This window comes from Polaribacter sp. Asnod6-C07 (assembly GCF_045063625.1).
GTDB classification, from domain to species: Bacteria; Bacteroidota; Bacteroidia; order Flavobacteriales; family Flavobacteriaceae; genus Polaribacter; species Polaribacter vadi_A.
The window spans coordinates 1-57,671 of sequence record NZ_JBEFOF010000005.1; the positions used below are offsets into that span (position 1 = coordinate 1).

At 27.8% G+C, this 57,671-nt stretch carries 54 protein-coding genes (1 of these 54 running past the window's edge); 38 read left to right on the top strand and 16 right to left on the bottom strand.

Going from position 1 to position 57,671, the window contains the following annotated elements; all coding sequences use genetic code 11:
• The 6 genes from ACJJVK_RS00080 to ACJJVK_RS00105 all read left to right on the top strand — a co-directional run.
• On the top strand, nt 1-425 hold a 425-nt coding region (locus ACJJVK_RS00080; protein WP_405562112.1), incomplete at its 5' end, for a T9SS type A sorting domain-containing protein.
• A gap of 275 nt (nt 426-700) precedes the next feature.
• The gene (gene pdxH / locus ACJJVK_RS00085) at nt 701-1,348 is read left to right on the top strand and encodes a pyridoxamine 5'-phosphate oxidase (RefSeq protein WP_405562114.1); all 648 of its coding nucleotides are present in this window, start codon (nt 701-703) and stop codon (nt 1,346-1,348) included.
• Between the two features lie 32 nt (nt 1,349-1,380).
• Nucleotides 1,381-1,869: a SixA phosphatase family protein gene (locus ACJJVK_RS00090; protein WP_405562116.1), complete on the top strand. Its 489-nt coding sequence runs from the start codon at nt 1,381-1,383 to the stop codon at nt 1,867-1,869.
• Nucleotides 1,870-1,876: 7 nt separating this feature from the next.
• Nucleotides 1,877-2,773, top strand: a complete 897-nt coding sequence (locus ACJJVK_RS00095; RefSeq protein ID WP_405562118.1) for a Ppx/GppA phosphatase family protein — start codon at nt 1,877-1,879, stop codon at nt 2,771-2,773.
• 92 nt (nt 2,774-2,865) lie between these two features.
• A complete protein-coding gene (locus ACJJVK_RS00100) occupies nt 2,866-3,966 on the top strand; it encodes an OmpA family protein (RefSeq protein ID WP_215995998.1) in 1,101 nt (366 codons plus the stop codon).
• Between the two features lie 181 nt (nt 3,967-4,147).
• Nucleotides 4,148-5,254: an OmpA family protein gene (locus tag ACJJVK_RS00105; RefSeq protein ID WP_215995997.1), complete on the top strand. Its 1,107-nt coding sequence runs from the start codon at nt 4,148-4,150 to the stop codon at nt 5,252-5,254.
• Nucleotides 5,255-5,313: 59 nt separating this feature from the next.
• On the opposite strand, the gene ACJJVK_RS00110 is transcribed toward ACJJVK_RS00105, so the two are convergent.
• Both ACJJVK_RS00110 and lpxK read right to left on the bottom strand, forming a co-directional pair.
• Nucleotides 5,314-5,802, bottom strand: coding sequence for a thioredoxin family protein (locus ACJJVK_RS00110; protein WP_405562120.1), 489 nt, complete (start codon nt 5,800-5,802; stop codon nt 5,314-5,316).
• Between the two features lie 161 nt (nt 5,803-5,963).
• Nucleotides 5,964-6,980: a tetraacyldisaccharide 4'-kinase gene (gene lpxK, locus ACJJVK_RS00115; RefSeq protein WP_405562121.1), complete on the bottom strand. Its 1,017-nt coding sequence runs from the start codon at nt 6,978-6,980 to the stop codon at nt 5,964-5,966.
• Nucleotides 6,981-7,056: 76 nt separating this feature from the next.
• Between lpxK and ACJJVK_RS00120 the strand changes: the two genes are divergently transcribed.
• Nucleotides 7,057-8,151, top strand: coding sequence for a Nif3-like dinuclear metal center hexameric protein (locus ACJJVK_RS00120; RefSeq protein WP_405562123.1), 1,095 nt, complete (start codon nt 7,057-7,059; stop codon nt 8,149-8,151).
• A gap of 2 nt (nt 8,152-8,153) precedes the next feature.
• Nucleotides 8,154-8,927 (top strand): zinc ribbon domain-containing protein, encoded by a 774-nt coding sequence (locus ACJJVK_RS00125; RefSeq protein ID WP_405562124.1) that lies wholly within the window; start codon nt 8,154-8,156, stop codon nt 8,925-8,927.
• Between the two features lie 75 nt (nt 8,928-9,002).
• Here the strand turns inward: ACJJVK_RS00125 and ACJJVK_RS00130 are convergent, their stop codons facing one another.
• The 4 genes from ACJJVK_RS00130 to ACJJVK_RS00145 form a co-directional block, all read right to left on the bottom strand.
• Nucleotides 9,003-10,901, bottom strand: coding sequence for a DUF349 domain-containing protein (locus tag ACJJVK_RS00130; RefSeq protein ID WP_405562126.1), 1,899 nt, complete (start codon nt 10,899-10,901; stop codon nt 9,003-9,005).
• A 107-nt stretch (nt 10,902-11,008) separates the two neighbouring features.
• Complete coding sequence (locus ACJJVK_RS00135; protein ID WP_405562127.1) at nt 11,009-11,767, bottom strand: shikimate dehydrogenase family protein; 759 nt, start codon at nt 11,765-11,767, stop codon at nt 11,009-11,011.
• A complete protein-coding gene (locus ACJJVK_RS00140; protein WP_405562128.1) occupies nt 11,742-12,755 on the bottom strand; it encodes a DUF368 domain-containing protein in 1,014 nt (337 codons plus the stop codon). Before ACJJVK_RS00140 ends, ACJJVK_RS00135 begins: the two co-directional genes overlap by 26 nt.
• Nucleotides 12,756-13,679, bottom strand: a complete 924-nt coding sequence (locus ACJJVK_RS00145) for a DUF368 domain-containing protein (RefSeq protein WP_405562129.1) — start codon at nt 13,677-13,679, stop codon at nt 12,756-12,758.
• Between the two features lie 101 nt (nt 13,680-13,780).
• On the opposite strand from ACJJVK_RS00145, the gene ACJJVK_RS00150 reads away from it, so the two are divergent.
• Nucleotides 13,781-14,560, top strand: a complete 780-nt coding sequence (locus ACJJVK_RS00150; protein WP_405562131.1) for an MBL fold metallo-hydrolase — start codon at nt 13,781-13,783, stop codon at nt 14,558-14,560.
• A 91-nt stretch (nt 14,561-14,651) separates the two neighbouring features.
• Here the strand turns inward: ACJJVK_RS00150 and ACJJVK_RS00155 are convergent, their stop codons facing one another.
• On the bottom strand, nt 14,652-16,022 hold the full coding sequence (locus tag ACJJVK_RS00155) for a tetratricopeptide repeat protein (RefSeq protein WP_405562133.1): 1,371 nt from the start codon (nt 16,020-16,022) through the stop codon (nt 14,652-14,654).
• 194 nt (nt 16,023-16,216) lie between these two features.
• Here ACJJVK_RS00155 and pyrR point away from each other — a divergent pair, with 194 nt between their 5' ends.
• The 6 genes from pyrR to ACJJVK_RS00185 are packed head-to-tail and all read left to right on the top strand — an operon-like array spanning nt 16,217 to nt 20,066.
• Nucleotides 16,217-16,756 carry a bifunctional pyr operon transcriptional regulator/uracil phosphoribosyltransferase PyrR gene (pyrR, locus tag ACJJVK_RS00160; RefSeq protein WP_215995987.1) on the top strand — a complete coding sequence of 180 codons (540 nt, stop codon included), beginning with the start codon at nt 16,217-16,219 and terminating at the stop codon, nt 16,754-16,756.
• A 1-nt stretch (nt 16,757) separates the two neighbouring features.
• On the top strand, nt 16,758-17,687 hold the full coding sequence (locus tag ACJJVK_RS00165; RefSeq protein ID WP_215995986.1) for an aspartate carbamoyltransferase catalytic subunit: 930 nt from the start codon (nt 16,758-16,760) through the stop codon (nt 17,685-17,687).
• 24 nt (nt 17,688-17,711) lie between these two features.
• Nucleotides 17,712-18,044 (top strand): hypothetical protein, encoded by a 333-nt coding sequence (locus tag ACJJVK_RS00170; protein ID WP_405562134.1) that lies wholly within the window; start codon nt 17,712-17,714, stop codon nt 18,042-18,044.
• 12 nt (nt 18,045-18,056) lie between these two features.
• Nucleotides 18,057-18,377 (top strand): T9SS type A sorting domain-containing protein, encoded by a 321-nt coding sequence (locus ACJJVK_RS00175; protein ID WP_215995984.1) that lies wholly within the window; start codon nt 18,057-18,059, stop codon nt 18,375-18,377.
• Nucleotides 18,374-19,291, top strand: a complete 918-nt coding sequence (locus ACJJVK_RS00180) for a ribonuclease Z (protein WP_405562135.1) — start codon at nt 18,374-18,376, stop codon at nt 19,289-19,291. Before ACJJVK_RS00175 ends, ACJJVK_RS00180 begins: the two co-directional genes overlap by 4 nt.
• Before the next feature lie 4 nt (nt 19,292-19,295).
• Complete coding sequence (locus ACJJVK_RS00185) at nt 19,296-20,066, top strand: response regulator transcription factor (RefSeq protein WP_405562136.1); 771 nt, start codon at nt 19,296-19,298, stop codon at nt 20,064-20,066.
• 174 nt (nt 20,067-20,240) lie between these two features.
• Here the strand turns inward: ACJJVK_RS00185 and ACJJVK_RS00190 are convergent, their stop codons facing one another.
• The gene (locus ACJJVK_RS00190; protein ID WP_405562138.1) at nt 20,241-20,603 is read right to left on the bottom strand and encodes a CoA-binding protein; all 363 of its coding nucleotides are present in this window, start codon (nt 20,601-20,603) and stop codon (nt 20,241-20,243) included.
• Nucleotides 20,604-20,699: 96 nt separating this feature from the next.
• Between ACJJVK_RS00190 and ACJJVK_RS00195 the strand changes: the two genes are divergently transcribed.
• Nucleotides 20,700-23,093 (top strand): outer membrane beta-barrel protein, encoded by a 2,394-nt coding sequence (locus ACJJVK_RS00195; RefSeq protein ID WP_405562139.1) that lies wholly within the window; start codon nt 20,700-20,702, stop codon nt 23,091-23,093.
• Between the two features lie 149 nt (nt 23,094-23,242).
• On the top strand, nt 23,243-25,657 hold the full coding sequence (locus tag ACJJVK_RS00200) for a TonB-dependent receptor domain-containing protein (RefSeq protein WP_405562141.1): 2,415 nt from the start codon (nt 23,243-23,245) through the stop codon (nt 25,655-25,657).
• 93 nt (nt 25,658-25,750) lie between these two features.
• Here the strand turns inward: ACJJVK_RS00200 and ACJJVK_RS00205 are convergent, their stop codons facing one another.
• Nucleotides 25,751-26,758 carry a 3-oxoacyl-ACP synthase III family protein gene (locus ACJJVK_RS00205; protein WP_405562143.1) on the bottom strand — a complete coding sequence of 336 codons (1,008 nt, stop codon included), beginning with the start codon at nt 26,756-26,758 and terminating at the stop codon, nt 25,751-25,753.
• A 178-nt stretch (nt 26,759-26,936) separates the two neighbouring features.
• On the opposite strand from ACJJVK_RS00205, the gene htpG reads away from it, so the two are divergent.
• The 11 genes from htpG to ACJJVK_RS00260 all read left to right on the top strand — a co-directional run bounded on the left by htpG (nt 26,937) and on the right by ACJJVK_RS00260 (nt 36,882).
• Nucleotides 26,937-28,844: a molecular chaperone HtpG gene (htpG, locus tag ACJJVK_RS00210; protein ID WP_215995977.1), complete on the top strand. Its 1,908-nt coding sequence runs from the start codon at nt 26,937-26,939 to the stop codon at nt 28,842-28,844.
• Nucleotides 28,845-28,911: 67 nt separating this feature from the next.
• A complete protein-coding gene (locus ACJJVK_RS00215; RefSeq protein ID WP_405562145.1) occupies nt 28,912-29,274 on the top strand; it encodes a hypothetical protein in 363 nt (120 codons plus the stop codon).
• A gap of 337 nt (nt 29,275-29,611) precedes the next feature.
• Nucleotides 29,612-29,950 carry a cupin domain-containing protein gene (locus tag ACJJVK_RS00220; protein ID WP_405562146.1) on the top strand — a complete coding sequence of 113 codons (339 nt, stop codon included), beginning with the start codon at nt 29,612-29,614 and terminating at the stop codon, nt 29,948-29,950.
• A gap of 37 nt (nt 29,951-29,987) precedes the next feature.
• Entirely contained in the window at nt 29,988-31,223 is a 1,236-nt protein-coding gene (locus tag ACJJVK_RS00225) for a DEAD/DEAH box helicase (protein WP_405562147.1), read from the top strand.
• A 163-nt stretch (nt 31,224-31,386) separates the two neighbouring features.
• Nucleotides 31,387-31,794, top strand: coding sequence for a carboxypeptidase-like regulatory domain-containing protein (locus ACJJVK_RS00230; RefSeq protein WP_405562148.1), 408 nt, complete (start codon nt 31,387-31,389; stop codon nt 31,792-31,794).
• A gap of 5 nt (nt 31,795-31,799) precedes the next feature.
• Complete coding sequence (locus ACJJVK_RS00235) at nt 31,800-32,810, top strand: transglutaminase domain-containing protein (RefSeq protein ID WP_405562149.1); 1,011 nt, start codon at nt 31,800-31,802, stop codon at nt 32,808-32,810.
• Between the two features lie 253 nt (nt 32,811-33,063).
• Nucleotides 33,064-33,504 carry a hypothetical protein gene (locus tag ACJJVK_RS00240; protein WP_405562151.1) on the top strand — a complete coding sequence of 147 codons (441 nt, stop codon included), beginning with the start codon at nt 33,064-33,066 and terminating at the stop codon, nt 33,502-33,504.
• A 105-nt stretch (nt 33,505-33,609) separates the two neighbouring features.
• Entirely contained in the window at nt 33,610-34,503 is an 894-nt protein-coding gene (locus tag ACJJVK_RS00245) for a neutral zinc metallopeptidase (RefSeq protein WP_405562152.1), read from the top strand.
• Nucleotides 34,504-34,518: 15 nt separating this feature from the next.
• Nucleotides 34,519-35,034 carry a GNAT family N-acetyltransferase gene (locus ACJJVK_RS00250; RefSeq protein ID WP_405562153.1) on the top strand — a complete coding sequence of 172 codons (516 nt, stop codon included), beginning with the start codon at nt 34,519-34,521 and terminating at the stop codon, nt 35,032-35,034.
• A gap of 38 nt (nt 35,035-35,072) precedes the next feature.
• A complete protein-coding gene (locus tag ACJJVK_RS00255; RefSeq protein ID WP_405562155.1) occupies nt 35,073-36,248 on the top strand; it encodes a nuclear transport factor 2 family protein in 1,176 nt (391 codons plus the stop codon).
• A gap of 7 nt (nt 36,249-36,255) precedes the next feature.
• Complete coding sequence (locus ACJJVK_RS00260; protein ID WP_405562157.1) at nt 36,256-36,882, top strand: TMEM175 family protein; 627 nt, start codon at nt 36,256-36,258, stop codon at nt 36,880-36,882.
• On the opposite strand, the gene ACJJVK_RS00265 is transcribed toward ACJJVK_RS00260, so the two are convergent.
• The gene (locus tag ACJJVK_RS00265) at nt 36,879-37,289 is read right to left on the bottom strand and encodes a hypothetical protein (RefSeq protein ID WP_405562159.1); all 411 of its coding nucleotides are present in this window, start codon (nt 37,287-37,289) and stop codon (nt 36,879-36,881) included. The two genes, ACJJVK_RS00260 and ACJJVK_RS00265, sit on opposite strands and share 4 nt — an antisense overlap.
• Entirely contained in the window at nt 37,276-37,860 is a 585-nt protein-coding gene (locus ACJJVK_RS00270; protein ID WP_405562161.1) for an RNA polymerase sigma factor, read from the bottom strand. Before ACJJVK_RS00270 ends, ACJJVK_RS00265 begins: the two co-directional genes overlap by 14 nt.
• A 238-nt stretch (nt 37,861-38,098) precedes the next feature.
• Between ACJJVK_RS00270 and ACJJVK_RS00275 the strand changes: the two genes are divergently transcribed.
• The 4 genes from ACJJVK_RS00275 to ACJJVK_RS00290 all read left to right on the top strand — a co-directional run bounded on the left by ACJJVK_RS00275 (nt 38,099) and on the right by ACJJVK_RS00290 (nt 41,970).
• Nucleotides 38,099-38,443, top strand: a complete 345-nt coding sequence (locus ACJJVK_RS00275) for a DUF6249 domain-containing protein (protein ID WP_215995960.1) — start codon at nt 38,099-38,101, stop codon at nt 38,441-38,443.
• 93 nt (nt 38,444-38,536) lie between these two features.
• Complete coding sequence (locus ACJJVK_RS00280; protein WP_215995959.1) at nt 38,537-39,859, top strand: hypothetical protein; 1,323 nt, start codon at nt 38,537-38,539, stop codon at nt 39,857-39,859.
• A 3-nt stretch (nt 39,860-39,862) separates the two neighbouring features.
• On the top strand, nt 39,863-41,188 hold the full coding sequence (locus tag ACJJVK_RS00285; RefSeq protein ID WP_405562163.1) for a M28 family peptidase: 1,326 nt from the start codon (nt 39,863-39,865) through the stop codon (nt 41,186-41,188).
• A gap of 8 nt (nt 41,189-41,196) precedes the next feature.
• Nucleotides 41,197-41,970 (top strand): hypothetical protein, encoded by a 774-nt coding sequence (locus ACJJVK_RS00290; protein WP_405562165.1) that lies wholly within the window; start codon nt 41,197-41,199, stop codon nt 41,968-41,970.
• 52 nt (nt 41,971-42,022) lie between these two features.
• Here ACJJVK_RS00290 and ACJJVK_RS00295 read toward each other — a convergent pair whose 3' ends face one another.
• The 3 genes from ACJJVK_RS00295 to ACJJVK_RS00305 all read right to left on the bottom strand — a co-directional run bounded on the left by ACJJVK_RS00295 (nt 42,023) and on the right by ACJJVK_RS00305 (nt 46,407).
• On the bottom strand, nt 42,023-42,904 hold the full coding sequence (locus tag ACJJVK_RS00295) for a carbohydrate kinase (protein ID WP_405562166.1): 882 nt from the start codon (nt 42,902-42,904) through the stop codon (nt 42,023-42,025).
• A gap of 124 nt (nt 42,905-43,028) precedes the next feature.
• On the bottom strand, nt 43,029-44,303 hold the full coding sequence (locus ACJJVK_RS00300) for a glycosyltransferase (protein WP_215995955.1): 1,275 nt from the start codon (nt 44,301-44,303) through the stop codon (nt 43,029-43,031).
• A 4-nt stretch (nt 44,304-44,307) separates the two neighbouring features.
• Nucleotides 44,308-46,407 (bottom strand): HAD-IIB family hydrolase, encoded by a 2,100-nt coding sequence (locus ACJJVK_RS00305; protein ID WP_215995954.1) that lies wholly within the window; start codon nt 46,405-46,407, stop codon nt 44,308-44,310.
• Nucleotides 46,408-46,698: 291 nt separating this feature from the next.
• On the opposite strand from ACJJVK_RS00305, the gene ACJJVK_RS00310 reads away from it, so the two are divergent.
• A complete protein-coding gene (locus ACJJVK_RS00310; protein WP_405562169.1) occupies nt 46,699-47,274 on the top strand; it encodes a YdeI family protein in 576 nt (191 codons plus the stop codon).
• Nucleotides 47,275-47,340: 66 nt separating this feature from the next.
• Here ACJJVK_RS00310 and ACJJVK_RS00315 read toward each other — a convergent pair whose 3' ends face one another.
• Together ACJJVK_RS00315 and ACJJVK_RS00320 are read right to left on the bottom strand one after the other, a co-directional pair.
• A complete protein-coding gene (locus tag ACJJVK_RS00315) occupies nt 47,341-48,423 on the bottom strand; it encodes an HmuY family protein (protein WP_405562170.1) in 1,083 nt (360 codons plus the stop codon).
• An 11-nt stretch (nt 48,424-48,434) separates the two neighbouring features.
• Nucleotides 48,435-50,561, bottom strand: coding sequence for a TonB-dependent receptor plug domain-containing protein (locus ACJJVK_RS00320; RefSeq protein WP_405562171.1), 2,127 nt, complete (start codon nt 50,559-50,561; stop codon nt 48,435-48,437).
• 100 nt (nt 50,562-50,661) lie between these two features.
• On the opposite strand from ACJJVK_RS00320, the gene ACJJVK_RS00325 reads away from it, so the two are divergent.
• From ACJJVK_RS00325 to ACJJVK_RS00345, 5 genes are all read left to right on the top strand, one after another.
• Complete coding sequence (locus ACJJVK_RS00325) at nt 50,662-51,564, top strand: DUF6607 family protein (protein WP_405562172.1); 903 nt, start codon at nt 50,662-50,664, stop codon at nt 51,562-51,564.
• Between the two features lie 3 nt (nt 51,565-51,567).
• On the top strand, nt 51,568-53,046 hold the full coding sequence (locus ACJJVK_RS00330) for an ankyrin repeat domain-containing protein (RefSeq protein WP_405562173.1): 1,479 nt from the start codon (nt 51,568-51,570) through the stop codon (nt 53,044-53,046).
• A 4-nt stretch (nt 53,047-53,050) separates the two neighbouring features.
• On the top strand, nt 53,051-53,545 hold the full coding sequence (locus ACJJVK_RS00335; protein ID WP_405562174.1) for a DUF2271 domain-containing protein: 495 nt from the start codon (nt 53,051-53,053) through the stop codon (nt 53,543-53,545).
• Between the two features lie 94 nt (nt 53,546-53,639).
• A complete protein-coding gene (locus ACJJVK_RS00340; RefSeq protein WP_405562175.1) occupies nt 53,640-55,838 on the top strand; it encodes a PepSY domain-containing protein in 2,199 nt (732 codons plus the stop codon).
• 278 nt (nt 55,839-56,116) lie between these two features.
• Nucleotides 56,117-57,671 carry the 5' portion of a TonB-dependent receptor domain-containing protein gene (locus ACJJVK_RS00345; protein ID WP_405562176.1) on the top strand. It continues 1,127 nt past the right edge of the window, so the window shows 1,555 of its 2,682 coding nt (coding positions 1-1,555); its start codon is at nt 56,117-56,119; its stop codon lies beyond the right edge, outside the window.

The following is a 57,671-nucleotide window of genomic DNA, read 5'->3' on the forward strand; positions in this document are numbered from 1 at the left end:
TATTTACATCTAGTGCATCTCAAGAAAAGTTAACTGCAGAAGATTTAACAATGTTAACCTTTACTTTTTTACCTGTTGAAGCAAACACAACTGAGTTAGATTTAGAAATTTCTGATGTAAAGTTTACTAAGATTGCTGTAGAAGATCAAGTTATCGAAAAAATCGAGACTTTTGAAAATGAGTTTATGGCATACCCTAACCCATCAAAAGGAAATGTAAACTTATTATTATTCAGTGAAACTGATACAGAAGCAACTGTAACTTTATCTGATGTAACTGGTAAAGTGATTTACAAAGGTAAAACTCAGTTAAATGCTGGTAAAAATGAATTAGATTATAACTTTAAAGTTAAAACAGGAGTTATGTTATTACAAGTAACATCTCCAGAAACTGATTACGGAACATCTAAAATTATTTTTAGATAGATTCAATAAAAATTTATAAAGAAAATCAATAGTTTGAATAATTTTTAGGGGTATTAATTTGGAACTATTGACTCCAGGAGAGCTGATTTATCAGCTCTCTTTTTTTTGTTTAAAATTTCCAGAAAATGAAACATCATTATTATATTTATGAAATTTTCTTATAGACTATAATTTTTAAAAAATAAAAACTAATAGATGTTTTAATCTTTTTCATTTTATAAACTAGTAATCGATTCAATTAACATTCGTATTTTTGTATCAATAACAAAAAGAAAATGTCTAAAGATTTAAGTAGTTATAGAAAATCATACGAAAAGCAAGAGTTATTAGAAAGTAATTGTCCTGAAAACCCAATGGAATTATTTAAAACTTGGTTTAAAAATGCAGATGATTCAGAAAGTGTAGATGAAACCAATGCTATGAATATTTCTACAATTGGTTTAGATGGTTATCCTAAAAACAGAGTTGTTTTATTAAAAAAAATTACTTGGGAAGGATTTATTTTTTACACAAACTATACATCAGAAAAAGGAAAAGCAATAGAAAGAAATAATAATATTTGTTTATCTTTTTTTTGGGCAGGTTTAGAACAACAAATAATTGTAAAAGGAAAAGCAGAAAGATTAGCCGAAAATTTATCTGATGGTTATTTTGAATCTAGACCAGATGGTAGTAAATTAGGTGCTTGGGCATCTAACCAAAGTACGGTTGTATCTTCTAGAGATGAACTAGATAAAAACCTAAAAATGTTCGAAAGAAACTTTAAAGATAAAGAAATTTTAAGACCAGAACATTGGGGAGGATATTTAGTAAAACCAGTTTCTATAGAGTTTTGGCAAGGTAGACCCAACAGAATGCATGATAGACTTAGATATTCTTTACAAAAAGATTTTTCTTGGAAATTAGAACGATTAGCACCTTAATTTTTATATTTACAATTCATTAACCAAATTAAATGAAAACACTTTATATAGTTCGTCATGCAAAATCTTCTTGGGAATATTCAGGAATTGATGATATAGATAGACCTCTAAAAAAACGAGGAATTAAAGATTCGCATTTAATGTCTAAGCATTTAGCAAAAAATATTGAAAGACCAGATGTTTTTGTGTCTAGTAGTGCAAATAGAGCCTTGCATACATCAATAATATTTTGTGAAAACATGGGATACCCTTTAGCTAACCTGCAAATAAACAGACAATTATATAGCTTTAGTGACGGTTATTTAGTAAAAACAGTATGTGCTTTAGATGATGCCTTTAACTCTGCTATTATTTTTAGTCATGATCATGGTATTAATACCTTTGTAAATAAATTTGGTAATAAACCGATTGCACATGTAACTACTTGTGGAATAATTGGAATTAAATTTGAAGAAAAACACTGGAAAAACATCAAAAAAGGAAAAACATTTATGTTAGAATTTCCTAAAAATCTTAAATAAATTAAACTTGTTAGAAATAAAAAAATATGGAGCCATAGATATTGGTTCAAATGCAATAAGACTACTAGTTTCTAATATAATTATTAAAGATGGTAAAGACACTCAATTTAAAAAATCATCTTTAGTACGTGTACCAATTCGTTTAGGTGCAGACGCTTTTGTAAAAGGTAAAATTAGTGATGAGAATATTACTAGAATGATAGATGCTATGGAAGCATTTAAGCTTCTTATGAAAGTTCATAATGTAGAAAAGTATAAAGCTTGTGCAACATCTGCAATGAGAGAAGCACAAAATGGAACTAACATTGTAGCACAAATTTTAAAAGAAACTGGAGTTCAAATTGATATTATTGGAGGTAAAGAAGAAGCTGCAATTATATCATCTACAGATTTAAGCCAACTTATTAGTGGAGATAGCTCTTATTTATATGTTGATGTTGGTGGAGGAAGTACAGAGTTTACTATTTTTTCTGGAGGAGAAATTACAGTTTCTAAATCTTTTAAAATGGGTACAGTACGTTTATTAAACAATAAAAAATCTGTAAACAAAGCCATTTTTGCGGATGTAGAAAAATGGATTAAAAAAAATACAAAAGATTTAAAAAACATATCATTAATAGGTTCTGGAGGTAACATTAATAAACTCTTTAAAATGTCTGGCAGAACAGAAGGTAAACCAATTTCTTTTATCTATTTAAATGCTCAATATCAGTTTTTAAAAAAAATGAGTTATCAAGAAAGAGTTTCTGAATTAAGCTTAAATCCAGATAGAGCTGATGTTATAATTCCAGCAACAAAAATTTATCTTTCTGCTATGAAATGGAGTGGAGCAAGTAAAATATACGTCCCAAAAATTGGTCTTTCAGACGGAATTATAAAAAGTTTATACTACAATAAGATATAATTTCTTGTTTTAATGCCAATTTTTAAATGTTTTTAGTACATTTGACTTAATGTTAATCACTTAATTCGAAGTATTTATTAATGTTAAAAATCATGAAAAAAAAATTACTTAGTATCCTTTTGTTAATGGTAGGTGTTTTGGCTTATGGTCAAGATTTACCAGAAAACCCTGAGCCAGGAAAATGTTATGTTCGTTGTAAAACTCCAGATATTTGGAAAAATGAAACTGTAAGAGTTGCAGTTGCACCAGAATATAAAAAAATAATCACTTATCCAGCAGAGTATAAAACAATTCAAGAAAAAGTTTTAATTAAAGAAGCAGGTCAAGAAATTTTAATTGTACCAGCTGTTTGGGGTTCTCAAGAAGTTACTTATTTTGAGAAAGAAGATGCATCTAAATTAGAGGCTCAAAAAGCAGTTTTTGTTCAAGGTTTTGAAACTGTAGAAATTAAAGCGGCATCTGCTAGCTGGCAAATGAGCGAAAAATTACCTAACTGTACTTCAGACAATCCAGATGACTGTAGATATTGGTGTTATAAGCCTTTACCTGCTGAATTTAGAACTATGCCAGTAGAAAAATTACAAAGTGATGCTACTGTTGTACAAATTCCACTTCCTGGTGTTAAAAAAACTTATGAAAGAAAAGTAATGGTTAAACCACCAACTACCTCTATTGTAAAAACTGAACCAGTATATAAAACTATAGAAAAAACAGTTTTAGTTAGTGATGCAAGAAAAGAAGAAGTAGTTGTACCTGCTGTATACAGATCTATTACTAAAGAAATTTTAGTTAAAAAAGGAGGTTTAACTTCTTGGAAAGCTGTAGACTGTCAATTAGTAGATAACACACCTTTACCAATTAATTGGGATTTTTCTAGTTCTGTTTTAAATGATGGTGCAAAACAAATTATAGATGCTAGATTACTACCTATTTTAAATGATGGTATGGCTGTATTTATTGAATCTCATACAGACATGAGAGGTACTAAAAGAGATAATCAAGAATTATCTGATAGAAGAGCAAAAGCAGTTACAGATTATTTAATCTCTAAAGGTATTAACTTAAGCCAATTATATGCTAAAGGTTTTGGAGAATCTAGATTATTAAACAAATGTTCTGATGGTGTTGTATGTTCAGAAAACGAACATGCTGTAAATAGAAGAACAACTTTTAGAGTGGTAAATCAAAATTAAGAGATTTTACACATTCATATTTTAAAAAAAACGAAGCAAATTTGCTTCGTTTTTTTTGTTATTTACACCTGTTAAATATTTCTTAAAATTATTTTATTTTTTTTGTGACTTTCTAATAGTTTTGTGTCAAACTAGTAACAAATTAAAAATTTTACTAACAAAAACAAAATCAGTTTAAATCATGAAAAAAATTTTATTTAGCAGCGCATTTTTTCTTTTAACAGCTAGTGCATTTTCGCAAGTATTAACATTGCCACAAAACCCAGAACCAGGTAAATGTTATGTAATGTGTAAAACTCCAGAAGTTTGGAAAAACGAACAAGTTACTGTAGAAGTATCTCCTGCATACAAAAAAATAGTTACACACCCAGCACAATATAAAACTGTAACTGAAAAAGTATTAATTAAAGAAGCTACCGAAAAATTAGAAATTGTACCTGCAGTTTGGGAAACTAAAGCAATTACTTACACTGCAAAAGAAGATGCAAACAAATTAAATGTAATAAATGCAATTTTTGCTCAAGATTCTAAAACAATAGAAACTAAAGCAACATCTGCAAGCTGGCAAATGAGTGGTAGAAAACCTGGTTGTGAATCTAGTGACCCAAATGATTGTAGATATTGGTGTTATAAACCAGTACCTGCAACTTATGTTACTATACCCTTAACAAAATTATCTGCAGATGCAAAAACAGAAACTACTAAAGTAGCTGGTTTCGAAAAATCTTATAACAGAAGAGTTATTGTACAGAAAGAAACTACTAGAACAGTTACAATACCTGCTGTTTATGGTACTGTAAATAAAACAGTTTTAGTTAAAGATGCATGGCAAGAAGAAATTACTGTACCTGCAGAATTTAAGAGTGTACAAAAAGAAGTTTTAGTAAATAAAGGTGGTTTAACATCTTGGAAAGAAGTTGAGTGTGAATTAGTAGACAATACTCCATTACCAATTAACTGGAACTTAAACAGTGCTACTTTAACGCCTGCTGCAAAAAGAATTATAGACTCTAGGTTATTACCAATTTTACAAGATGGTGTTGCTATTGCATTAGAATCTCACACAGATTCAAGAGGAACAGAAGCTAACAATCAAAACTTATCAGATAGAAGAGCAAAAGCTGTTAGAGCTTACTTAATTTCTAAAGGAATTAACTCTAGCCAATTAACTGGTAATGGTTTTGGAGAATCTAAATTATTAAACAGATGTTCTAATGGTGTTGCTTGTTCTGAATCTGAACATGCAGAAAACAGAAGAACTACTTTTAGAGTAATTAATCAACAATAAGAAGTTCTTATACCCCATATAAAACGAAAAACGAAGCAATTTGCTTCGTTTTTTTGTTTCTAATACTTTCTTATTACAGATTGGAAATAGGGATAATAATACTCTGTCATTACATATCCTTTTTTTTCTGCTAATTTTTTTCCTCTAAAATTAACCATCATTAAATTCGGAAAAGATTTAACTTTATATTTTTTCTGTAAATATAAATTCTCTTTCATTTTAGCAGGTGCAACCAAATCTCTTCTTCTAGGTATATCTACTTCTAAAAGTACCAATTCTTTATCAGATAAATTTTTAAATTTTTCAGTACTAAATAAATCTTTATCTAAAATTTTACAAGGCCCACACCAGTCTGAACCTGTAAAATAAATTAAAACTACCTTTCTTTCCTTTTTAGCTTTTTTTAAAGCTTCTTTAAAAGTAGGCATCCAATTTAGGTTTTCTTTACTAAATTCATTAACTTCTATTGCATTAACCGCTATTTCTTGAGAAAAGCTACTTTGTATCGTTAACAAACCAACAATAAATAATCCTATTAACTTATTCATATTATATTTCGTTTCTTCAAAAATATCAAAAATAATACCATTATTAAAATATAAACAGTGACTTGCTAAATATTATTGTGTCATATAATTGTTAAGTAATCTTTTTAAGAATACTACTAACAAAAATTCAAAAAAAGAAACCGATGTTTTTAACATCGGTTTTATTGTATATGGTCAATTATTTTTTGATTAAAACCTTCTTTTTGATTGCCTAAAAAACGAGTTTCAATTTCAATATAATATAGGTTTTTCAATTCTTCTGATAATCGAATATAATCTTTTTCGGTGGTCAAAATTATTTTTTTGTTAGATGTTAACGCATCAAACTTAATATTTATTTCTCTAATTTCTTCGGATGAAAAATGATGATGATCTGCATATTTTAAATGAATATAATTAATTTTATTATCATCTAAATAATGTAAAAGCGGATTTGGATTAGCAATACCAGTGATCAACAAAACTTGATACTCTTTTAAATCATCAACAGATATTAAACTTTGTTTCGATTTTATTTCACCATAAGAAATTGTAGTAAAGAAGACTTCTTTATGATATTTATTTAACTTCTTTTTAATTGATTCTTGTTCACTAAAATTTAAATTTTTAGGGCATTTCGTTACAATAATTACATCTGCTCTTTTTGCTCCACTCCTACTTTCTCTCAAATTTCCTGTAGGTAACAAAAAATCATCTGTAAATAAATCATTAAATTTAGTTAGTAAAATATAAAAACTTCCTTTTATCTTTCTATGCTGATAAGCATCATCTAACAAAATAACTTCTGGCGATTTTTGTTGAACCAAATTTTGAGCTCCTTCTACCCTATTTGCATCAACTGCAACATCAATATCTTTAAACTTTTTATAGTATTGCAAAGGCTCATCACCAACATCTAAAGCTGTATGATTATCATTTAACAAAACATAACCATTAGTTTTACGTTTGTAACCTCTACTTAAAACAGATACTTTAAAAGCACCTTTTAATAGTCTTATTAAATATTCAATTTGAGGTGTTTTACCTGTACCACCAACACTTAAATTACCAACTACTATAATAGGAGTTTTAAAAGAAGTTTGTTTAAAAAAACCAACATCAAAAAATAAATTTCTGATAGTTGTTATAGCATCATAAATAATTGCAAATGGAAATAATAAAAATCTAAGAAATTTCATTAATACGAAAATAAGTCATTTTTATGGATTGATGAATTGAAAATAGTAACTTTGAATTTAGAATTAATTTTGTTTTATGATAATAAAAGACATCACAAATTACATCGAAAAACTTGCGCCTTTAAACTATGCAGAAAGTTTTGATAATGTTGGTTTATTAATTGGTAATTACAGTACAAAAGTTACAGGAGTACTTGTTGCGTTAGATACTTTAGAGGAAACAGTAGATGAAGCTATTGCAAAAAAATGTAATTTAATTGTTAGCTTTCATCCTATAATTTTTAGCGGATTAAAAAAACTGAATGGTAATTCTTATGTAGAACGTGTTGTTTTAAAAGCCATACAAAATAATATTGCTATTTATGCAACTCACACAGCTTTAGACAATTCTAAAAACGGGGTTTCTGCAAAAATGTGCGAAGTTTTAGGCTTAACAAATACCAAGGTTTTAATTCCTAAAAAAGGTATTATTAAAAAATTAACTACTTATGTACCCAATAAAAACGCTAACAATTTAAGAACTGTTCTTTTTGATGCTGGTGCTGGAAATATTGGTAATTATGACAATTGTTCTTTTAACGTTTCTGGTGATGGAACTTTTAGAGGAAATGAAAATTCTAATCCTGTTTTAGGAGAAAAAGGAAAATTACATACAGAACCTGAAACCAAAATATCTGTAATTTTTGAAAGTAAAAATGAAAAATCTATTTTAAAAGCTTTGCAAGAAAATCATCCTTATGAAGAAGTTGCTTATGAAATTATAACCACAGAAAATGTACATCAAAATATTGGAATGGGAATGATTGGAGAACTAAACACTGAAATGGATGAAAAAAACTTCCTAAAATATCTTAAATCTACTATGAAAACAGATTGTGTTAGGCATTCTGCTTTTATCAACAAAAAAATAAAAAAAGTAGCGGTTTTAGGTGGCTCTGGAAGTTTTGCAATTTCTGATGCAAAAAAAGCTGGAGCTGACGCTTACGTAAGTGCCGATTTTAAATATCACGAGTTTTTTAAAGCAGAAAATTGTATTCTTTTAGCAGATATTGGGCATTATGAAAGCGAACAGTTTACAAAAAACCTTTTGGTTGACTATCTTACGAAAAAATTTAGTAATTTTGCAATCATTTTATCAGAAAAAAGTACAAATCCTATATATTATATATAAACATGGCAAAGAAGAAAGAAATTTCGGTTGAAGCAAAATTAAGAGCTTTATATGACTTACAATTAATAGACTCTAGAATTGACGAAATTAGAAATGTTAGAGGTGAATTACCTTTAGAGGTTGAAGATTTAGAAGATGAAGTTGCTGGGTTAAATACTCGTATTGCGAACTTAAACAAAGACGTTACTAGTTTAGAAACAGATATAAATAACAAAAAGTTAGCTATTGATGAATCTAAATCATTAATGAAAAAGTACGACGAACAACAGAAAAAAGTACGAAATAATAGAGAGTTTGATTCTTTATCTAAAGAAATTGAATATCAAGATTTAGAGATTCAATTAGCTGAAAAAAGAATTAATGAATATAAAGCTAAAATTGCTCAGAAAAACGAAGTAATTGATGCTACCAAAGAAAAACTAGAGAGACAAGAGAAACATTTAGGTCATAAAAAATCTGAATTAGATGCTATTTTACAAGAAACTCAAAAAGAAGAAGAGCTTTTAATTAAAAAGTCTCAAGAATTTGGTGAGTCTTTAGATACCCATTTATATGCAGCTTATAACAGAATTAGAACCAAAGTAAAAAATGGTTTAGCTGTTGTTGCCATAGAACGTGGAGCTTCTGGAGGTTCTTATTTTACAATTCCACCACAAATACAATTAGAGATTGCTAATAGAAAGAAAATTACTATAGACGAGCACAGTGGTCGTATTTTAGTTGATGCAGCTTTAGCTGAAGAAGAAAAAGAAAAAATGGATAAGTTATTCTCTTAATTCTTTTTTAAAATATAAAGTATAAAAAAACTCGAAGCTTCGCTTCGAGTTTTTTATTTATCAGAATAATATGTATTAATAATCTAACTTTTTTAGATAACTTAATTTCTGTTTCCAGATAGCTTGTTGTTCTTTAAAACCATCAATTTGATTTCTAACATTAATAACTAAAGGGTTATCTGCTTTAGCATTAGAGAAAAAGCCTAAATTGTTTTCTAATTGCTGAATTTCTCTAACAGACTCATCAATCTTTTTTCTAACAAATAATTGCTCAGAATCTAACTTTCTAAAATCTTCTTCTGCCAAATAACCATCAACTAAAGTAGTAAACTTAAGCATTTCTACTTCTGATTTATCCATAGATAAACTAGCTAATAATTTATCTATTTGTTTATTAAATTTACCTTCTAAATGACGTGCATTTCTTGGTAATCTTCCTAAACTTCTCCAAGTTGTAATTGCTTCTAAAACAGATTCTTTGGTAACTTCTTCAGTTTCTTTTAAAGTATCTAAAAATTCTTTTTTAGCAACAACAGTAGCTTGATCTTCTTTACTTGCAGCATTTTTTTCTTCATGAAACCTATCAAAATAATGATTACATGCAGCTTTAAAGCGTTTCCAGATATCATCAGAAAATTTACGAGGTACGTGACCTATTTTTTTCCAATCAGATTGTACTTTTTTCATGGCATTTGTAGCCATTTCCCAATCATCGCTATCTTTTAAAGATTCTGCAAATTCTATTAAAGCTATCTTTTTCTTTAAATTTTCTTGCTGTTCGTTTTTTTCTTGCTTGTAAAATACATTTTTAGCACTATTAAATTTTTTAGTAGCTGCTTTAAATTTTTGCCAAACATCTTCACTTTTATTGTAAGGTAATTTACCTACAGTAAAATACTGTTGTCTTATTTTTTCGAACTCAGTAATACTTTTTTGCCAATCGTTATGTGTTTTATTATTAGAAGTATCATAAGCTTCTATTAAAGCAATAACTTCTAATTTTTTTTCGATAATCTCTTGATGTTTAGAGCGCATTTCTCTAAAATAATCGTGTCTCCTATCGTGTATTTTTTTAGTTGCAGCACTAAATTTATGCCAAACTTCTTCTCGCATTTCTTTAGCAACTGGCCCTACATCTTCTTTCCATTTTTTGTGTAAATCTTGCAGTTCTTTAGAAGCATAATTTATATCTTTTTCTTCTGCTAATGCTTCTGCTTGCTTTATAATTTTTAATTTTTCTTCTAAATTATGTCTAAAATCTAAATCTCTTAAATCATTATTTAAATGCAATAAATCATAAAAACGTTCTACATGATGATGGTAAATTTTCCATGTATCATTGTAGTGTGATTTTGGTACAGGACCAATAGTTTGCCAAGTTTCTTGAATTTCTTTAAAGTTTTTATACATTGTAGAAGCATCTGCTTCTTCAATTAAACTTTTTAAACTTTCAATAGCTTCTACACGTTTTTCTAAATTTAAATTTAACTCTTTATCTAAATTTTTATAATACGCATCTCTCTTATTCTTATATTCAGATAGTAAGCTGTTGTATTCAGATTTTACAGGGCTAGAAAATTGAAAATCTATTGAATTACCACCTTCTGCTAAAAAAGTTGCTTTTTTTTCTGCAAGTAAAGCACCAAATTGCTGGTTAAAAGCACTTTTAATAGCTTCTACTTGGTTTTTAATTTTCTGAACAGAGCTATTATTTAAAACCGTTTTTAGACTAGCTGCTAACTCTTCTAAAGTTTGGGTTGAATAATCTACTTCTGGCGTTTCATCTTCTTTAGACTCTTCTTTTTCCGCACTTTCTGCAACAGAATCTTCTACTAATTTAACAGCTTCTGTAGTATCTGTATCAACCTCGCTAATAATAGCCTCAGTTTTGTCTTGAGTGCTTTCTACAGTTTTAGTAACTTCTTCTGGTTTTAAATCGTTTTTTTCAACGTTTTCATCATTATTTTCTAACATATCTACAATGTTTAAAGATCAGTATAACAATACTGTTATATTATTATCAAAAGTACTGACAACTTACTTTAATTGCAAGTTATATTGATAAGTATAATTTAAAATTATTATTCATTCCAAATTCTCCAAGATTCTTCTGCTTGAAGCTTTAACATTTCTAGTCCATTTTTAATAGTTGCTCCATTTTCTTTTCCTTTTGATAAAAAAGTACTCACTGCAGGGTTGTATATTAAATCGTAAAGTATATGTTCTTTTGTTATAAATTGATAAGGAATGTTTGGGCATTTATCTATATCTGGTGATGTACCAACAGGCGTAGAATTAACAATTATTGTATATTTTTCAATAACTTCTTGGGTTAAATCATCGTAAGAAATTTGCTTTTTACCCTTTGGTTTTCTTGATACAAATTTAAATTTAATATCATTTCTTTTAAAAGCGTAAGCAATGGCTTTTGATGCACCACCTGTACCTAAAATTAAGGCTCTTTTATGTCCTTTTTTTAAAAGTGGTAAAATTGAGTTCTCAAAACCAACAACATCAGAATTATAACCTTTTAAATCGCCTCTTTTTGTAAATTTTATAGTGTTTACAGCACCAATTTCTTCTGCTGTTTTATCTAATTTACTTAAAAACGGAATTACATCTTCTTTGTAAGGTATGGTTACATTTATACCTTTTAAATTATTATTTTCATCAATAATAGATGGGAATTTTGTTATATCTTGTAAATCGAAGTTTACATATTTATTAGCTTTTAAATCTAATTCTTTAAATTTCTCTGTAAAATATCCTCTAGAAAATGAGTAAGATATATTTTTACCTAACAACCCAAATAATTTATCTATTTTTTCTTCTTCTTTCATAATAATCTATTGCTAAAATTAATCCTATACCTACAAAAATAAAAAATACAGCTAAAACTGTTTCTAAGCTTAAACCTTCTGGTAAAAAACGTTCATAATTTTCTATTATTTTGTGCCCCTCTTTATCTACTAAAAAAACACCATCTTCTTTTGCATAAATTGTTACTTTCCAAGGCCAAACAATACCTAAAGAACCAGTAATAAACCCAATAATTATTGCATTTACCATTTTGTTCCATCGTTTTAAAACATAACCTAAAACATGAGAAATAGATACCAAACCAAATGCAGAACCACCTGTAAAAACGGCTATAATTTTTAAATACTTTATTTTAACAGGATCTGAAAATACTTGAAAATTACCTGTTAGAACATTAGTTATAACATTTAATAAAACATTTACAGAATCTACTAAAAGCAACACATAATTACCCATTAAAATTAAGATAAATGAGCCTGAAAGCCCAGGAAGCGTCATGCCAGAAACACCTATTATACCACAAATAAAAACAAACCAAAGATTATCGTTTTCTTTTGCAGGGGTTAAAAAACTAATGGCTAAACCTAATGTTACTCCAAATATTATATAAACAAAATTCTTTTTACTCCAATCTCCAAAACCTTTGCCAATATAAAAAATTGAGCCTATTATCATTCCAAAAAACCAGCTCCAGACATACAATTCGTAACGTTGTAAAAAGTAATCTAAAATTAAAGAAACACTAAAATAGCTAAAAATACTACCTCCCATTATTAGTAATAGAAACTGAGCATTTATATATTGATAAAAACTTTTGAATTTACCACTAACTAACAATTTAAAAGACGTTAAATTTATTCTTTGAAAAGAATAAATTAACTCTTCATAATAACCCAAAACAAAAGAAACTGTACCTCCAGAAACACCAGGCACTTTATTGGCTGCACCCATTGCTAACCCCTTTAAAAACAAATTAAGCTTTTGTTTAAATGTTCTTTCTTTTTGCATTTAATGCTTTTTAACCGCTAGTTTTTCCATAATTAAAATTAAAGCAAAACCAAAAATAGCTAAAATAACTGCAGGTAATAATTGAGCATCACCATCAAAAGAAAAAGGAGAAATACTTTGTTGATTAAATGGAACTTTAATTCCATGTGAATTTGTACGCCAAGTTAAAGTTTCTTTCCAAGGCCAAATTTTATTTAAAGAACCAATAATAAAACCAGTTAAGGCTGCCAAAGTGTAGTTTTTATAATTGGCAAATAACCATTTTAATACTTTAGAAAAAGATAATAAACCTACTACAGCACCTACCATAAAAACAAGTATTGTTTTAAAATCTCTATCATTCACAGCATCTAAAACTGGTTTATACGCACCTAAAAGAACTAAAATAAAAGAACCAGAAATACCTGGCAAAATCATAGCACAAATAGCAATAGCACCAGCAAACAAAATGTATAAAGATGATGAACTCTCAGAAACCATAGGGTTTAAGGTAGTTATATAATAAGCCAAAAATGCTCCTAAAATTAATGCTATTACAGAAACAAAATTCCATTTAGAAATTTGTTTGGCAATGTAAATAATACTTGCCAAAACCAAACCGAAAAAAAAAGACCACAATAAAATTGGCTCGTTTTCTAATAAATATTTTATGGCTTTTGCTAAAGATATTATACTAATAAAAATTCCAATAAAAAGTGCCAATAAAAAATTACCATTTAATTGTTTCCAAGCTTCTTTAAAACCTTCTTTCTTTAAAGTTTTGAATAAGTCTAAATTCACATTACTAATAGAACCCAGTAATTCTTCGTAAATTCCAGAAATAAAAGCTATTGTACCTCCAGATACACCAGGCACAACATCTGCAGCACCCATTGCCATTCCTTTTAAACTAATTATAATGTAATCTTTAATAGTTCTATTCATTTTCAGTTAGGATTTTAAAAAACGAAGATAATAGATTTTAAAGAAATCTTTACCACAACTTTTTTGATTATTCTTATATTTGAAAGAACCTTTATTTTTTTATGATGAGAAAACACTTTTTTACGCTTACAATTCTATTTTTAACGCTTTTATCTTGTAAAAGTGAGCAAAACAAAAAAATTACAGAATCTAAAAAAGAAGAGATTATAGTTTCTGAAACAAAGATAACACCTGTAAGTCATGCAACTGCTGTTATTGAATTTGATAAAACTACTATTTATTTAGATCCAACAGGTACTACTGATGCATTTTCTAATTTTAAAAAAGCAGATTATCTACTAATTACAGACATTCATGGAGATCATTTAAATTTAAAAACTTTAAATTCTTTAGACTTAACTTCTACAACAATTATAGCTCCAGAAGTTGTAGCTCAAAAAATATCAGAATTAAAAGTTAAAGAAGTTATTACCATTAATAATGGTGAAACAAAAAACTTCGACAACTTTAAAGTAGAAGCAATACCAATGTATAATTTAAGAAAAGAAGCTTTAAAATTCCATAGTAAAGGAAGAGGAAATGGATATGTTTTAACTATTGCAGATGAACGTATTTATTTTTCTGGTGATACTGAAGATATACCAGAAATGAGAAATTTAAAGAATATAAACAAGGCCTTTGTCTGTATGAATTTACCTTACACGATGAATGTTGAAAGTGCTGCAGATGCTGTTTTAGCTTTTAAACCAACCAAAGTTTACCCTTATCATTATAGAGGTACAGATGGTTTAAGTGATGTTGCAAAGTTTAAAGAAATAGTAAATGAAAAAGACAAAAATATAGAAGTTATTCAGTTGAATTGGTATCCGAAGAAAAAATAACAATTATTACAAATAATTTCTGAAACTGAATTATAAATTTTCACAGATTATTGGATACTTTTTTTAGTAGATTGTATAGCATTAAAAAAAATTATTCTAAAGCCTTTTTATAATTGGTTAACAATTTTTGCACTTTTTTATCATCATAAACTGTTGGAAATAGTTCGTTTAAAATTGAATGATATTCATAATCTACTTTCATAGCAGAAATTAAATGATTAAAGCCGTATTTCTCTTTATCTAAAATAAAAAATAAACCTGCTAACCTATATTCTACTTCTGCAAAATCTTTGTAAGTCTTCTGAGCTTTATTAAGTAAATTAACAGCTTTATCAAATTCACCTAAAAATGATAAAACATCACTTAAAGCTATGTATATTACTAAAGCATTATCATTTAATTCTAAACAGTTTTCATAACCTGTAACAGCTTCTTCATAAAAATTTAGTTTTATTTTAATTTCAGAATATCGCCTCCAATACACAGAATTATTTTCATCAATTTTTATAGCTTTAGAGATATAATAAGATGCTTTTTCATAATTTTCTTGATTAAAAAACAAGTTGGTTAATAAAATCCAAGCTCTATCTAATAACGGATCTTCATGCACTGCTTTTTTATAAAAAGAAACTGCCTCTTCGTATTTATTTAATTTCTCGTAACATTCACCTATTCTAACATATGCAAATGCTGTTGGATCATCTAATTCTAAAGTAATTAAATAATTTTCTATTGCTTTTTCATAGTCTTTTAATTCTTCTAAAGTTTTGGCTTTTTCTAAATAACCACCAATAAAATGTTCATCAATTATTACAGCATAATCAAAAGCAGTTAATGCTTCTTTAAAATTATCTAACATAAAATATTGCCTTCCTAATTGATGCCAAGCAACTTCACAATATGGATTTATATCAATATAATTATTTAAATATTTTATGGCTTGTTCATGCTCTTTTTCCATATCAAAACAATACACAATATTATAAAGCGCAGAATAATCTTCATAATCTACATCTATACATTTTGTAAAGCTTAAACGTGCATTTTCAAAATCATCTAAATACAAATACTCCATACCCATTAAAGACCAAACATCAACTTTATCTTCTGTAAAAGTGAGTGCTTTTTCTAGGTTGATGATAGCATCTTTATGATTACCTAATTTAGATTTTATAGTTGCCTTTTGTATAAAAAGCTCGTCGTTATTAGGCTCTATTAATTCAATTTTTTTTAACAAAGAAGATGCTTTATCTAATTCATTTTCAAAAATATACAATTCAACTCTTAAAAATTTTAAATCAATAGATTCAGGGTGTTGTTCTAAACCTAACTGAACCGCTTTTTTAGCCAATTTATGCTTACCTGCATCTAAATAATGGATTATAATTTCCTCAAACTCAACCAAATCAAAGAAATAAATTGCATTGGTTTTAAGCATGGATTCAAATTTTGTTAAAGACATTGCTATCGTATTTGAATTATACACATTAAAAATAATACAACTCTGTAAGCACTTTTTATAAAATAGTTTTTGTTTTCAACAATTTAATTAACAAATCTTAATTTACAATTAGTTTCTATAAATTTTTGCACATACATTTATTTACATTAATTTTGATTTTCAATAACTATCAACTTAAATTTGATAGCTTTCTTATGAGCAAAAAAACCTTACTTAACTCAAAAGATATTGAAATCATACTTCATAGATTGGCTTGCCAATTAATTGAAAACCATAACGATTTTTCTAATACAGTTTTAATTGGTTTACAACCAAGAGGTTCTTATTTAGCCAATAGATTAGCCAATTTATTAAAAACTGAATATAAAATTAAAGACTTACAATTAGGGCTTTTAGACATTACTTTTTATAGAGACGATTTTAGAAGAAGAGATGAACCTTTAGCTGCAACATCAACCAAAATTAACTTTTTAATAGAAGATAAAAAAGTAGTAATTATAGATGATGTTTTGTATTCTGGTAGAAGTGTTAGAGCAGCTTTAACTGCTTTACAATCTTATGGTAGACCAAAAAACATTGAACTACTGGTTTTAATTGATAGAAGATTTAGCAGACATTTACCTATTCAGCCAAATTATAGAGGCAGGCAAGTAGATGCTATAAATGAAGAAAAGGTATTGGTTTCTTGGAACGAAAACAATAAAAAAGACGCAGTTTATATTGAGCAAGCATAATATGGATAAATTAAGTGTAGAACATTTATTAGGTATAAAATACCTAAACCCAAATGATATTGATTTAATATTTAAAACTGCAGATCATTTTAAAGAAGTAATTAACAGACCTATTAAAAAAGTACCTTCTTTAAGAGACATTACTATTGCCAATTTATTTTTCGAAAATAGTACGAGAACAAAACTTTCTTTTGAATTAGCAGAAAAAAGACTTTCTGCAGATGTTATTAATTTTTCTGCTGGGCAATCTTCAGTTAAAAAAGGAGAAACTTTAATAGATACAGTAAACAACATTTTATCTATGAAGGTAGATATTGTTGTTATGCGTCATGGAAATGTTGGAGCAGGTGTTTTTTTATCAAAACATGTAGATGCTAAAATTATAAATGCAGGAGATGGAACTCATGAACACCCAACACAAGCTTTATTAGATTCTTACTCTATTAGAGAAAAATTAGGTTCTGTAAAAGGTAAAAAAATTGTAATAGTAGGAGACATTTTACACTCTAGAGTTGCATTATCTAACATATTTGCACTACAATTACAAGGAGCTCAAGTTAAAGTTTGTGGCCCTACAACCTTAATACCTAAATACATTTCTAGTTTAGGTGTAGAAGTAGAAACCAATCTTAAAAAAGCTTTAGAATGGTGTGATGTTGCCAATGTTTTACGAGTACAACATGAAAGAATGGATATTAAATATTTTCCATCAACTAGAGAATACACACAATTATTTGGCATAAATAATCAGATTTTAGACAATCTTGGCAAGAAAATTGTAATAATGCATCCAGGACCAATAAACAGAGGTGTAGAAATTACTAGTGATGTTGCAGATTCTGATCAATCTATAATATTAAACCAAGTAGAAAATGGTGTTGCAGTAAGAATGGCAGTTATTTATTTATTGGCTCAACAGATTAAAAGATAAAGTTGAACCTTAAAATATTAGAATATGAAAATAGAAAAAAAAGAAAAATACACACTTATTTCTACGGATGAAAATTCGTTTTCTAGCTTCTTTGAATCTTTTTCAGAAAAAGTATCTTTATACAAAAAAGACCATTTAATATTACAAATTTCTAACAATCTTTACATTAAAAACGAAGAATTTTCACTATTTTTGGATATAATAGAACAAAAAAAGGAAAATAAAACATCTTTTGTTATTGTAAAAAGTAACATAAATATTGATGATTTTCGAGATAATTTTAATATTGCGCCTACTTTAATTGAAGCAGTAGACATTTTAGAAATGGAAGCTATGGAAAGAGAATTAGGTTTTTAATTCCCCCTACTTATGAAGAAAAAATTACTTTTTACGTTATTTTTATGTATTTCTTGCCTTGCATTTTCGCAAGAAAAAACAATTAATAAACTATCAGCAGTTCCAAATCCGTTTACAAACTCAACAAAAATTATATTTAATTCCTCTTACAGTTCGCAAGCTACTTTCACAGTTAAAAATGTTTTAGGAAAAACGGTGTACTCTAAAAAATTAAATACAATAAAAGGAAGAAATTCAGTTCCTTTTTACAAAGGCAACTTATCTAAAGGTATTTACATTTATACACTGCAAGATAAAAAACAGATTACATCTAAACGTTTTGTTATTCAATGAGTATAAACCTTACTATTTTAGGGTGTCATTCTGCAACTCCCAGAGCTAATGCTTTTCCTACAGCTCAATATTTAGAGATTAATAACAGACATTTTTTAATAGATTGTGGTGAGGGTACTCAGCGTCAAATGCGCAAATATAAAGTTGGTTTTACTAAAATTAACCACATCTTTATATCTCATTTACATGGAGATCATTTTTATGGTTTAGTAGGTTTATTATCTACTTATGGTATTTTAAGCAGAGAAAAAGAATTGCATATTTTTGGCCCTAAAGGGATTAAAGAAGTAACTCTTTTGCAGTTAAAAATTTCACAATCTCATGCAAAATATCCAATTATTTTTCACGAACTAACATCTAAAAAAAGTGAACTTATTTTTGAAGATGATAAAGTTTCTGTAAGAACAATACCTTTAAAACATCGTGTTTATACAAATGGCTATCTTTTTACAGAAAAAGAAAAGCCAAAAAAATTACATATAGATAACATAAATCATTACGAAGAAATAGATAGAGCAGATTATAATAATATTAAAGCAGGTAGAGATATTGTTTTATCTACAGGAGAAACTATACCTAATTCTGAACTAACATTGCCTCCTAAAAAACCTCTTAGTTTTGCTTTTTGTAGTGATACTGTTTATAAACCAGATATTATTCCGATTATAAAAAATGCTGATTTATTATATCATGAAACTACATTTTTAGCAGACAAAACAGATTTAGCAAAAAAAACAAAACACTCTACAACCAAAGAAGCTGCATTAATAGCAAAAGAAGCTTCTGTAAATGAGCTTATTATAGGCCATTATTCTGGCAGATACAAAGACATTACTTTATTTAAAGATGAAGCCCAAGAAATTTTTAAAAACACTAAATTAGCAGAGCCTGGAAAAGTTTTTAAAATAATCTAAAAAAATGAAATCTATCAAGATAAATTCAATCTACAATGAAATCTTTGATACCTACCCAAAAGTAGAAATTGAAGAACACATAAAAAAATTAATTGAATTAGATTATTTTTATCCCTACAACTCTACTTTTTATTGCATTACCAATACTGTTTCTCAGAATTTTGAATTTATCAGTAAAAACTTTACATCTTGTACTGGCTTGTCTAACGAAAAAATGATAAATGGTGGTATGGATTATTTCTGGTCTCTTTTTCATCCTGAAGATGTTAATCTTTGGATTAAAAGTTTAACAAATTTAATGACTTTTACAATGACTGAGTTAAATGACGAACAGCGTAAAAGAATGAGTTATACTTGGAACTACAGAATAAAAAATGCAAAAGGTAATTACATAAATATAATTCAAAATACAACTCCACTTCAGTTTGATGAAGCTCATAAACCAATAATTGGCATGGCACATTATACTGTATTAGACTCTGATACTCAAATGGATATTTGTGCTACTGCAAAATATTTAAATCATAAGAACGAATATGAAACTTTATATTATCAGAATATTTCTAGCACAAAATTGTTAGATGTTATTAGTAATAGAGAACGAGATATTATACGTTTAATTATTACAAAAAACACTAGTGAAGCAATAGCGGAAAAACTAAATATTAGCATTCATACTGTAAATACTCACAGAAGAAATATTTTAAAAAAAATTAATATAGATTCTACTTTTGAGTTAATCAGCTACTTTAAAAACAATCCAAAATTAATATAAATACTCATTATGAGTATTGCCATAAATAATTTCTATTTTTATTTTTGCAGTGCAATTAACTAGTACAAAATGGATTGGTTTTAACTGTTAAACAAAAAAGATTTATCAGATATTACAATATTTTGAAAAAGAATATATTATTACACTTTAAACAAACCAATCCATTTTTGTTTTTTAATATTGGCTTGTAGACAATAAAACTAAAGTACAAGCAATTTCAGACTCTATATTATTTTCTTTTAACAACTTTACAAACTCCATATTTTCTGTACCAGGATTAAAAATTACTCTTCTTGGTTTTAAGCTAATAATGTAGTTATAATAATCTACTTGTCTATTTGGGTTTAAATATAAAGTAACTGTATCAATATCTTTATAAGGTAGTTTTTCATCATCAATAATTACATCTAAAACCTCACCTTTTCTTAAACCTAAGGCTCTTACATTTAAATCTTTACCTCTTAATCTTTTAATAGCAATATTCGAATATCTATTTGGGTTTGTTGATGCTCCTATGACTAAAGTTTCGTTTTTCATACTGTTAAGAATTCGTTAAAGGGTGATAAATCTAGTAACAAAGATAAACTTTTGTTCGTCTAAAAAACATCAACCAAAATATATAAATCAACCCAAATGAAAAAAATAACATTAATATTATTGCTTTTTATTGCTGCAAATACTTCTGCACAAATGGCAAAAAACACACTACCCAAACCCGGTATAATTTCGGGTAAAGTTATAGATAACAACACAAAACAAGCTTTACCATATGTAAATATTGTAATTCGTGATATGGCTAAAAAAATAATTACTGGCGGAATTACAGATGAAAATGGACTTTTTAAAATTAAAGATATACCAGAAGGAAAAAGTATTATTGAAGTACAATTTATAGGTTATAAAACATTTTCTAAAGAAATTTTAATTACCAATAAAACTAAAGAAATTAAATTAGGCACAATTACTTTAAACGAAGACAATGCTTCTTTAGATGAAGTAGTTGTAAGAGCAGAAACCTCTACAGTTGTACAAAAGGTAGACAGAAAAGTAATTAACGTTGGTAAAGATTTAACTTCTGCTGGTGCAACAGCTTCTGAACTATTAAACAATGTACAATCTGTAAGTGTAGATAGCCAAACAGGTAACATTAGTTTACGTGGTAATGAAAATGTAAGAGTATTAGTAGATGGTAAACCAACAAATATTTCTGCAGCTCAATTGTTAAAACAAATACCTTCTACTTCTATAAAAAGTGTGGAATTAATTACAAATCCATCTGCAAAATACAACCCAGAAGGTATGAGTGGTATTATTAATATCATCTTAAACAAAAATGCAAATATGGGGTTTAATGGCTCTATAAATTCTGGTGTAGAAGCTGGTCATTATGTACGTTATAACGCATCAACAAATATGAATTATAAAACCGGTAAAGTAAATTTCTTTGGTAATTATGGTTTTAATGGTGGAGACCAATTAAACCAAGGTTATGTAAATAGACCTGGAGTTAATAATCAAGATTTTATTTTTGTAAACGAAAACGAATCTCACTTACTTAAATTTGGTGCAGATGTTTATTTAAATGATAAAAACACATTCTCTTTTTATACCACTCAAAACTGGTTTGACAGCAATGCAATTGGTAGTGCAAAAATAACTTTGAGTGATGGTTCTTTATACGAAAACTCACCAAACTCTTCAGTTTCGGATAGTAAAAATGAAACTTACAATATAAATTTTAAGCACGATTTTGATAAAAAAGGACATAATATAGAATTTGAAGCTACTTATTCAGAAAATAATAACCCTAACTTTTTAGAAAATAAATTCGATTTAAATACACAGCCAGATTATATAAATGATATTAATAATCTAGGAAAAAATACGCTTATTAATTTAGATTATACAAAACCAGTTGCTAAAGATGGTAAATTAGAATTAGGTTTAGAATACAGACTAAATAAAACAGATAATACCAATTTAACTACGCAACAAGATTTTGATAATTCTTCTTTTAGTTATGATAGAGATATTTTTTCTGGATATGTTAATTATGCCCAAAAAATTGGAAAAGTTAGTATGCAATTGGGTGCTAGACTAGAAAATTACGAAATTGAAGGTATTTTTAATCAAGAAAACCAAGCTACAGAAAAAGTAACAGATAAAATATTTACAGTTTATCCATCTGCCTTTTTTACATATAACCCTTCTGATAAAAACCAATTTCAATTAAGTTATAGCAGAAGAGTAGATAGACCAAGTATACAACAAGTAAACCCAATAAGAGAATGGAGCACGCCTTTAATAACATCTTTAGGTAATTCAGAATTAGTACCACAATTTACAAATTCTTTCGAGGTAAATTATACAAGACAAATAAAAGGTGGTTCTGTAACTTTTGGTACTTTTTACAGAAGTATAAACGATGTTATTAACAGAGTTACTTACAAAGACCCTTCTGATGCTAATGAAATAAGACAAATTTTAACTTTCGCAAATTTTGATGACACAAATGCTTTTGGTTTTGAATTTTCTACAAATTATAAAATTGCAAAATGGTGGAGAGCAAATGCTAGTTTAGATTTTTATTCTCAAAAACAATTTGGAGTTACAGATTTAAGCAATGCAAATGCCACAACTATAGAAGTACAAAATGAAGTTTTTAATGCTAGACTAAGCAATAGTTTTACAGTTACTAAAAATTTACGTTTACAATTATTCTCTATGTACAGAGGCGCAAACCAAGACATTCAATGGGATGTTAAACCAATGTGGATGATAAATTTAGGTGCTAATTATTCTGTATTTAAAGGAAAAGGAAATATTACATTTAGAGTAAATGATATTTTTAGAGGAATGAAATTTGCCTTCGATTCTACAAATCCTTATGTACAAAATGGTCGTTTTCAGTGGGAAAGCAGAAATACATACTTAGGTTTTAACTACAGATTTGGTAATGGTAAAAACAAAGCAAAAGCTCGTAGACAAAGAGATGACAATATTAAACAGGGTGGAGCTGGTTTTTAGAATAGAGCTCTAATTATAATTATTTGAAATTAAACCTCATTTTTTGCATCGCAAATTTTGAGGTTTTTTTTTAAGAAAATTTTAACTACTTTTAACAAATTTTTTAAAAAACTCTAATTGCTAGGTTATTAAAAAGTTAAAAAAAGTATATGAAAAAGGTTTTTACACTAATTGTGGTTGTCATTTGTCATTCATTTTATGCACAAACACAAAGTACCCCAAAAAAAAATGATGGAATTATTTCTGGTAATATTATCGATTTTAAAACAAAAAAAAGTTTACAATATGTAAACATTGTATGTAAAGATAAAACCACTAAAATTATTTCTGGCGGAATTACAGACAGTAAAGGGAGATTTAAAATAGCCAATTTACCATTAGATTCAATTTTTGTAGATATCCAATTTATGGGATATAAAACTTTAAAAAAAAGAATTTTTCTATCTAAAGATTCACCAAACCTAACGTTTATAAATATTTCTTTACAAGAAGAAATTAATCAACTTGAACAAGTTAATATAGAAACAGAAACTTCTACTTTCGAAAAAAAAATAGATCGAATAATTATTAATGTAGGTAAAGATTTAGCTTCTACAGGTTCTAATTCTTTGCAAATGCTAGATAACATTCCTTTAGTACATGTAGATTATCAATCTGGTAGTATCAATTTAAGAGGTAATAATAATGTTCGGGTTTTAATAGATGGCAAACCTTCTAATTTGTCTTCATCAGATATTTTAAAACAAATCCCTTCTTCATCAGTAAATAAAGTAGAATTAATTACTAATCCATCAGCAAAATACAATCCTGAAGGAATGAGTGGAATTATTAATATTATCCTTAAAAAGGATAAGGTTATTGGTTTTAATGGAACTGTAAATTTTGGTGCAGAACACAGCATAAATACAAGACCTTCTGGTTCTTTCGATTTTAATTACAGAGTAAATAAATTTAATTTTTATGGAAACTATGGTATCGATTTTGGTAAATTCGAAACCTTCTCTTTCTTTAACAGATTGGATAAAAATTTAAATCAAGATCTAAATTTTTTAGATAATTCTACAAATCATTTTGCTAAAATTGGTGTTGATTTTTACATAAATGATAAAAACACTTTATCCTTTTACACAAATCAAAGTTTAACAAATACCGATTTTTACGTAGATAATAAAAGTTACTTAGATGATAATTTAATTTTTGATTCAGAAAATATATCCATCTTTAAAACAAAGGAAATCACCTACAATTTAGACTATAAATTAAATTTATCTGAAAATGATGAGTACATAGAATTCGAAGTTAATTACACAAAAAGTACAGATCCTCAAGAAGATACAATTTCAGAAAATTTAGACACAACTAATAAAGAATATAATTACAATAATTTTATTTCTGATAATAACTCCATTTTTCTAGCCAATTTAGATTACTCCAAACCCATTAATAATGGCCTTTTAGAAATCGGTTTAGAATCAAGATTTTTAAAAGCTTATAACGCAATAAATACAGATCAAGAAATAAATTCTACACAAAATTCATCAACAATACCTGTGGGTAACTCTAAATTAAATTATGATAGAGATATTTACTCAGCTTATATAAATGTTTCAAAAGAATACAATAAAATCAGTTTTCAAACAGGTTTACGTTTGGAACAATTTAATTTAAATGGAATATTTTCTAACACACAACAATTAAATTTAGAACCGATTACTGATAAAATTTTCAAAATTTATCCATCTGCATTTATAACCTATAATCCATCAGAAAAAAATCAATTTCAAATAAGTTATAGCAGAAGAGTTGATAGACCTGGCATAGACCAAATTACACCTATTCAAGAGTGGAACTCACCTCTTTCAATTTCTATTGGTAATAGAAATTTAGTACCACAGTTCACTAATTCTTTCGAGCTTAATTATACAAAAACAATTAAAAATGGTTATTTAAGTTTTGGTACATTTTATAGAAAAACCAGTAATGTAATTGGTAAAATTATTAATATTGATGCTACAAATTTAGATAGACAAATACTTTCTTATACAAATTATGAAAGTGCAGAAAGTTATGGTATAGAATTCTCATCACGTTTTAGGCCTTTTAACTGGTGGACATTAAGACCAAGTACAAATCTATATTTTCAAGATAATCAAGGTTTTATAAATAATAGTTTAGAAGTAGCTAACAATACTTTATTTACGGCTAGAGTTAGTAATAGCTTAAAAGCAACTAAAAAGTTACGTTTTACGCTATCTGCTTCTTACAGAGGTAACAGTAAAAATATTTTATCAGAAATTGATGATTACTTTTTGGTAAATGTTGCAGCAAGGTATACTGTATTTAATGGTAATGGAGCTATTACAATTAGAGGTACAGATATTTTTGATGGTTATAAAATAGATTTTACAACTACAAATCCTTTTACTCAAGTTGGGCAATTTACTTTAGAATATAACTCAATTTATCTTGGTTTTTCTTATAATTTTGGTAAAGGTAAAAACAGAGAAAGAGATCGTAAATACAGAGAAGAAAACGAAACTGAAGGAAGTATGGGGGTTAATTAAATTTTTATATTTTTATATTTTTAAATTTTAATGCAATAAAAAAAGGTTTTACAAAATGTAAAACCTTTTTTTATTTATAATTAAGTGTACAAATTACCAACGAATTATAACAGAACCCCAAGTAAAACCACTACCAAAAGCAGCTAAAACAACTAAATCATTATCTTTTATTTTACCTTTTTCCCAGGCTTCAGTTAATGCTATAATTACAGATGCAGCTGTAGTGTTACCATAGTTCATAATATTATTATAAACATTATCATCTGCCAACCTGAACTTCTTTTGTATAAACTGTGCAATTCTCAAATTGGCTTGATGTGGAATTAACATATCTATATCTTCTTTCTGTAAATTATTTGCTTGTAAACCTTCTACAATTGCTTCTGAGAAACGAGTTACAGCATGTTTAAATACAAACTGCCCATTCATATAAGGAAAATAAGAAACATCATCAGGATCATTAGCATCCATAATTTCTGGAACCCATCTTCCAGTACTTGGCCCTTCTAACATTAATTCTCTTGCGTGTTTACCTTCTGAATGTAAATGCGATGATAAAATTCCTTTACCTTCTTCTTCACATCTAGATAGTACTGCAGCTCCTGCTCCATCTCCAAAAATTACAGAAACATTTCTACCTCTTGTAGATTTTTCTAAACCTCCAGAATGATTTTCAGAACCAATTACTAAAATGTTTTTATACATTCCTGTTTTTATAAATTGATCTGCTACAGACATAGAATAAATAAAACCAGAACATTGGTTTCTAACATCTAACGCACCAATTGTTGGCATATCTAGCATATCTTGTACACGAACTCCACCTCCAGGAAAATACATGTCTGGACTCAATGTAGCAAACACAATAAAATCGATATCATCCTTAGTTAAACCTGCTCTTTCTATGGCAATCTTAGCAGCTTTCACACCCATTGTTGATGTATCTTCACCAGTTTTTGGGTCTATCCATCTACGTTCTTTGATACCTGTTCTTTCTTGAATCCATTCATCAGAAGTATCCATAAATTCTTTTAAATCGTTGTTCGTCACAACATTTTCTGGAACAAAATACCCTAAGCCAGTGATTTTTGAATTATACATATTTTATTGGTATGTTTTTTATTATTTATTTTTTTGGAATAAGCTAAAATAGTAAAAATTCAATATAAAAGTCTTTTATGCCAATTTTTAATTATTATGTCATCTTGTCAGAAATAAATCTTTGGTATTTTTTTTGACTACTTGTACATCAGAAAATAATATAAAATAAACATAAATTATGAGCAAAGGAAACATTAATGTATCAGTAGAAAATATTTTTCCGCTGATTAAAAAATTCTTGTATTCTGATCACGAAATCTTTTTACGAGAATTAATTTCTAACGGAACTGATGCAACTACAAAATTGAAACACTTAATTTCTATTGGCGAAGCTAAAACTGAATTAGGTGATGCTAAAATAGAAATCAGTATTAATGAAGAAGCTAAAACCTTAACTATTAAAGATCAAGGTTTAGGTATGACAATGGATGAAGTTGAAAAATACATCAACCAAATTGCATTTTCTGGTGCTGAAGAATTTTTAGATAAATACAAAGATGATAAAAACGAAACTGGTGTAATTGGGCACTTTGGTTTAGGTTTTTATTCAGCATTTATGGTAGCTGATAAAGTTGAAATCTTTACAAAATCTTTTAAAGATGCACCTGCTGCTCATTGGACTTGTGATGGTTCTCCTGAATATACTTTAGTAGAAAATGATAAAGCTGATAGAGGTACAGAAATTGTTTTACATATTGCAGAAGATTCTACTGAATTTTTAGAAGAAGGTAAAATTAAAGGTTTGTTAACTAAGTACAATCGTTTTAACCAAGTGCCAATTAAATTCGGTACTAAAAAAGTAAACGATCCAACTCACGAACCACAAACAACTAAAGATGCTGAAGGTAAAGAAACTACTGAACCTCACAGACAAATTGAAGTTGATGATATTATCAATAATACAGACCCAGCTTGGACTAAGAAACCTGCTGATTTAGAAAAGGAAGATTATGATAATTTCTACAGAGAATTGTATCCAATGCAATTTGAAGAGTCGTTATTCCACATTCATTTAAATGTAGATTATCCTTTTAACTTAACAGGTATTTTATTCTTTCCTAAGTTAACCCAAAGTATGGATATGCAAAAGGATAAAATACAATTGTATCAAAATCAAGTATATGTAACAGATAATGTTGAGGGAATTGTACCAGACTTTTTACAAATGCTTAAAGGTGTTATAGATTCTCCAGACATTCCGTTAAACGTTTCTCGTTCTTATTTACAGGCTGATGGTGCTGTAAAAAAGATTTCTGGTTACATTACTAAAAAGGTAGCTGATAAATTATCTTCATTATTCAAAAAAGATAGAGCAGATTTTGAGCAAAAATGGAATGATATCAAAGTAATTATTGAATACGGAATGTTATCCGAAGATAAATTCTTTGATAAAGCAAAGAAATTTGCTTTATACCCAACAGTTGCTGATACTTACTTTACTTTTGATGAATTAATTGAAAAAACAAAAGATTCACAAACTGATAAAGAAGGTAATCACGTAATTTTATACGCTTCTAATAAAGATGCTCAACACAGTTACATACAAGAAGCTACTGCAAAAGGATATGAAGTTGTAATTTTAGATTCGCCAATTATTTCGCATTTAATGCAAAAATTAGAAGGTGGAGATGCTAAAGTTAAATTTACAAGAGTAGATGCTGATTTTATTGATAATTTAATTAAAAAAGATGATGCTGTAATTTCTAAATTATCTGATGAAGAAAAAGACAAATTAAAGCCAATTATTGAAGCTGCTGTACCAAAACAAACGTACACTGTTCAATTAGAAGCTATGGATTCTAATTCTTCTCCATTTTTAATTACAGTTCCAGAATTTATGCGTAGAATGAAAGAAATGCAAGCTTCTGGTGGTGGTGGAATGATGGGAATGGGTAATTTTCCTGATATGTATAACTTAATTGTAAATACAAACAATCCATTAGTTTCAGAAATTTTATCTGCAGATGAAGACAAGCAAAAACACTTAATTTCGCAAGCTTTTGATTTAGCTAAATTATCTCAAAACCTTTTACATGGTGAAGAGTTAACCAACTTTATTAAACGTTCTTACGAGTTGATTAAGTAGTGTAAAAGCTAAAAATATACAAACCTCTTTGAATCTTCAAAGAGGTTTGTTTTTTAATAAATATAATATGCAACTGAAACAATTTTTCGTTTTTTTATTGATTCTGATAATATCAGTTGTAGAATCTCCTGCTTATTCTCATCGTAATTCATCAGAATATCATCAGTATTCAAAATCATTTCAGAATAAAAAACTTAGTCTTAAAAAAACTAAACACATAGTTTTAAAGCAAAACGATTCTAACGAATATCTTCTTGCATTTATTTTAGAAAACATTCATTTTAAAAATGTTTTTCAAAATAAAATTAGACTTATTTTAAAACTTCAAAAGCAATTATTTCTAGAAATTGCTTATCAGAATAAGCAACATATTTTTTTACTCCAGAAAATTACTGTTAGTAATTTAAAATCAAATTTATACATAGCTTAAAACTCTTTTTTTTAAGCAAATGCTGAAAAGCAATCGATGATAAAAAACTAAGTTTCACTATTTATCATTATATAAATGTATAAAACAAACAACTATTCAAAGAAGTTCAAATACTTATTACTTTGGGTTAAAAGAAAAACAATCTTAATTATAACTGCCTTAATGCTGGGGTTTTCTAACTCAATAAATGAAGAGGATAAATCTATTTTTGGTAATCAACATTACATAGAACAACAAGATAAAAAAGAATGATAGAATATTTATAGTTCCATTATTTCGAAAATGTAATCCATTAGATTAATAGTTTTTGTAAATTAGAATTATAAAATAAACATTAATGAAACTAGTCCATACAAATCAATTACCAGAAATTGGTACAAGTCATGATGATGCTATAAAGAAAAAAGTTTTTATCAATAAAGATGAAGTGCCACAATTAATGATGTTTGGTTCTGCAACTTTTACTCCTGGTCAAGAAGTAGAAACGCACAAACACGATTCTATGTACGAAGTTTTCTATATTCAAACAGGCAAAGCCGAATTTATTGTAAATGATAAAAAACTAATTGTAACATCTGGAGATTGTATTACTATAGAGCAGGGCGAATATCATTCTATGCGTAATCCTTTTAACGAAAATGTTACTTGGGTTTATTTTGGTATTGCTACAGACTAACAATTCTATTTAAACTAACTTTGCCAAAAAATAATACATGCAGTTTTCTGAATTACCTTTACATAAATCCATTTTAAAAGCAGTTGCAGAACAACGCTTTCACAAACCAACTTTAGTTCAAGAAAAAACCATTCCATTGGTTTTGGCTAAAAAAAATGTAATTGTTTCTGCACAAACTGGCACAGGAAAAACAGCCGCTTTTGCCTTACCAATTATCGAATTATTGTTTGATAAACAAGACGCAGAAAAAGGCGAAAAAAAGATAAAATCTTTAGTAGTTACTCCTACTCGTGAGTTAGCAATTCAGATTTTAGAGAACTTTAAATCTTACAGTAAATATTCTAATTTAAGATCTACAGCTGTTTTTGGTGGAGTTTCTTTAGAACCGCAAAAAGAAATTTTAGCTAAAGGTGTAGATATTTTAGTTGCAACACCTGGTAGATTAATCGATTTACAAATGCAAGGTAATATCGATTTAAGTCAGCTAGAAATTCTAGTTTTAGACGAAGCTGATTTAATGTTAGACATGGGTTTTATTAATGATGTAAAAAAGATTGAAAAACTTTGTCCGAGAAAAAAACAAACGCTTTTATTTTCTGCAACTATTCCTGATAAAATTGATGAATTAGCACAATCAGTTATTAAAAATGCGACAAAAATAGAAATTAATCCAGAAGAAACTACTGCAAAAAATATTGGGCAGTTATTGTATTATCTACCAAAAAAGAACAAAACAGATTTATGTTTGCATTTGCTTAGAAATACAATTAATGGTAAAATAATCATTTTTAGACGCACCAAATTTGGTGTTGATAAACTTGAGCAAACTTTAATAAAAAACGGTTATAATGTTGCTAGCATTCATGGAGATAAAACTCAAGGAGTTAGAAACAAGGCAATAGAAGATTTTAAAACTAAAAAAGCTTCTATTTTAATTGCTACTGATGTTGCTGCACGTGGAATTGACATTACAAATGTAGATGCTATTATTAATTTTGATATTCCTAATGTACCAGAAACTTATGTGCATAGAATAGGTAGAACTGGTAGAGCTGGTAAATCTGGAATTGCATTTTCATTTTGTTCGCCAGACGAAAACAGTTATATCAAAACAATCGAAAATTTAATTGAAAAATCGATTAAGGTTATTGAAGATCATCCTTATCCTATCAACAAACCAAAACACATCAAAAAGCAACCAAATACTGTAAGCAAACACAAAAAAAGCAGAAAATCTACGGCTTCTAAAAAGAACAAAAAGCGCTGGTATTAATAATAAATAATTAACTAGGTTCAATATCTTTTTAACAATTCAGATTTTCAATTTCCCTAAATAAAAAGTAACTTTAACCTTTAAAAAAGAATCAGTTACTAAATATCATTTTTAAAACTAAGCCTTCTTGACTAATTTTGATATGAATTTAAAATATATTATTATGAAAACTATTCCAACATTTACTTCAAAGAAATCTACATTTATTTTATTAGGATTATTTTTATCACTTTTCTTTTTTTCATCAGAATTAAGTGCTCAAGATCTTCTAGTTAAAGGAATTGTAAAAGGGCAAACTTACGAAGAAACCGAAGTTTTAAACGGTGCAAACATCTTTTTACAAGGAACCAACACAGGAACGAGTTCAAACAAAAAAGGTGAATTTACTTTCCCTCAAAGATTAAAAGTTGGCGATATTTTAGAAGTTTCTTACTTGGGTTTTATTACCAAAAGAATTAAAATTGGCGCAAATTCAACTTATTTAAAAATCACTTTACAAGAAGATGATAACCAAATGTTAGGCGCACTAAATAGCAATAAACGTTTTAAATCTAAAAGAAATAAAGAATAGGTTTTATGCCAAAAACTACACTCTTTTTCCTTTTATTTTACGCAAGTTTATGTTTTTCTCAACAATCTGATTTTAAACATATAAATTTCACTAAAGCAGATAGAATTGCTAATACTACCAAAACTAAAAGGTTGTATGAGTTAAATAAACTTACATACAATTTAACCAACAATCTAGAGACTGACGTAGAAAAGCTAAGAGCTATTTATGTTTGGATTTGCAATAATATTGCTAACGACTTTAGGTTGTATACATTAAACGAAAGAAAAAGAAATCGTTTTGAAAAAGATTCTCTAAAATTAGAAAATTGGAATTCTAAATTTAAAAAAACACTATTTAAAAAGTTACTAAAAAAGAAAAAAACCATTTGTACTGGTTATGCTTATTTACTAAAAGAAATGTGTAAAATAGTAGGTATAGAATCTTATATGGTTAATGGTTTTGCAAGAACTGCAACTGTAGATTTTTCTAAACTTACCATGCCAAATCATACTTGGAATGTTGTAAAACTAAATAACAAATGGTATTTATGCGACCCAACTTGGTCTACAGGAATTTCTTTTCCAGAAGAAGGTAGATTTCAATTCATTTACAATGATGGTTATTTTTTAGCAGATCCTGAATTGTTTTTCTTAAACCATTTTCCTGCTGATAATCAATTTTCTTTATTAGGTAAAACTACTCCAAATTTTATAGAATATACTGAATTACCTTTAATTTATGGTGATGCCTTTACAACTATTAAAGAACATATTTCACCTAATAAAATGGATCATATTTTAAAAAAGAACTCCGTTTTCACTTTTCAATATCTTTTAAAAGAAAATCAGAACATCAATAAAATAAAATTTATTATTGATAATGGAGCATCAGAAAAAACAATAAAACCAGAATTTCATAAAAAAAATAACATTTTAACCTTAAATCACACTTTTAAAAATAAAGGTTTTTTTGATGTTCATCTGTATTTAGAAAACAAATTAATTGCTACATACACTTTTAAAATCACTAATTAAATTATTGATTTTAAAAGTATTAATGCAGAATCTATTATTCCTTTTAATATTTCAAAAATTATATTCACTGTATTTAGAGAACATCTAAATCTAGTTTTAAATTTTCTTTATGATCAAAAGATGAAAATATTTTTATAAAACGATTAAAAATTTAATTGAAATATAGAGATAGATTATTCAAGAACTTCCTTATCTTATAAACAACTAAAACTTATTTTAGAATTAAAGATTAATCAACCTAAAGACATTGAAAATGAAAACTAAAATTAAAATTTTTAAAGCAATTATTCTAAGTGTTTTTTTAGGATTACTAGTTTCTTGTAATAATAAAAACAATGTTCAAGCCCCATTAAAAGGTGTTTGGAAATTAGATGCTTTTTACACTTTAGCAAACTCAGATACTATTGTAAAAGAATACAATAAAGTACAGCACAAAATATATTTGAATGGACATGTACTTTGGAATACAGATACAGATAAAAACGGTGTAGATTGGAGTGGTTATGGAACTTACACTTTTAAGAATGATACCATTACTGAAAAATTGACGTCAACTTCAAAATCTATGAAAAGTGATGTAAATACTTACGTAATTCCTATTGAATTTAATACAAATACTTACAAGCAAGTAAATACATATTATAGAAATGACACCATTTTTAAAAATATAGAAATCTTTACTAAAATTGATTAATTGAATGAATAAGCACTACTAACAATTTAATGATGGCTTAAGAATAACTGTTTAAGTTTCTATAAATTTATTACTTTTAAGCCTCAATAGAAACATGAAGAAATTATGAAATGGAGAAGCACTAAAAGAAGTTCTAATGTAGATGATAGAAGAGGCCAAAGTTCTGGTAGAGGATTTAGTGGAGGAAGTGGTTTAGCAGGAATGTTAATTCCGTTAATCCTAAAACTAGTTAGCACAAAAAAAGGATTAATTATTGTAGCTGTTGTTGGTCTATTAATGTATTTTTCTGGTATTAATCCTTTACAGTTTTTATATAGTGGATCTACCAATCAAATACAAAATACAAATTATAAAGGTACAGCTTCAGAAAACGAATTAGCAGAATTTAGTAATCGAGTTTTAAGAAGTACAGAAGATGTTTGGAATAACATTTTAAATAATTACCAAGAACCTAAATTGGTTTTATTTACCAATTCAGTTTCTTCTGCTTGTGGATCTGCATCAAGCGCAACTGGCCCTTTTTATTGCCCTGGAGATAACCAATTGTATATCGATTTAAGTTTTTTTCAAGAAATGGAAACCAAATTAAATGCTCCTGGAGATTTTGCACAAGCTTATGTAATTGCTCATGAAGTTGGGCATCATATTCAAAATTTAATGGGCACTACAGATAAAATGCAACAATTAAGAGGTAGAGTAAGCCAAAAAGAATACAATCAATTTTCTGTAAAACTAGAATTACAAGCAGATTTTTTAGCAGGTGTTTGGGCGCATCATGCTAAAAACATGAACTTAATTTTAGATGATGGTGATTTGCAAGAAGCTCTAAATGCTGCTTTTGCTATTGGTGATGATCGTTTACAACAACAATCTTCTGGCAGAGTTGTGCCAGATTCTTTTACGCACGGAACTTCTGCTCAAAGAATGCGTTGGTTTAAAAAAGGTTTTGAAACTGGAGATATTAATCAAGGAGATACTTTTAGTGCAACTACTTTATAATTTTTAGGTTGATAAATGCATAAAATTGTAAAAGCAACACTTAAAGATGCTAAACTTTTATCAAAATTAAGTATTGATACATTTTTACCTGCACATGGACACTCTGCTCCTAAAAGCGATATAGATAATTATGTTGCAGAAAATTTTAGTAAAAAAAACTTTGTTATAGAATTATTAGACCACAAAAATGAATACTATCTTTTTTATGTTGATGATAAAATTGCTGGATATTCAAAAATAGTTTTTAATAAAATTAACAAAAACATAGCCGCTAAAAACACAACGTATATGAGCAGATTGTATTTTTTGAAAGAATTTTATGGTTTGGGGTTAGGTAAAATTTTATTTGATTTTAACATACAACTCAGCAAACAGCATAATCAATCTGGTATCTGGTTAGCAGTTTGGATAGAAAACCAAAAAGGAATAAAGTTCTACAAAAAAATGGGTTTTAGAAAAGTTGGCAGTTTAGATTTTAAAATATCTGAAACACATAGCAACCCAAATCATGTTATGTATTTAGAAATTTAAATTTTTGTTTTGTTATCTTTGAGAAAAACGATGTTAAAATGAAAAAATTAATTCTTCTCTTTTTACTTATATCAACCTTAATTACTGCACAAACAAATACTGAAATTCATCTTTTTGATATTGAAATTTCTGGTGAAGGTTATAAACTTACAAATGGCAAAAATATATCTAACAACAAAGGTTATGACAGCCAACCGTATTTTTATAATGATAACCTTATTCTGTTTGCATCTGCCAGAAATGGGCAAACAGACATTGCAAAATACAATGTAAGAGATCAAGAAATATCCTATATTAATAATACAGAAAATGGTGGTGAATATTCCCCTCAGAAAATACCGAATTCAAAAAATGTTTCTGCTGTAAGATTAGATAATGATGGTTTGCAACGTTTTTATACCTATAATTTTAAAACTGGTAAAGACAAAGAATTGTTACCAAATTTAAAAGTTGCTTATCCTTTTTGGTTAAATAAAAATACATTAATTGCTTCTGTAATTGTAAATGATAGTTTGCACCTTATTGCATCAAACTTAAAAAATAAAACCAATACTACTGTTACCAAAATGGTGGGTAGATCAATTCATAAAATACCAAATTCAAACTTGGTTAGTTTTATAAGCAAAGAAAATAAAGAATATTGGTTATTAAAATCTCTGAATCCTGAAACACTAGAGATTAAAACTATTTGCTCTTTAGGTAAATCTGAAGATGTTACTTGGTTAACAAATGGTACTTTATTAATTTCTAAAGGGAATTCTATTTACAAATTCAATCCGAAGAAAGATAAAAACCTTAGTTTATTTTTTAATTTTACTGATGAGAATATAAATAATATTTCTAGAATTGCTGTAAATGCAACAAGTACAAAACTAGCTATTGTTGCAGAAGTTTCTCCTGAATATTTAGCAGAAGAACAATTACAAGGTTACAATAAAAGAGATATAGATGCATTTTTAAAACCTTATGCTAAAAATGTAAAAGTGTTTAATTTTCCGAATAAATTAAATTATGAAGGTGTAGAAAAAATGAGAGAAAACTATGCTTCATTTTTTAAAAATACACCAGATTTACATTGTAAAATCTTAAAAAGAATTGTTTATAAAGATAAAATAATAGACCACGAATTGGTAACAGCAAATGGAAGAACGTTTAAAGCAGTTGCTATTTATACAATGAAAAACGGAAAAATTACAAGTGTAACTTTTATGTAAATTAATAATGAAATTCATACACTCAAAAGACAGATTAGAAAGCGTTTCAGATGGCGTTTTTGCGTTTGCAGCTACTTTAATGGTTGTAAATATTGGTATAAATACCTCAATTACTTCTTTTACAGACGAACTACCCAATTTTATAAGTTTTGCAGTTAGTTTTTTCGTAATGATGGCCATTTGGAAAGTACATTACAACTTTTATAGAAGAACAAACTATATTGATAATTGGATTATTGGCTTAAATATGGTTTTACTTTTTACAGTTTTATTTTACATATTTCCAATACGTTCTCTTTTAAATACAGGAATTGGAGGTGAAATGATTAGTAAAGAAAATTTTTCGAATATTTTTCAATTATACAGTATTGGGTTTTCTTTAATTTTTATCTGCTTTCATTTACTCTATTTTAGAGCCTATAAAAAAGACAGAGAAAATGATAAAAATTTAAAGTTACTATTTTATTCTAGGCACTTTTTAATTTTTATTCTAGTAGGTATTATCTCTTTTTTATTGGCTAAATTTCAAATAGGATTAATGTATGGAGTTCCTGGTTTTATTTATGCTTTTTTAGGTCCTTTATGTTACTTTCACTCTGTTAGGTTTCATAAAAAACACAATTTAAAATTTTAATGAAACTTTTTATTAAAGTGATTTTTTAAAAATACAACTTGGGCTACTATCATTAATCCAAAGAAAAATATTGCATAAAAAACTGTATTTGATAGATTTATAGCTGGTAAAAAATTCGGGATTTGAATTTTATCTAAAAATGAAAAATTAAATTCTAAAGAGTTTATTAAACTCTTTTCCGAAGTTTTAAAAGGAATTAAAATTACAGCTAAAACAAAAATAGAAATAATTGCCCATCCTTTTTTAGAAATTAAAGCTTTCGTTTTAAAAACTTTAGATTTACTTTCTTCTAAAATATTTTTCATTAAAGAAGCTGTAAAATCTGCTGATGGTTTTTCTTGCTCAATTTCTTTTACATACTTTTTAGCAAAAGCATCTAATTCGTTTATATGTTTATTTTCTCCCATAATTTTCTATAATTTCTGGTTCAACATTTTCTTTAACAATAGTCAATAATTTTTTTCTTGCTCTATGTAATTTTACTTTTAAATTGGCTTCAGATAAAGAAGTTACTTCCATAATTTCTTTTAAAGATAATTCATCATAATAAAACATCCAAATTATAGTACGTTGTTCATCAGGTAATTTTTGCAAACAAACATCCATAATCTTTGAGCGTTCTTTTCTTTCAATACCTTGTAAAATAGTTTCTACTGCTTGTATTTGATTAAATGTAATTTCATTAATTTCAAAATTTGCATTATTATTTCTATTCTTTTTTATGGCATCTAAGCTTGTATGATAAGCAATTCTATACAACCATGTAGAAAATTTAGAATCGCCTTTAAAATTCTTTAAATTTTTAAACGCTTTTATAAATGTATCTTGACTTATTTCTTCTGCCTCTTCTCTACTCTTTGTCATTTTAAACGCCAAACTGAACACCATATTCTTATAATCATCAACAAGATGTGCAAATGCATTAACATCTCCATTGATGATTTTTGTAATATAAAGTTGGTCGTTTTTGTCGGTCATTTATACTATGACTGACTATTGCATAATTAGGTTACACTTTTTTGTGTTTTTTTATCAGATTAAAAATAAAAAAAGTTTTTCACCTTATTAATAACTTCTATAATTTTAAAACTGATCTTTTACTCTTTTAAATAAAACTTTAAAAAAAATTGAATCTTTTTGTAACCTTAATTTAAAATTTGTCGTCAAAGCTACAAACACAATAAAATTAATCATTTAAACTTTAAAATTATAAATTATGGAAATCGCAGTTTTAGCAATAATATTTGGTAGCATCTTTGGAGTATTTTATTTATTCTTCTCTACAAGAAATAAAGAAAGGTTGGCCTTAATAGAAAAAGGAGTTGAGGCTTCAATTTTTATGAAAGGGCATCAAAAAACCTCATCTTCTACAGGTAAATTTATCATCTTAAATTTAGCAGTTTTATTAATGGGAATTGGGCTTGGCGTATTTTTAGCTCTTTTATTAGATACTTATACAACTATGGATAGTGATGGTATTTATCCTGCTTGTATTTTCTTTATGGCTGGTGTTGGCTTATTTGTAGGCTTTACATTAACTAAAAAATTAGATAAAGAATAAAGTTTCGTTAAAACATACCTTAAACCACTTTATTTAACATAAAGTGGTTTTCTGTTTTTAAAAAGTGAAGTATCTTTAGCTATATTTTTCTTGATGGAACAAAATTATCAAAATTCTAAATTCAGAGAATTATTAGACAAACTGCAACAAGAAAGTTGGCAACTAGAACTACTAATCTCTGGTTTTGCCATTTTCGGACTTTTTTCTGCTATAGAACCTATTGGAATTAGATACGATATTGCAGAAAATGAACAAGATTTAGTAAGCACAATTTTATGGTATGCAGCCTTAGTTTCTAGTTGGATTTTAGTTTCTAATCTGCTAATACACGTAATTTTAAGAGGTTTATGGATTGGTGCTTTAGGCTTGCGTTATATTTCTGGTGACATAGATTACAACGAACTGAATTACTCAGAAAAATTCACCAACTTTCTACAAAAAAGAATTGGTTCTTTTGATAAGTATATAGCCAATTTAGAAAATTATTGCAGTGTACTTTTTGCAGTTTCTTTTCTTTTTATTTTCTATTTTCTGGCTTGTTTATTATGCATAGTTACTATTATATTAACAACCTTTATTTTTATAGATACTGATTTACAAAATACTTGGGGTTTTATATTATTAATAATTGGTATATTATTAATTTTATTTATTTGCTTTGGTGCTTTATTAACATTCATAGATTTTATTAGTCAAGGTTTTTTAAAAAGAAAAAAATGGACTTCTAAATTCTATTTCCCTATTTATAAAATATTCAGTTTTATAACTTTATCCTTTTTATACAGACCATTAGTTTACAATTTTTTAGACAACAAATTTGGCAAAAAACTCAGCTGGATTTTAATACCTATTTATGTGGGCATCATTTTCTTAACCACATTTAGCAACCATAAATCTAATTATTTAAACAAAGAAAACAGTTCATCTAAATATTTTACAAATGCCAATAATTATGATGATCAAATATTGCATGAAAACGATTTTATTAAAACTGCCTCAATTCCATCAAAAGTAATAACAGATAATTATTTAAAGGTTTTTTTAATTTATAATCAAAGTTTAGAAGATAGATTATATGATTTTAATAAAGGCTTAGAACCAAAAGAAGACAGAAGAGGTTTAAGGTCTAGTATAATTTCTTTAAGTAATTCACCTAAAAAAATAGATAGTTTAAGAACAGAATATTACAAAACTCTTAATGATACTTATAAAATTTATATTGATAAAAACAAACACGAATCAGATTTTATAGCAACCACAAACAAATATAAAAGACTGGGTTTTGAAACTTTTTTAGACATAGACACTTTATCTTATGGCAAGCATTTCTTAGAAATTACAAGAAAAAGAATTCGAAAAAAAGATACTTTAAACCCTATAATTGTAACCATTCCTTTTTGGAAATTTAAAAAGTAATACATGAAAAAAATTACATTCTTATTTATTTTATTTACTGCAGTAATTACTGCACAAACCAATCAAAAAATTTATGATATTATTGATGCTGTTTCTGCAGATAGAATTGAAGCAGATGTAAAAAAATTAGCAAACTTTGGCACTAGAAATACTTTTTCTGACACTATTTCTGAAACTCGAGGAATTGGAGCTGCAAGAAGATGGATAAAATCTGAATTCGAAAACATTTCTACAAATTGCGATAACTGCTTAAACGTATTTTATCAAAAAGATTTTGTTACCAAAAAAGGTAATAGAAGAGTACCTCATGATGCTTGGGTTGTTAACGTAATTGCTATTCAAAAAGGTACAAAATACCCTAACAGATATGTAATTATGAGTGGAGATATAGATTCACGTGCAAGTAACACTATGGATTTTACTACAGATGCTCCAGGTGCAAATGATAATGCCTCAGGAATGGCAGGAACTATAGAAGCAGCAAGAGTTTTAAGCAAATACAAATTTGAAAGTAGCATTATTTATGTTGGTCTTTCTGGTGAAGAACAAGGGCTTTTTGGTGGTGCTGGTTTAGCAAAATATGCTAAAGAGAAAGAATGGGAAATTATTGGTGTTCTTAATAATGATATGATTGGTAATATTACTGGTGTAGATGGTGTTACTGACAATAGATCTTTTAGAATTTTCTCTGAACCTGTACCTGCTAATGAAACAGAAAGAGCAAGAAAAATGCGTCGTTTTTATGGTGGTGAAGTTGATGGGATTTCGCGTCAGTTAGCAAGATATATTCATAAAAATGTGAAGACTTATATGCCAGAAATGAATCCGATGATGATTTATAGATTAGATCGTTTTGGACGTGGAGGACATCACAGGCCTTTTAACGATTTAGGTTTTGCAGGAATAAGAATTATGGAAGCTCATGAAAATTACACACAACAACATCAAGATATTAGAACCGAAAATGGCATTAATTATGGAGATGTTTTAGAGCATGTAAATTTTCCCTACACAAAAAAATTAACTGCTGTAAATGCAATTAATTTAGCCAGTTTAGCTTGGGCACCAGAAGCACCTAAAGAAGTTGCCATTGGCGGAATTGTAGAAGCTTCTGCAAAACTTAAATGGAACAAAGTTGATGGTGCTAAAGGCTATAAAATTTATTGGAGAGACACTACATCTCCAACTTGGGATAATTCTAGATACGTAGAAACTACAGAATTTACTTTAGAAGGAATTGTAATTGATAATTTCTTTTTTGGAGTTGCTGCTGTTGGTGAAAATGGTGAAGAAAGCGTAGTTGTTTTCCCAAATAAAATTTTAAGATAAAATTAATTATGAAGTTAATCTTTAAAAGTATTCAAGTTATCTGTTTGTTCGTTTTGTTATCAAGTTGTAAAACAGAAACAGACAACAAAAATGAAGTTTTAGTTTTAGGAACCATTCATAGAAGTCATTTAACTTCTAAAGAATTTTCTATCGATAAATTAACAAAACTAATTAAAGAAATTAATCCTGATATTATTTTAACTGAAATTCCGTCAAATAGATTTGCAGAAGCAATGGAAGGTTTTAAAAGAGACGATTCTATTTCAGAACCTAGAGTTTTACGTTTTCCAGAATATACAGAAGTAATTTTTCCACTGTCTAAAACAATGGATTTTGAAATTATACCAACTGCAGGTTGGTCTGCTTCTATGGCTAGAGAACGTCAACAAAAACTAAGAGCAATCAGTAGAGATTCCACAAGAAAAGAAGATTGGAAAAAATATATAGATGCTAATAAAAAATCTGATTCTTTAATGGCAATTACGGGTAATAGAAACGATCCTTATTTTATACATACCAACACTTACGATAGTATTTACAATATTGGTTTAGAAGTTTATAATGATCTTTTTAATGAAGAATTAGGCCTTGGTGGTTGGGACAATATTAATATTGCACATTATTGGAATATTGAAAAAGTTTTACAAAAATATAAGAATCAAAATAAACGAATTTTAATTACTTATGGAGCAGGACATAAAGTTTGGTTTTTAAGGGAATTAAGAAAACGAGATGATATAAAATTATTAGAATTAAAACCTTTTTTAGATCAATTAAAATAATTTAAAATACAATTTTATCCATGCATTGCATAATTGTTGTGTATGGATAAAATTATATTCCGATAAAATCAGTAATTTCTTTTTCACTTATAATAGGATTTGCACCTTCACTTTGTGCAACTAAAGCACCAACAGCACAAGCAAAATCTATTGCTTTTTGTGGTGTTGATCCATTAATTAATTTACTCGTTAAAGAAGCTAAAAAAGAATCTCCAGAACCAACTGTGTCTTTTACTTTAATCTTGTAACCACTATTATAAAATAACTCATTATTATACAACAAAACAGCCCCATGTTCTCCTTTGGTAACACAAATATGTTTGGTATTTGTTTTTTCTGATATAAAATGAATGTTTTGTTCTAAATTATTGAATTTAGATCCTAAAAAAGCACTTATTTCGTACAATTCATCATCATTAAATTTGATGAAATTTGCCTTTTGCATCAACTCTACTAAAATCTCTTTTGTATAAAAAGGAGCTCTTAAATTCACATCAAAAATGGCATATTTTGCAAAGTCTAAAAGTTGATATAAAGTGTTTTTAGAAACCTCATCTCTATTAATTAAACTACCAAATACAAAAGCATCTGCTTCTTTTACAACTTCTGATATTTCAGTTGTAAATGCTATTTTATCCCAAGCTTTTGGATGAATAATTTGATAGGTAGCTCCTCCTTTTTTATCTAAAGTTACAGCTACTTCTCCTGTAGAAAAATCATTTAAAATTTGAATAAATTTACTATTTATTCCATTTTCTTTAATAAAATCTAAAATTGGTTTGCCTAATTCATCATTACCAATAGCACTAATCATAGTTACATTATTACCAAACGATTGTAAACGAATTGCAACATTTAATGGTGCTCCTCCAATTTTTTTATGTGTGGGAAAAACATCCCATAAAACTTCACCAAAACAAACAATTTTAGCCATATATTTTTTTAATTTCTTTATTGATAAAATGAAAAACTAAGTACAATTTATAAAAAAGTAAAATGAGTAAATTGTGTTAAAATAAATATACATCAATTGCTCACTTTACTTTTTACATCAATTTTTAATATACATTAGTTTCTGAGGTTCTTTGATTTATAGAACTTGCAAAAATGGATAGCATTCGTTTTGCAATCCCTGTCCAACCAAAATTTCTACGTGCAAAACGTGCACCTTCTACAGACATTTCATTTCTTAAATCTGGATATAAAAGAGGCATTGCCATCATTGCACCAAACTCTAAAGGTCTATGAGGATCTGCAAAAAGAGCTTGATTACCAAAATCTATTAAATCGCACAAACCACCATGAACTGTAACCACACTTGGTGTACCACAAGCCATTGCTTCTATGGCTACCATACCAAAAGGTTCGTATCTAGAAGGCATTGCAAATATACTTGCAGCTCTATAAACATTAGCTAAATCATCATCTTCTATATAGCTTTTCCATTTAATTTTATCCATAACACCAATTTCTGACGCTACTTTTTTTAGTTTTTCTATACCTTCTATATCTTGTTTAGAATCACCACCAATTGCAGCTACTAACCTTGCTTCTGGGCACAGTTCAAAAACAGTTGGTAAAGCATTTATCAATAAGTCATAACCTTTATTATGAGCCATTCTACCTAAGGCCAAAATATCTGTAGGATTAATATCGTATTTTAATCTTATTTTATCATTTTCTTTTGATGGAACAGGAAAAAATCGATTTTCATCAATTCCTGGAGGAATCATACTGCAGTTTCTACTTAACACATCATATTGCTGAACTAACAAATCTACTTGAGGTAAAGTTGTAGCAATTACAAAATTACACATTTGATAAACGAAATATTCTTTTCTTATACGTTCTTTAAAACGATAAGTTTTTTCCATTTCTTTTTCATCCATATCACTACCCATAGTATGTTGTTTCCACCAACCTAAAGAATGTGGTGTATGAACGTGACAAATACCTAATTCTTCTGCAATTTTTTGACCTGCCCAACCTGCATCCCAATAATGAGAATAAACAACATCGTATTTTTTATTCTCTTTTTTAATGGCAGCTAAAGTATTGGTTACAAACTTTTTTAAATGATCGTGCATGTCTTCTTTTCGGATAAACTTTTTACCACCAAAAGGAATTCGCCAAACTTTGCAATTTTCATTTACATCATCATACTCTGGTTGATCTTCAAATTGTCTTGTAACTAAATCTACTGTTTTACCTAATCTGCTAAAACGTTCTGCTAATTCTAAAACGTAGACTACTTGTCCACCTGTATCTGGTTTTCCTAATTCTGCATTTGCCCCTACATATCCATGTAAAGAAATCATTAATATTGATTTCATCTTTCTATTTTTTAGTTTTAATTTTAGTTAATTTTAAATCGTGATAAGCAGAAATGTACTGAGCTGCAGACCAAGCTTGGTATGCTTTACCCATTGGTTTACCTGTTACACCATGTGCCCATTCTGTAAATTCCCATTCATGATTTATACCTTCTTTATTGATTAATGCTAGTTTGTGTAACTCTGCTATTGCAACATCTCTAAACCCTAGTTTACTAACAAATTTCACCCAAAAACCACCTACAAAAGGCCATATACCTCCATTATGATAATGGTTTGGTAAATTCAGCAGATTTACGGTATAATAAGGTCTCCAATCTGGATCTCCAGGACTTACTACTGGGTATACATTTGCAACAGGAAAAGGATCGTTTACACCAACACCTAACATAAATTTAAAAGTTTGGTGAGCTTTTTCTGCATCTATGGTACCATGTAAGAATGCTAAAATATTCCCTAGAGTATCACACCTCCAAGAAAAATCGAATGGTGTTGTTTGAGCTATTAGATAAGACGTATCTCCTAAAGTAAATTGCTTTTCAGCAAATGAAACTGAGGTAAATAATTGCTGTTGTGTAGATGGCCAAAAATTGGTAACAATTTCTTTTTTAATTACTTGAGACCATCTTATATACTCACCTGCTTCTTCATGATTACCTAACATTTCTAGCATTCTACCAAAACAAACATTAGATCTGTACCATAAAATTTCATCATATAAAATGTTATAGCTTCTACCAAATAAATCTGTCCAATCTCCAGCTTCAGGAATTTCTAAAAGTGCATCGTTATTACTATCGTGTGCACCTAACCAACGCATTGTTTCTTTAATATCACCAATATATTTTCTTAAAAAATCGATGTCTTTGGTAACATTTACGTATTCGTAAAATGCAATTACTACCCAAATTCCACTATCTATAGAACAAATACCACCTACTCCTGAATAATCTGGAGCGTTATCTTTTATTCTTACATTTGATGGAATTTGACCATTTCTAGAAATATGTTCTAAAAGAGTTAATAATGTTTGACGTTGGCAATCGTGAATTTCTTTATCGTGAATTAATGATAATGAACCAATTACTGTAATTGCACCATCTCTAGCCCAAACACTGTAATAGTTTTCGTCTGTACCATGAGCCACATTATCTTTTATAGAACAAGCAGAAAAACCTAATGGAGTTATATTTTTCTTTAAGGCTTCTACAGCTTTTACATAACCTTCTTGTATTAAAGCTAAACGTTCATCATCATTTTCTGATGCAATATTGTCTAATTCTTTTTGAATAAAAAAATCATCTGAATGATCTATATTCATTTCTTTTATTGCCTCTTTTGGCAATACTTTATAATAAATTAAGCCTTCTACAATACCACCTCCTTTTTCTTTTTCTGTATGATAAACTTTTTTGTGTTTTGTATAATTATAAAGCTCTTCATGTGCATTAGAAACTACAATTCCATTTACATTTTTTAAATCGAACATTGCAGAATCATTACCACTATCTCCAGCAACTAAAACTTGATTGGTTTTTAATTTTAACCTTCTTAGCAACCATTCTAAAGCATTACCTTTATTGGCCCATTTTGGTAAAATATCTAAAAATTTATTACCAGAATACACCACATTAACATCCATATCTGCATCTAAAAATTTCTGAGATACACTTTCTATTAATTCATCGCTTGCATCATGAAAAAAGTAACTTCTTTTATAAGTATGCTGATATTTGCTAGGTTGCTCACTTATTGGGTGATCTAAACTATACATAATGCTTTCTACTGATTCAAGATTCCAACCATCATCTAAAACATCATTAAACTCTTTAACTAAAGCGCCTTTTTTATAATTGTAAATATGTGTACCTACTCCAGAAATTATGTAGTCTGGTTTTGGCAAAACACCTTTATCAATTAAACTTAAAACATCATCAATTAATCTACCTGTATTATACGTTAAAATAACGTCTAAATCATCAGCATACTTTATCCAAGTTTTGGTAAAGTTACTTTTAAAAGTGTGGAAATCGATTAGGGTATTATCGATATCAAAAGATAATAATTTTATATTGTTTTCTAAATCTAAATTGTTCGAAATCATAAAATATTTTTATAAAGTTTAAGTTTCAATATTTGTTAAATTAGAAAAAACAAAAACCAAATCCAAGTAGAACTCGGGTTTTAGCTTTTCCAAATTCGATTTTTATGATTATGATAATTATAGGCATTGATTAATCTGATTGCCATAGTCTCAAAAACATCATTTTAGATAATTACAGAAGTATTTATTTTTATTTATCCTTAGAAATAGACTACTTTTTTCTCTAATATTCTTTTAAGCTTCTTTTAAAATTTAAAAAAATAAAATTCTCTTTTATTGTATATTTATACTATGATTGAAAAACCTGAACTTTATTTTAAAAATGATATTGAATGGAGAAATTGGCTCTCTAAAAACTATGATACATTTAAAGGTGTTTATTTGATATTTTATAAAGTAGAGAATGATGAAGAATCTATGAGATGGGAAGAAGCTGTTAAAGTTGCTTTGTGTTTTGGTTGGATAGATTCTACCGTAAAAAGTTTAGGAAATGGCAAACGCAGACAATATTTTTGCCCTAGAAACACAAAAAGTATTTGGAGCGCTTTAAATAAAAAATATATTAAAGAACTTACTGCAAATAATTTAATGCACAAAAGTGGATTAGAAATTATTAAAATAGGTAAAGAAAATGGTTCTTGGACTGCTTTAGATCTTGTAGAAAAAGGGATAATTCCTGATGATTTACAAACTGAATTCGACAATAACAAATCTGCTTTCATCAATTTTAAAAACTTTGCACCCAGTTATAGAAAGAACTATTTGTATTGGATTCATCAAGCAAAAAGACCAGCTACTAGGCAAAAAAGAATAACTGAGATTATTTCTTTATGCGAACAAAATATTAAATCTAGAGATGCTCGTTAATAATAAAAAGCTATCTAGACCAGAGTCTAAATAGCTTTCATAAAAAAAAAATAAACAAAAAGAAAGTTATTGAAGTAAGCTATATACAAATTCTGGATGACCACGTTCTCCATCAGCATTTGTTAATGCTAAAAACTTTAATTTGTAAAGATTACCATCTGTATCATTAACAACATAAAAAACATTGTCTTTTAAAGAAGGTAAACTACCTGGTCCTCCACCATTTCTCCAGCTACTTCCTATACTTCTTTGATCTGTTACAAAATTTGCTGTTGCAACATCTGCTAAAGTAAAAGTATCGTAAGTAAAAGCGTCTACATCTGTATCAATCATGTATACTTGTGTGTCTGCTTTTGTGTTATTTGTAATAAAATCAGAATATCCGTAAGAACCATAACCTTCTATTTCGTTTGTGAAAACAGTAAAGTTTAAATCCCAGTTTTGTTTTTCTGGTTCTATAACTGATTCTGAATCTGAATTAAAACTAAAGAAAGTAAAATTATAAGCTGAATTTTTAGCAATAGTTACTTCGTTATAAGTTGTTGCATCTAAATCTGCATATTGTAAAACATAATCAGATCCGCTTTTTAGAATTCTAATTTTTTTCCAACCTCTAGTATCACCAGCAATAGCCACACTTCCTGTTTCTGGAGTTTCAGTGCCAACTTCGTATCCTAAGTTTAATAAATACACATTATTATTTGCATCTGTATCAGAAATTTCTGCAATTGCTGTTTCTGTTATTGTACCAATTGGTGCATCTACATAAGCAGTATTTGCAGCATCAAAAGTACCCACTGCAACTTTTGGTTGTAATTCTTGTACTTCTTCTGTTGTTGAATTTACTGCGTTTATATCTGTAGAAGATAATTGAGCAGCTGCCATGTAAAGTGATCCATTTAATGCTACTCTAAACTCAGAACCAGAGTAAAAACCAAGATCCCAAGAATCTCTTTTAACAACTGTTGTTGCACTTGTACTTAAATCTACATAAACTTGGTTTGGTTCGTTTGCACCACCTACTTCTGGTGCTATTGATGAACCATCAATTACAATAACAATTGGTTCTGTTGGTGTATCATCATCATTACAGCTTGTAAAAGAAAACACTGTAACACATAAAATAAAAGTTAAAAATTTGTTTGTCATGATTGTTTAAATTAAAAATTAAGATTGTATAATAGTTTTAAGTAATAAGATTTGCCATAGCCCAGTAATAATACACTGTTGTTGGCAGAATGAATACCTTCTGAATTTGTACCACTAACATTTACGTTAACAACATCAAAAAAATTTCTACCTCCTAGAGTAACTTGGATTTTGTTTTTTAAAAATGATTTTTTTACTGAAGCATCTAACCAGTTATAAGCGCTTGTAGTAGATTTGGTAAAAATTGAATTACCATCAGTATCTACATCAGTAGACACATAATTTTGTTGTTTACCATTATGTTTTAGTAAAACTGTAAAGGCTGTCTGCCATTTTTTAATATTGTAAGTTGCACTTGTATTTAATTGAAAAGAATATAAAAACTCATCTTCTACATTTGCTTCATTTTCTGATACTCTAGATATTCCTTGTAAAGTAGCTCCTAAATTAAATGTCCACACATCTTTTTTAAAGCTGTTAGTTGTGGTAATTCCCCAAAGTTTATAACTATCTATATTTATGTATTGATATTGTAAAGGAATTGTATTTACAATAGCTAAATCTATTTTATCAGAAACATCTAAATAGCTAACTTTTAAACTATTTAGCACAGAAATATTATTTATATGACTGTATTTTTTTAGATTGATAAAAGCTGTAAATCCATTTTCTGGATTCAAGTTTTCATTTCCTCTAACATCATGATTAGAGTCTACGAAATAATAATAGAGTTCTTCAAAATTAGGCGTTCTGTAAGATGTACCAATATTACCACGTAATTCAAATCCATTTTTCATTAAGTAACGTGCGCTTAAAGAACCCAAAACTTTAGATTTAAATAAAGAATTGTATTCATATCTAACTCCTGGTCTTAGTGTAAATTTCTCAGAAAATTTATATTCAGAAGAACCAAAAACAGCAAAATTATTTTGTGATTGTTCCTTATCTTCTCCTGTAATTTCTCCAGAAGATTCTGTATCAAAACCCGTTATAAAACGTGTTTCATAACCCAATTGAAAATTAAATTTATCGCTTTTTACAAGGTTATTAATATTACCTTTAGAAAAGAATACTTTACTAGATTGATAAGTTTCATCGGTTTCATTACTCCTATCTTTATTTAAAATAAAGTAGTTAAACTCATTTAAATTTCTTTTTTGTTCTTGATAAGAAAGAGCAACATTATAGTTAGCTCCAGAATTTAATTGCCCTATAAAATTTAAATTATTTACAAATCTATTAGTAGTGAAAATTCTATCTGTAGCAGAAGGATTACTTGTTTGTGCTGCAACATCTATATTAGCTCTTACAGTAGCATCATAATAATTAATTAACTCATTAAAATATTCGAACTTATAAAAAAACTGAAACTTATCTTTACGATATTGTACAAAAGCATTGCTGTTTAACTGTTCTTTTGGCAACCAATCATAACCTCTTAAACCATCGTTTTCGTAATAACTTGCACCTTGCCTACCATTATAAAAACCAGCAAAATCATTTCTATTTACCCCTAACCTAACCAACCAATTATCAGTAAGTTGGTTTGCAATATTTAAAGATTGTATATGCCTACCTTCATCAAACAAAGCATATTCTTTACTTACAGTTTCTTCTTGTACAGAAGCTCTAATTTGCCAATCATTATCTATATTTTTTTTAGTGATAATATTTATAACTCCAGAAACTGCATTGGCTCCATACTCTACACCCATTGCTCCTTCTACAATTTCAATACGCTCTATATCATCTAAATTTATTTGTGTTAAATCGATGTTGTTGCCTAATCCATTATCACTTACTAACGGAATATTATCAACTAAAATATTAAAGTATTGTGCATCTAAACCAAAAAATGATATTGTAGACTTACCTGTTTGTGAACTTGGTATAATTGTTAAGTTTAAATTAAAATTCAATAAATCTGCTAAACTATTTGCAGCCTGATTTTCTATTTGCTCTCTCTTAATAACAATTACATTGTGTACAGATTTTTTTATAGACCTTGGGTTATATTGACCAGTAATTACAACTTCATCTAAATTGGTAACTTCTGTACTATCTTTTTTTTGCTCTTGAGCATAACTTATTGTAGTTATTGAAAAAAAAAGTACGACTAAACTTCTATTTAGAAACATTCTTAATAATTTTCGACAAATATATATCTTATTTTTAATCAATCTAAATAAATTGTATATTTTTGTAAAAAAATTAAATACAACTTAAATAAAATTATAAATGAAAAAATTAGTACTAGCAAGTTTAATATGTATTGTAGCAATGACTACAAATGGACAAAGCAAAAAAACAAAAGACAAAAATGCTATTAAAGAAATGTGCGGCTGTTTTGAGGTAACTTTCAATTTTGCTGAAACTTTTAATTATAGTGAAGATGAAGGCTACAAACCTTCTAAAACTAAAGTTGATAAGGGTTTAGAATGGGCAGGTTTAGTGGTTGATGATAACAACAAAATATCAATTCAACATTTGCTTCAAGTTGGTAATCCTGCAAAGCCAATGATAATTAAGCATTGGAGACAAGATTGGTTGTATGAAAACACAGACTTTTATGTTTACAATGGAGATAATGAATGGACATTTACCCAAGAAGATAAAGGAAATGTAAAAAAACAATGGACACAAAAAGTGTATCAAGTAGATGACAGCCCTAGATATGAAGGTTCTGGCTCTTGGGTACATGTAGATGGAAAAAGCTATTGGGAAAATACAACAACAGCACCTTTACCAAGAAGAGAATACACCAAAAGAAGCGATTACAACATAACTTTAAGAGGCAACAGACACGAAATTACAAATTATGGTTGGGTACATGACCAAGATAATAGTAAAGTAATTCGTGAATCTGGAAAAGATGATGTTGTTTTAGCTAAAGAAAAAGGATACAATACTTATAAAAGAGTTGATGATAGTAAATGTAAAGCAGCTGCAGATTGGTGGGTTGCTCATAATGATAAATGGCAATTGGTTAGAAATAAATGGGCAGAAGTTTATGGCAGAAACACTGATTTATCTTTAGAAACAAAAGTAGACAACAAACAACTTTATAAACATTTATTTTCTGATGATATTACTGAAGAAAAAGAAATGAATTCTATAATTGAATCTTTTGTAAAAAAATAAAAAATGAAAAAATCACAAAAAATATCAATCATATTATTTCTGATTAGCATTGGAACTTTTGCACAACAAAAGAATATTTTTCACGACAGAGGTTTCTGGAAATCTAAACCAACCATAGAAATTATTGAACAAAAAATTGCAACAGGCATTGATATAGAAAAATCGAACAGTAATGCTTTTGATGCAACTGTTTATGCTATTCTAGAAAAATCTGATGATAAAATAATTGAGTATATAATTTCTAAAAATGGAAACAATGTAAATAAACTAACTCACGATGGTAGAACTTATTTACATTGGGCAGCTTACAGTGGCAAATTAGAAATTATGAAATACTTAATTTCTAAAGGTGCAAAAACTGATGTTGTAGATACACATGGTAATACTTTCTTAAATTTTGCAGCTTCTTCTGGACAAGGTAATCTAGAAATTTATAAGTACGGAATTGAAATTGGTGCAGACATTACTAAAGAAAAAAATCATGATGGAGCAAATGCTTTGTTATTGGTTGCGTCTAATGTAAAAGATTTTAAAATTATAGATCTTTTTGTTGCAAATGGTGCTTCATTAAATGATAAAGATGACAATGGTAATGGCTTTTTTGAATATGCTGCAAAAGGTGGAAACACTAAATTTTTATCAACTTTAATTGATAAAGGAATTGATACTGGTAAAAATGCAATGATTTTTGCAAGTCAAGGTTCTAGAAGAAAAAGCAATACTTTAGAAACTTATCAATTTTTAGCAAAGAAAGGGATTAAAGTAAATGCTGTCGATCATGAAAACAGAAATCCTTTACATTTCATTGCAAGAAACAATAAAGACATTAATATTTATAAATTCTTTATAGATAAAGGTGTAGATATAAATTTACAAGATTATGAAGGCAACACACCTTTTATGGTGTCAACAACTAGTGGTAACTTAAAAACTATAGAATTTTTAGCTAAAGATGTAAAAAACATCAACCTAAAGAATAAAAAAGGAACTACAGCATTAACTAATGCAGTTGGTAGAAACTCTACAGATGTTGTTACTTTTCTAATCGAAAAAGGTGCTGATATTAATACTTTAGACAAAGATGACAATACACTTTCTTACTACTTAATTAATAGTTTTGGAGGTAGAAACAAAGATGCTTTCGAAACAAAATTAAAGGTTTTAGAAAAAAACGGATTGATTATAAACAAACCTCAAAACTCTGGTAACACTTTATTACATATTGCTGCAAACGAAAATAATTTAGCTTTATTAAAAAGATTGGCTAGTTTTAATATTGATGTAAATGCAAAAAATAAAGAAGGTATTACAGCTTTACAAATTTCTGCAATGAAAGCCAAAGATGATAAAATCATAAAATACTTAATAGGTATTGGTGCAGACAAAAACATTAAAACAGATTTTGATGAAACTGTATATGATTTAGCATCAGAAAATGAATTGTTAAAGAAACAAAATGTAAACATTAGCTTTTTAAAATAAGAAGATGAAAACTAAAAGAACCCTTTTAATATTGCCAGTTATATTATTAATGATAACTGCTTTATTTAGTTTTAAAAAATACACAGAAAGTTCGCCTTATAAATGTATGATTCAAATGAAAAATTATACAGGTGAAGGTGCTTATATAGTAATCTCTTTATTAAATCCTGAAGGTGAATATGAAGAGACTTTATATGTACAAGGTGATGATGATGAGTGGTATTTTGATATTACAGAATGGTGGAATTTTCAAGGAAAAAAACGTGCTGATATAGATGCTATTACAGGTGCAACTATTAGTGGTGGAGAACGTTCTATAAGCGTTATTCAAATTCCTGATGATAAACTAGATCAAGGTTATAAAATTCGTTTTGAAACTGCTGTAGAAGACCAAGATTATCATAAAGATGATGTTGAATTTGAATTAACTTCAGAAAATATAAAATCTAAAATTGAAGGTAAAGGATTTATTCGATATATAAGAATGATGCCACAATAACTTAATTAATAGCAATTCCACTGATTAACCAGAATTGATTTAACTAACCAATTGGTGGATTTGCTTATAAAACACAGTTAGAACTAACTCTTTTATGACAATTTCTATTTGGAGATATAGCCACTTAACCTTGGCAATATCTACTGCTTTATTTATTATTATTGCTTCACTTACAGGAATAATTTTAGCTTTTGAACCAATTTCTAATAAGCTACAACCTTATTCTCCTGTAAATATTGAGCAAATTTCTATTGCAGAAACTGTAGCTATTTTATCAGAAAAATATGATGAAATAATTACCCTAGAAGTTGATGAAAATAATTTTGTAAGTGCTTCTGTAGTTACCAAAGATGGCAAAAGCAAAACTTTTTACTTCAATCCAAAAACAGGTAAAAAAGTGGGGGATCTAATAGAAAAATCACCCATTTTTGAATTTGCAACCAACTTACATAGATCTTTATTCTTAAAATCTACAGGTCGTTTTTTAATTGGTTTTGTTTCTTTTCTACTATTACTAATTGCCATTTCTGGAGTTATTTTAATTGCTAAAAGACAAGGAGGCTTTTTTAAGGTTTTCACTAAGATTGTAAAAGAAAATTTTAATCAATATTACCATATTGTTTTTGGTAAATTGTTTTTAATTCCGATTATAATTATCACAATAACTGGTGTTTATTTATCATTAGAAAAATTCTCTTTGTTGCCAAAGGATAAAAATAAACATCAAAAAAACACCGCATTTACAAATACAACAAACCAACTAAAACCTACTGATTTTGAATTTTTTAAAACTACAAAATTAGCGGATGTAACTAGTTTAGAATTCCCTTTTTCTTCGGATGAAGAAGATTATTTTTACCTAAAAACTATAGATAATGAATTTGCTATTCATCAATTTAATGGTCAAATAGTAAGCAATAAAAAACAATCTTTAATCAGTATAGGATCTTATTATAGTTTAATACTACATACAGGTCAAGGTTCAATTTTATGGTCTATTGTTTTACTCTTGGCTTGTTTTGCTCTTCTATTTTTTATCTTTTCTGGTTTTTCACTTACAATTAAAAGAAGAAAAAATACATCATTGGTTAAAAATAGGTTTAACAAAGATGATACTGAATTTTTAATTTTGGTAGGCTCAGAAACTGGAAGCACTTATAACTTTGCAACTGTATTCTATAAAGCCTTATTATCAGCTAATAAAAAGGTTTTTATATCAGATTTAAATAGTTATACTACTTATAAAAAAGCCAAAAACATTATTGTATTTGCTGCCACATATGGTGATGGAGAAGCACCAATTAATGCAACTAAATTTATTGATAAGTTTACTAAAATCACTCAAAAAAACACAATTCAATTTTGTGTAATTGGTTTTGGTTCTACAGATTACAAAGCGTATTGTAAATATGCAATTTTAGTGCATTCTACAATGCAACTTCATGAGAATTTTGTGCCAGCTTTACCAATTTTTAAAATTAATAATCAGGCATTTTTAGCCTTTGAAACTTGGTTAAAAGAATGGAGTTATTTTTATAAGTTAGATGTACATATTAATAAAGATGATTTCGAAAAATCAAAACTTAAACCACAAAACTTTACAGTTATAAATAAAACTGAAAGAAATATAGATGATACTTTTTTAATTGAGTTAAAACCATCAAAAAAGATAAAGTTTACATCTGGAGATTTACTATCTATTACACCAAAAAATGAAACTAAAAACCGTTTGTATTCAATAGCAAAAATTAATAATAATGTTTTATTAAGCATTAAAAAACATGAGTTGGGTATTTGTTCTAATTATTTAAATGATTTATTTACAAATGATTCTCTTTTAGCTGCTGTGCATAAAAACGAAAAATTTCATTTTCCTAAAAAGGCCAAAGAAGTTGTTTTAATTGCAAACGGAACAGGCATTGCTCCTTTTTTAGGAATGATTGCCAACAATAAATACAAGAAAATTCATTTGTTTTGGGGAGGAAGAACTAAAGAATCTTTTAAAATTTATGAAAATATAATTAACAATGCTATAAAAAACAAAAGATTAACCTCTTTCAATGTAGCGCTTTCACAAGAACAAAAAGAGAAAATCTATGTTCAAGATCTTTTAAAAAATCATTCTGATTTAATTGCAAATACTTTAAAAAATGGAAATCAGATTCTTATTTGTGGATCTTTAATCATGTTAAATGGAGTTACAGAGGTTTTAAACAGTATTAGTGAAAATTCTTTAAAAACACCTTTAAAAATTTATCAAGAAAACAAACAAATTAAAACAGATTGTTATTAAAGAAATTTAGTATTGTACATTAAATTTCATAACAATATTAGTTTTCTTAATAGAACAAAAATTAATTACTACAACTTTACCTCTATTTAACATAGGTCTAATCTTTGACCATAATTATCTTTTAATCATCAAAATATCAGATATCAAATCTTATCTAAATTTAATATAGTTTTTAATTAACCTTTATTTATAATTAATCTAAATAAATATTGCGTATTTAAAAAAGACAATATATTTTTGCTTAAAATTACTATTAATAATTAATCTAAATAAAAATAATGAAAATAATTATTACAAATTTTATTCTGTTATTACTAACAGTTACTATTTCAGCACAAAATAAATCTATAAAAGGAAAAATATTAGATAATGATAATAACCCTTTAGTAGGAGTTTCAGTTTATCTTAAAAACACAAACAAAGGAACAGAAACAGACTTTGATGGTAATTTTGTTATTGAACAAATAAAAAATGATAACCTAACTATTATAATATCTTCAATAGGTTTTAAAACAAAAGAAATACAAATAAAAAATCAAACAGATTTAGGAAATATTATTTTATTTGAAGGAAATGAACTTCTACAAGAAGTTGTACTAACTTCTAGGACAAATTCATTTTCTCGTAAAAAAACTGCTTATGTATCTAAACTCCCATTAAAAGATATGGAAAATGCTCATGTTTATACTACTGTTACTTCTGCTTTGTTAGAATCTCAAGTTGTTACAAACTTAGATGAAGCAATGACAAATGCAACAGGTATTTATAAACTTTGGGAAGGTACAGGTAGAGCTCCTGGAAATGGAACTGCTTATTTTTCATCTAGAGGTTTTAGTGTACAACCAAGAATGGTAGATGGTATTGCTGGTGTTACTTTTAGTGCAATAGATCCATCTTATATTGAAAGAATAGAGGTTATAAAAGGCCCTTCTGCTACATTGTTTGGAAGTACAGAAACATCTTTAGGAGGTTTAATAAATGTAGTGACTAAAAAACCTTTTGAAGGTAAAGGAGGTAGTGTAACTTATACTGGTGGTTCTTTTGGTTTAAATAGAGTTTCTTTAGATTACAACACTCCTTTAGGAAAAACAAATGCTCCATTTTTTAGAGTAAATGCTTCTTATTTAACTCAAGATAGTTTTCAAGACGCTGGTTTTAAAAATACATTTTTTATTGCACCTTCTATGTCTTATAGAATAAATAATAAATTAAATGTTTCTGTTAACTTAGAATATTCGCAAACAGAATCTACAAATCCTTCTATGTTATTTTTAAGAAGTGGTATGCCACTTGTAGCTACAAATATCGATGAATTAAATATTGATCCAAATAAATCTTTTACTTCTAACGATATTACTTTAGATAACTCTACTTTAAATACAAGGGCCATTTTTGATTATAAAATATCTGATACTTGGACTTCACAAACTGCTTTTTCTAGTAGTTATGCACAAACAGATGGGTTATACCAATATCAATTTGATGGTGGGGCTGCAGGTCTTTTATTGTTAACTTCAATAACTGGGCAACTTAATAATATTGGTTTAGATGCAGCTACTTTGGGTTATTTAAACTCATTAATAGATCCACTTGTTAACCCAATGTTAGCAGAGGCTTCATCTTTATTAGCTTCAGAGTCTTTTACACGTGTTTATAGTGAAAGAGATGCAAGTGAAACGAGGTTTAACTTACAACAAAATTTTACTGGAGATGTTAAAATTGGAGATGCTAGAAATAGATTGGTTTTTGGAGTCGATTACATCAGCAATCAAAGAAATAGTAAAAATGTAAATGGAAATACAGAACTTACTTCTTCATCAAACTTTCCACAAT

Excerpts from the sequence above, each read along its gene's own strand:
- ACJJVK_RS00145 (WP_405562129.1), bottom strand. The coding sequence starts at position 13,679 with ATGAATAGAACTATTAAAGATTACATTATAATTAGTTTAAAAGGAATG.
- ACJJVK_RS00230 (WP_405562148.1), top strand. The coding sequence starts at position 31,387 with ATGAAAACTATTCCAACATTTACTTCAAAGAAATCTACATTTATTTTA.
- ACJJVK_RS00155 (WP_405562133.1), bottom strand. The coding sequence starts at position 16,022 with ATGTCTTTAACAAAATTTGAATCCATGCTTAAAACCAATGCAATTTAT.
- ACJJVK_RS00265 (WP_405562159.1), bottom strand. The coding sequence starts at position 37,289 with ATGGGAGAAAATAAACATATAAACGAATTAGATGCTTTTGCTAAAAAG.
- ACJJVK_RS00290 (WP_405562165.1), top strand. The coding sequence starts at position 41,197 with ATGAAGTTAATCTTTAAAAGTATTCAAGTTATCTGTTTGTTCGTTTTG.
- ACJJVK_RS00190 (WP_405562138.1), bottom strand. The coding sequence starts at position 20,603 with ATGAAAAACGAAACTTTAGTCATAGGAGCATCAACAAACCCAAATAGA.
- ACJJVK_RS00125 (WP_405562124.1), top strand. The coding sequence starts at position 8,154 with ATGGCAAAGAAGAAAGAAATTTCGGTTGAAGCAAAATTAAGAGCTTTA.
- ACJJVK_RS00100 (WP_215995998.1), top strand. The coding sequence starts at position 2,866 with ATGAAAAAAAAATTACTTAGTATCCTTTTGTTAATGGTAGGTGTTTTG.
- ACJJVK_RS00330 (WP_405562173.1), top strand. The coding sequence starts at position 51,568 with ATGAAAAAATCACAAAAAATATCAATCATATTATTTCTGATTAGCATT.
- ACJJVK_RS00340 (WP_405562175.1), top strand. The coding sequence starts at position 53,640 with ATGACAATTTCTATTTGGAGATATAGCCACTTAACCTTGGCAATATCT.
- ACJJVK_RS00270 (WP_405562161.1), bottom strand. The coding sequence starts at position 37,860 with ATGACCGACAAAAACGACCAACTTTATATTACAAAAATCATCAATGGA.
- ACJJVK_RS00320 (WP_405562171.1), bottom strand. The coding sequence starts at position 50,561 with ATGTTTCTAAATAGAAGTTTAGTCGTACTTTTTTTTTCAATAACTACA.
- ACJJVK_RS00325 (WP_405562172.1), top strand. The coding sequence starts at position 50,662 with ATGAAAAAATTAGTACTAGCAAGTTTAATATGTATTGTAGCAATGACT.
- ACJJVK_RS00150 (WP_405562131.1), top strand. The coding sequence starts at position 13,781 with ATGATGAGAAAACACTTTTTTACGCTTACAATTCTATTTTTAACGCTT.
- ACJJVK_RS00120 (WP_405562123.1), top strand. The coding sequence starts at position 7,057 with ATGATAATAAAAGACATCACAAATTACATCGAAAAACTTGCGCCTTTA.
- ACJJVK_RS00255 (WP_405562155.1), top strand. The coding sequence starts at position 35,073 with ATGAAAAAATTAATTCTTCTCTTTTTACTTATATCAACCTTAATTACT.
- ACJJVK_RS00165 (WP_215995986.1), top strand. The coding sequence starts at position 16,758 with ATGGATAAATTAAGTGTAGAACATTTATTAGGTATAAAATACCTAAAC.
- ACJJVK_RS00260 (WP_405562157.1), top strand. The coding sequence starts at position 36,256 with ATGAAATTCATACACTCAAAAGACAGATTAGAAAGCGTTTCAGATGGC.
- ACJJVK_RS00110 (WP_405562120.1), bottom strand. The coding sequence starts at position 5,802 with ATGAATAAGTTAATAGGATTATTTATTGTTGGTTTGTTAACGATACAA.
- ACJJVK_RS00335 (WP_405562174.1), top strand. The coding sequence starts at position 53,051 with ATGAAAACTAAAAGAACCCTTTTAATATTGCCAGTTATATTATTAATG.
- ACJJVK_RS00195 (WP_405562139.1), top strand. The coding sequence starts at position 20,700 with ATGAAAAAAATAACATTAATATTATTGCTTTTTATTGCTGCAAATACT.
- ACJJVK_RS00250 (WP_405562153.1), top strand. The coding sequence starts at position 34,519 with ATGCATAAAATTGTAAAAGCAACACTTAAAGATGCTAAACTTTTATCA.
- ACJJVK_RS00295 (WP_405562166.1), bottom strand. The coding sequence starts at position 42,904 with ATGGCTAAAATTGTTTGTTTTGGTGAAGTTTTATGGGATGTTTTTCCC.
- ACJJVK_RS00105 (WP_215995997.1), top strand. The coding sequence starts at position 4,148 with ATGAAAAAAATTTTATTTAGCAGCGCATTTTTTCTTTTAACAGCTAGT.
- ACJJVK_RS00205 (WP_405562143.1), bottom strand. The coding sequence starts at position 26,758 with ATGTATAATTCAAAAATCACTGGCTTAGGGTATTTTGTTCCAGAAAAT.
- ACJJVK_RS00200 (WP_405562141.1), top strand. The coding sequence starts at position 23,243 with ATGAAAAAGGTTTTTACACTAATTGTGGTTGTCATTTGTCATTCATTT.
- ACJJVK_RS00240 (WP_405562151.1), top strand. The coding sequence starts at position 33,064 with ATGAAAACTAAAATTAAAATTTTTAAAGCAATTATTCTAAGTGTTTTT.
- ACJJVK_RS00175 (WP_215995984.1), top strand. The coding sequence starts at position 18,057 with ATGAAGAAAAAATTACTTTTTACGTTATTTTTATGTATTTCTTGCCTT.
- ACJJVK_RS00245 (WP_405562152.1), top strand. The coding sequence starts at position 33,610 with ATGAAATGGAGAAGCACTAAAAGAAGTTCTAATGTAGATGATAGAAGA.
- ACJJVK_RS00300 (WP_215995955.1), bottom strand. The coding sequence starts at position 44,303 with ATGAAATCAATATTAATGATTTCTTTACATGGATATGTAGGGGCAAAT.
- ACJJVK_RS00130 (WP_405562126.1), bottom strand. The coding sequence starts at position 10,901 with ATGTTAGAAAATAATGATGAAAACGTTGAAAAAAACGATTTAAAACCA.
- ACJJVK_RS00215 (WP_405562145.1), top strand. The coding sequence starts at position 28,912 with ATGCAACTGAAACAATTTTTCGTTTTTTTATTGATTCTGATAATATCA.
- ACJJVK_RS00225 (WP_405562147.1), top strand. The coding sequence starts at position 29,988 with ATGCAGTTTTCTGAATTACCTTTACATAAATCCATTTTAAAAGCAGTT.
- ACJJVK_RS00170 (WP_405562134.1), top strand. The coding sequence starts at position 17,712 with ATGAAAATAGAAAAAAAAGAAAAATACACACTTATTTCTACGGATGAA.
- htpG (WP_215995977.1), top strand. The coding sequence starts at position 26,937 with ATGAGCAAAGGAAACATTAATGTATCAGTAGAAAATATTTTTCCGCTG.
- ACJJVK_RS00220 (WP_405562146.1), top strand. The coding sequence starts at position 29,612 with ATGAAACTAGTCCATACAAATCAATTACCAGAAATTGGTACAAGTCAT.
- ACJJVK_RS00285 (WP_405562163.1), top strand. The coding sequence starts at position 39,863 with ATGAAAAAAATTACATTCTTATTTATTTTATTTACTGCAGTAATTACT.
- pyrR (WP_215995987.1), top strand. The coding sequence starts at position 16,217 with ATGAGCAAAAAAACCTTACTTAACTCAAAAGATATTGAAATCATACTT.
- ACJJVK_RS00135 (WP_405562127.1), bottom strand. The coding sequence starts at position 11,767 with ATGAAAGAAGAAGAAAAAATAGATAAATTATTTGGGTTGTTAGGTAAA.
- pdxH (WP_405562114.1), top strand. The coding sequence starts at position 701 with ATGTCTAAAGATTTAAGTAGTTATAGAAAATCATACGAAAAGCAAGAG.
- ACJJVK_RS00180 (WP_405562135.1), top strand. The coding sequence starts at position 18,374 with ATGAGTATAAACCTTACTATTTTAGGGTGTCATTCTGCAACTCCCAGA.
- lpxK (WP_405562121.1), bottom strand. The coding sequence starts at position 6,980 with ATGAAATTTCTTAGATTTTTATTATTTCCATTTGCAATTATTTATGAT.
- ACJJVK_RS00275 (WP_215995960.1), top strand. The coding sequence starts at position 38,099 with ATGGAAATCGCAGTTTTAGCAATAATATTTGGTAGCATCTTTGGAGTA.
- ACJJVK_RS00185 (WP_405562136.1), top strand. The coding sequence starts at position 19,296 with ATGAAATCTATCAAGATAAATTCAATCTACAATGAAATCTTTGATACC.
- ACJJVK_RS00280 (WP_215995959.1), top strand. The coding sequence starts at position 38,537 with ATGGAACAAAATTATCAAAATTCTAAATTCAGAGAATTATTAGACAAA.
- ACJJVK_RS00315 (WP_405562170.1), bottom strand. The coding sequence starts at position 48,423 with ATGACAAACAAATTTTTAACTTTTATTTTATGTGTTACAGTGTTTTCT.
- ACJJVK_RS00140 (WP_405562128.1), bottom strand. The coding sequence starts at position 12,755 with ATGCAAAAAGAAAGAACATTTAAACAAAAGCTTAATTTGTTTTTAAAG.
- ACJJVK_RS00235 (WP_405562149.1), top strand. The coding sequence starts at position 31,800 with ATGCCAAAAACTACACTCTTTTTCCTTTTATTTTACGCAAGTTTATGT.
- ACJJVK_RS00305 (WP_215995954.1), bottom strand. The coding sequence starts at position 46,407 with ATGATTTCGAACAATTTAGATTTAGAAAACAATATAAAATTATTATCT.
- ACJJVK_RS00090 (WP_405562116.1), top strand. The coding sequence starts at position 1,381 with ATGAAAACACTTTATATAGTTCGTCATGCAAAATCTTCTTGGGAATAT.
- ACJJVK_RS00310 (WP_405562169.1), top strand. The coding sequence starts at position 46,699 with ATGATTGAAAAACCTGAACTTTATTTTAAAAATGATATTGAATGGAGA.